This window comes from Kiritimatiellaceae bacterium (assembly GCA_013141415.1).
In the GTDB taxonomy this organism is placed as follows: domain Bacteria; phylum Verrucomicrobiota; class Kiritimatiellia; order Kiritimatiellales; family Tichowtungiaceae; genus Tichowtungia.
Genome location: JABFQY010000007.1, coordinates 1 through 57671, shown reverse-complemented (window position 1 = coordinate 57671; position 57671 = coordinate 1). Strand labels below are relative to the sequence as shown.

Genomic DNA, 57671 nt, shown 5'->3' with positions numbered 1-57671 from the left:
GCTTTGCCCTCTACGTGGATTTTCTTGCCCTGCACCAGCACTTCAGCGGTATGCACGAGCTTCTGCAATTCCAGAATAATGCGCACGTCCTCGACGCGCGGAAAATCGATCAGAGTCCGCTCGACCTTGCCGTAGATATGCTCCCGGATTCCGTCCGATATCTCTACGTGTCTTCCTGTGATATGTACCTGCATGAGCTTCTCCTTTCGTTACATACTGAACCGCGGGCCCAGATAGAGTTCGCGGCTCATCTCATCGTTAACCAAAAATGAGCTGGCCCCTTCGCGGAGCACTTTGCCTTCGCACATCAGATAGGCGCGATCCACCACCGCCAGCGTTTCGCGCACGTTGTGGTCGGTGATCAGCACGCCGAGTCCTTTTGAGCGCAGGTCTTTGATAATTTCCTGCACTTCATAAACCGCGAGCGGATCGACGCCGCTGAACGGTTCGTCGAGCAGAATCAGCGACGGATTGGTCACCAGCGCGCGGGTGATTTCCAGACGACGACGCTCGCCGCCGGAAAGCGTATAGGCGCGCTGCTTGGACAGATGAGCAATCTTGAGTTCATTCAGCAGAAACTCCAGCCGCTCGCGACGTTCGCGACCCGAAATCGGCAGAGTTTCCAGAATCGCCATGACGTTTTCCTGCACTGTGAGTTTACGGAAAATCGACGGCTCCTGCGAAAGATAGCCAAGACCCATGCGGGCCCGTTTGTACATGGGAACATGCGAAACGTTGCGGTCTTTGAACCAGACTTCGCCTGCTGTCGGCTGAATCAGGCCGGTCACCATGTAGAACGTTGTCGTCTTACCCGCGCCGTTCGGGCCGAGCAGTCCGACGATTTCGCCGGGACGGACATTGACATCCACGCCGTTCACTACGGTACGGCCGCGATAGCTCTTAACCAGTTTTTCGGTCCGGACTAAATAGGTTTCTTCCATTTTACTTCCCAAAAAAATCGGTTTTCATACCCTTGTCGGAATAGACGACCAGCCGGGCTGATGGAGAGCACACCATACGCTTGTTCGTCCGCCAAAAGCGAATCTGCTCACCCATGAGCATATTCCGTCCGTCCACCAGTCTCGGATTATCTTCCAGCAAAAATTCGTCGGTTTTCGCGTCATAGGTTGCTTTCCCTGCGAGAGCTTCCCGTCCTTCGTTCAAGATTCTAACGCCGGTGGATGCGCCGATCCAGTCAATTTGATTGTCCGATCCGGTCTGAATTTCCAGCTTATCGCAAAACATCTCCATCTTCACGTCCTTGACGTGCACATTTTTCTCAAACCGGGCCTTACGGGCTTTATAGTCGAGGAACAGCTCCTTCGAGGTAATCACGGTTTCTGTATTACTGGCGACATTTGCCGCCGCATCCGCCACCACCTGTTTCATCGCGTCTTTAATCGTCACGCGGCTGTCGTCGAACACCCGGACGGTACTATTGCTGGCCTGCAACAGAAATCCGCGACCGGTCATCTTCAGCCGTTCCATATCGGCGGCCACCGGCGCGTCGGAATGGGCTTCGCGGGTTTTCTGATTATAAAAACAGTACGGCGAAGTCACCGTCACCACCGTCTTGCCCGCTTTGTAGAACTCCACGCGCAGACCGGTAATCTTCACTTCACCGCCGCCTTCCACCTCGGCGCGATCGCCAAACAGTTGCGAGGTCATCACGCCCTGAGAGTCATATTCCGGCACACGGAAACCGGAAATTTCCATATTCAAATCCTGCTGGGCCAGCACCGGGAGCGCCAGCGCACAAGCCGCAGTTAAAATTCCCCATGGTCTGGATAATTTCATTACTTCACCTCATTGATTGCGTTCAGTTTTTTCCACAAAGCGGCCAGTTCGCCCGTCGGGATCATATTCGGACCGTCCGACAGCGCCTTCGACGGATCGGGATGCGTCTCAATAAACATACCGTCCACGCCGACCGCCGCCGCAGCCTTGGCCAGATACGGGGCAAACCGTCCGTCGCCGCCGGACGAATCGCCCTTCCCGCCGGGAGACTGCACGGAGTGCGTCGCGTCGAAAATCACTGGATAGCCCATCTCGCGCATAATTACCAGACTGCGCATATCGGCCACCAGCGTGTTGTAGCCGAACGACGCGCCGCGCTCGGTCAGCATAATCTTCGTATTGCCGGTCGACTCAAGTTTCTTCACCACATTCTTCATATCCCACGGAGCGGCGAACTGTGCTTTCTTAACATTCACCACCGCGCCGCTTTCGCCGGCCGCCACCACGATATCGGTCTGGCGGATCAAAAACGCAGGAAGCTGAATAATATCCACCACCTTAGAGGCGATATGGATTTCCTCAATGCTGTGAACATCCGTCAGAACCGGCACGTTGTACTTGGCTTTAATCTCCGCCAGAATTTCGAGCCCTTTGGCGATGCCCGGCCCGCGGTAAGCGTTAATCGACGTGCGGTTCGCCTTGTCGTAGGACGCCTTAAACACCAGCGGGATATTCAGGCGCTTCGCCATCTTCACCAGCTTATCGGCAATCTCCATGCACCCTTCGCGACTCTCAATTACGCACGGCCCCGCAATCAGTGCCAGCGGATTATTCCCGCCGAACTTCACCCCGTTCACATTCACCACTTTAGTCATTTTTTCTCCCGTAAATTTCTGGCTCTTCCGCCGCAATCATAATCTGTTCCGCCGGACGGCTCTTCTCATAAAGCACTTCCGGACACAAATCCGCGCCGTTTTCCCACTCAACTGCGTCGAAGCTCACATGAACCGTTTCAAAAAGTTTCCGGTCTCTCAGTTCAGCAAAAACCCCGCAGTCCAAATAAGGCGTCATATCAAACAGCCTCTTCTCGCCGTTATCAAACAAAAGCTCAACCTGATAATCAGGTCGCGCTATCGCATTCTGTACAGTCGGTGTCATCTAAAACGGCCTCTATATCCGACGTCTTCTGATATTTGATTCCGGATAATGAATTCCCCGATCATTCCGCCCGATTATTGAATTAGTATTTATCACAAATGTCTTCGCAACCTTGTCGTGCCATCCTTGTTTTTGTTTTGTGAATGCGATCCATAGGAATCCGGCGCCAAGCACAACGTACGAAATAACTTTCATGAGAGTCCTAACCAAAGCCTTTGTAAAAGATAACGTTTCACCCTTGGAATCGACGACTCTCATGCCAAGAAAATACTTACCCAGCGTACCTTGAAGTGGACTTGATTCCATGAAAAGACAGTACCCGAGCCAACAAAAAAACGACATGTCGCGAACAAGTCCTTTGAATCTATAAAAGCGGAGTTTTGCATCTAAATCATCTTTGTTGGCGAAATACGCACGAATTGCATCATCAAAGCCAAAATAAAAGTAAAAGATACCGATCACCAGCAACGTAATTGGAATAATGTCAATTAGGTAAGCAACCACACGTTTCCAAAATCCGGAATGTTCCATTTCGCTCCTTTCAGTGTTGGTAAACAACAGCTAGTTTCATGAATTAATTTTCCCCGACGCAAGGATAGATTCGACTTTCAAAATATCTTCCGGCGTGTCGACTCCGATACCGACATCCTCGACCTGCAAAACGTTCATCCGGCAGCCGATGTAGAGCGCGCGGAGCTGTTCCAGTTTCTCCAGATTTTCCAGCCGGCACGGCGGCTCCGCCACCAGTTTTAAAAGATAGTCGCGGCGGTAGGCGTAAATGCCGATGTGCCGCCAGTGCGCGCCGGTCGCATCGGTTCCGGCGTCGCGGACGTGCGGAATGACGGAGCGGGAAAAATAGAGTGCTTGCCCATCGCGGGCGAAAACGGCTTTCACCACGGCCGGATTTTTCAAGTCGGCTTCGGTTTTAATCGGCGCGGCGGCGGTGGCCATATCCCAGTCGCCGGAAAGCATCACTTCGGCCAGCCGGTCAATCAGTTCTGGCTCCATCAGCGGCTCGTCGCCCTGAATATTGATCAGCACGTCGCACTTTTCGTTCGCGACGGCTTCGGCAATCCGGTCGGTGCCCGACGGATGATCGGCGCGGGTCATAACGGCTTTCACGCCGGGAATTTTAAAGGAAGCCACAGCATCCATAATGCGCTGATCGTCGGTAGCGACCAGAACCGCCGACAGCGATTTGGCCTTTACCACTTGTTCCGCCACGCGCTGAATCATCGGCTTGCCCGCGATCATCGCCAGCGGTTTACCCGGAAGCCGCGTGGAGGCCCAGCGCGCCGGTATCACTCCGATCACGCGGCTAGTTTTCGTTTTTGACATCATTTTCTTTCTTCGTAATCCAAAAATCGTTTCCGTCACCGGAGACGTCGTTCAGTCTTACTGTGACGCGTCCGAACGGAACCCAGGCTTTCATACAGGTCAAAAGCCTCCTCGGATCCCGTGACACCCAAAGCGTAGCTTTTCCGCAGCGGACAAACAACCCGTTAAATGCGGCCTCCGGATCAAGTTGCAGGCTCGGCACGTCCGGATAATTCGACAGCCCGATCTTTTCGATTTCCCCCGCATGAACCAGCACCTCGTAAACCTTGTCGTCGGCCAGCACATGGTGCGTCGTGGTTTTGCCGGGCGTCAGCTCCTGACCGCGCATGAAATACATGAAGCTGAGATAGTCGCGGGTGTCCGCGCTGATCGGCACATTGGTTACGGTACCGGCACCCACATTTTCGAACCGGGCGACGCCGTTGGCATAATCAAAGGTGGTCACGTCGTGGTATCGCGAGCGCCCTTCCCGCATATTTTTTTCAAAGCGGACCGGCAGAAGCGTTTCCGGATCGAGCAGACATTCGTGCAGGTCATTCACCCGATAAAAAACATCAAAAATAGGATAGGTCTGGGTTTCCACCCGCACGAAAACGTAGTTCGTTCCGTTCGTTTCAATCATGCCGGTCGTTGAGGTCGACCACGCCACCAGAATGCCGTTCCACGAAATACGGTAATCCAGCCGCTCGTTCAGAGGAAACGGCAGCCCGCCGGCAGCGGCGCTGCCAGCGAACAGAAGAACCGCAGAACACCGAATAATGAATCGAGAACTCCGGCTATGTATAAATTTCAGCATTGCCACTTCACTTCGCTCCGTTGCTGTCGTTCCTCCAGCCTCTGCCTTCGGCGGTCGACATTCCTTGTTCAATATTCGTTATTCGACATTCAACCTGACTTCTCCCGCACAAACTGGCGGCAGGTCACACCGGCTTCTTTGAACAGCGCTTTGGCCTGATCGTTGAAGTGGTACTCATGTTCATAGACCACTTCCGCCAGCCCGGCGTTGATCATCATCTTTGTGCACATCAGACACGGACTGATCGTGCAATAGAGAATTCCGTCCTTCACCGAAATACCGTGATAGGCCGCCTGCACAATCGCGTTCTCTTCGGCGTGACAGCAGACGCAGTCGCCCAACGAGCTTCCCGATGGCGCTTCGGAGTTACAGCGTGTACATCCGCCTTCGTCGCAATTGGCGATTCCGCGCGGCGTGCCGTTATAACCGGTCGAAATAATCCGCCGGTCGCGCACAATCACCGCCGCCACCTGACGGCGGCAGCAGTTACCCCGCCGCGCCACCACATGGGCGATGTCCATAAAATACTCATCCCAGCCGGGACGTTTGTGTTTAGTCATGCGGCGCATCCTATTTCATAACCCCGCAAGATTCAACAGTTTCGGGGTTAACTCGGCGATGTTTTCTAATCTCACTATACGCTCAGATTCTTTTGATTGCTTGGCTTGCCTGACCGCCTACTGTAAAAATACAGCGTCGAAAGGAACCTATGAAATTCATCGAATTGGCAAAAAAGCGCGTCAGTGTCCGCTCGTATAAACCGGAACCGGTTTCCGATGAACTGCTCAACGAAGTGCTGGAGGCGGGCCGCCTTGCGCCGACCGCCTGCAATCTTCAGCCGTTCCAGTTCATTGTGGTGCGCGAAAAAGAAAATCTTGCCGCGCTGGCCGCCGGTTATCCGGGCGACTGGTTTAAAGAAGCGCCGGTGGTGATCGCTATTTGCACGCAGGCTTCCAAAGCCTGGAAGCGGTCGCGCCACGACGAGCGCTGTCTTATTGATGTGGACGGTGCAATCGCCGCCGACCACATGACGCTGGCCGCCGCCGATATCGGCCTCGGCACCTGCTGGATCGGCGCGTTCGATCCAAAAATTGTCCGCAAGGTGCTTGGTGTTCCGCGCACCGTTGAACCGCTGGTTTTGCTGACGCTCGGCCATCCAAATGAAAAAGGCCGCCCGAAAACCCGCCAGCCGATTGAAAAACTGGTGCGCTACGAGAAGTGGAAAAATTAGGCACTATTTTGGACGCCGCACCAGCGCGACAACCATTCCTATAAGAATGAATGCGCCGCCGATAAGCAGCGGCACAGTCAGCGTTTCACCAAGCACGATCATGGCGAAAAGCGCGGCCAGAAACGGCTTCAGGAAAAAGGCCATCGAGCCAATACCGGCTTCGACGTGGCCGATGCCATAGATAAACAAAAAATAGCCGAGCGCTGTTCCGACCAGCGCCAGATACGCAATGCCAAGCCAGTCGGCCTGCCCGTATGTCGCCAGCGGAAATCCTTCAAATCCAAACGCCAGCGGCAGAATGCAAAGTCCACCGATCAGTCCGGCAAACGCGGTGATCGGCAATGCGCCATACCGCGGCGTCATTTTTTTAAACAGCACGGTATAGAGCGCAAAGATGATGATGGCAACCAGCATCAGTAAAAGGCCGAGAGCCGAAACCCCGTCAGCGCGTTCATAGGCCAGTACGGCAATTCCGATCAGGCAGAGCGCAACCGCCCCCAGTTTGCGCGCCGTAATTTTTTCCGGCAGGACCAGCGGGGCAAAGAGAACGACAAAAACCGGATTGCAGCTGAAGACCAGCGCCGCGACGTTGGCTGGTAGAAAAGTGATGGAAAGGTGGTAGAGACTCGACATCAGCGTTACGCCGAGCAGTCCAAGTCCTGCCAGCGCGGCGGCATCGCGGCGATCAAATGCTTTTCCGCGCAAAGCGTGCGCGGCAGGAATACACAAAACCAGACCGGTAATGATGAAACGGAGCGCCGCGAGCCAGAACGGATAGTGACCGGCAACCGCGCCTTCGGCCTGCATCAGCTTGGAAGCTACCTCAATCGTGCTGAACAGTACGATCCCGGCCAGCAGTGCCAGAAGTCCGCGCATGGTTAATATCCTCTGCTCTTATACCATTTTTTGATGCCGCGCAGTCGCAAGGCGTGTTTGAGCTTCATGGTCGGCGACATATGATCAACCAGCAAAATTCCGTTGAGGTGATCCAGTTCGTGCTGAATGGCGCGGGCCAGCAAGCACTTGGCATTGATCACCTGAGTTTGCCCGTCGCGGTCGAGATAGCGCAAAACCACTTCGGCGGGGCGCTCGACCGGAATATACAGTTTCGGAAAACTCAGACAGCCTTCTTCGGCGATCGCGGTTTCCTCGGACTCGCCGATAATTTCCGGATTAATGAACGCCTGCGGCATTTTAACGCCGGGATTATTCGGCAGACCCTGTTCGTCTTTGTCGGCGGCAGCCGGAACGTCGAGTACGAAAATGGCTTCAGTGTGTCCAATCTGTTCGGCGGCCAGACCGATACCATCCTGGGCGTACATGACGCCAAGCATACGATCAGCCAGCGCACGGATTTCCGTCGTGACCTCTTTGACAGGTTCTGACTTTTTACGCAGAACCGGATTTCCATAGACACAAATGGGACTCGCCATTTTTCTCTCCTCAACCTTGGATAAAGCGCGTATTTGTAGCTCATGGACATTGTTTTCTCAACGTTTAATGCCCGCTATTCCCACACCGCGCTCGCCCTGCGCTGTTTGCGGGCCAATCTCGGCGACCTGCACGACCGCTCAATCATCGTTGAGTTCGACAACAGCCTCTCTCCGCAGGCTGCTGCCGAAAAACTGCTGGCGCACAATCCGCAAATCGTCCTTTTCAGCGTGTATATCTGGAACCTGACCGTCACCGCCGAAACCGCCGCCATCCTGCGTACCGTCCGCCCGGATCTGAAAATCGTCATCGGCGGGCCGGAAGTCAGCTACGAATACACAAACCTGACTCTCTTCCACATCGCCGACCACCTGATCTGCGGCGAAGGCGAAGCAGTAATCGAAGAGATATGCCAAACGCTCCTAGGCAAGCGGGACGCTTGCGATACATCCGCCGTATCGCAAGCGTCCCGCTTGCCCTGTTTCAATCCGGTTCAAGAAGTCCGCCAATCCCGCCGCAAAAACCTTCCGCACTGGGCTCAGACCGACTGCACCTACTTTGTCACCTTCCGTCTCGCCGATTCCATTGCCCAATCGCACATCAGCGAATACAAAGAACTGCGCGAAAAATGGAAGGAACATCATCTCCCTCCCTATACCGAAAGCGAGCAGACGCAATTTGACGAGCTCTTTTCGGAGAAAGTGAACGGATGGCTGGATGAAGGTGCCGGAGCGTGCATTCTCGGCAAACCGGACATCTCTAAAATCGTCGCTGACACGCTGGCTCACTTTGATGGCGAACGCTACGAGCTCGACGAGTGGGTCATCATGCCAAATCATGTTCACGCACTGGCAACGCCGCTTCCTGGTTTTGAGCTCAAAGACATCCTGCACTCTTGGAAATCGTACTCAGCCCATGCGATCAACAAAGTCACCGGACAAAAAGGTGACGTCTGGAAGCATGAAAGTTATGACCATATTGTCCGGGACATGGAAGAGCTGCTTCGCATCCGCAACTACATCAGGAACAACCCGGCCAAAGCCGGATACGGCGAAGAGGTGAGACAAGGCAAGCGGGACGCTTGCGATACATCTGCCGTACCGCAAGCGTCCCGCTTGCCTTGTCTTGAGTCTCGGCTGCCGAAAGTGATCGAAGCGCCGCCCGCCGATTTGAAAACCGTCGCCCTGCCCTACGACGAATACACCGCCGACGACATCGCCCACCGCCGTATCTACGTCGAATCGTCGCGCGGCTGTCCGTTCCATTGCGAATATTGTCTTTCCGCGCTCGACGAAACCGTCCGCTTCTTTCCGCCGGAACGGATTTTCCCGGAGTTTGAAAAACTGATTGAACGCGGCGTGCGGATTTTTAAATTTCTCGACCGCAGTTTCAATATCAACGCCGCGCACGCCGCCGCCGTCCTGCGCTTCTTTCTAGAAAACCGGCGTGACGGCATGATGCTCCACCTCGAATGGGAACCGGAACATCTGCCGCCGACACTCGAAAAGCTGATCGCGGAAGCGCCGCCGGGATTTCTCCAGCTTGAAGTCGGCGTACAGACGTTCAACCCCGAAGTTTCCAAACGGATTAACCGCCCGCTCGACGCGGAAAAAGTTGAAGCACATATCCGCACCCTCGCCGCCATGCCGTCGGTTCATTTGCACGCCGACCTGATCGCCGGATTGCCCGGCGAAACACTGGCAAGCATCGCGGCAGGTTTTGATCGGCTGCACGCCTGCGGGCCGGACGAGATCCAGCTTGGCATTCTGAAAAAACTACGCGGCGCGCCGATCGCCAAACACGATGTCGCATGGCAGATGGTTTATAATACGTCGCCGCCGTACGACGTACTGCAAACCGCCGCGCTGAGTTTTATCGAACTGCAACAGCTCCGCCGCTTTGCCCGCTTCTGGGACATCATCGTCAATAACGGACGGTTCCCGGAAACCTCCAAACTGATCTGGCAGAACCAGCCATCCGTTTTCGCTGCCTTCATGGAATGGAGCAACTGGATTTACGAACAGACGCACACCACCTTCGGATTCACACCAACGCGCCTCGCGCAACTGTTGGAAGAATTTCTAATCGGAACACGCGGACTCGGCGCAAAAACCATCCGCCACGCAATTGATAACGACCTCGCCGCCCGTTCCGCCGGAGCCAAAGGCATGGAACGGCAAACCAGAAAAAAGAATTAGCCACGAAAAACACAAAACTCGATACCCAATATTTCCGTGTTTTCTGTGTATTCTATGGTAAAAATCCGGCTTATGAAACCACCACGCATCATCGGAATAGTCGGCGCATCGGGATCGGGGAAGACCTCGATTGCGCGAGAACTGGCGGAGCTGGCCGGAAACGCCAGTCTGATGTCGCAGGATAACTATTACATCAGTCTGCCCGATGACGTGGATGCCAAGAACTGGAACTTTGATGACCCCGCCGTGGTTGATCTGGAGCACCTTGCCCGCGATCTGGAGGCTTTAAAGCGCGGCGAAACGGTCGAAGGCCCGCATTACATTCACGCCACACACAAGCGCACAAAAGAACCGATCATCCTGAACCCGGCTCCGCTGATCATCGTTGAGGGTTTGTTTCTGTTCACCAACCGGCATCTGCGCGACGTGTTCGATCAAAAAATATTCGTCGATCTGCCGTTGGCAACCTGCCTGGAGCGGCGTATTGCGCGCGACATCGTCGAACGAAGCCGTACCGAACAGGAAATCCGTCAGCGCTGGGCCGAACAAGTCGAGCCGATGTACCGGAAATATGTCGAACCGACCCGCGCCTTCGCCGACATCCTGCTCGTTCCCGCCGAGCGCGGCACACCGGAACGCAAGGAACAGATTGCAGACATTCTGGAGTGCGGACGCAAGCCGCAGGCGCGAGGCCGCTCAGCGTACTGAAAGCGGTGTCGCGTTTCACTTGCCGCCGCACTCCAAATCTCTTAATTTCTTTCCATGAAAGAAATCTCTTCGTACTGGCCACATGCGCCAATGCACCGATTGCTGGAGCGGGGAACGTACATGGTGACCGGCGGGATATATCTTAAACAACCGATTTTGAATGCTCCGGAAAAGCGGTCGCTTGTGCGCGATATGCTTTTCGAGCTGGCAAAGAAATATAACTGGCAACTCCAAGCGTGGGCGGTAATGAACAATCACTACCACGTCATTTCCAGCTCGCCGGACACTCCAGAGTCGTTAACAACACTCATCGCCCAGCTTCATGAATACAGCGCCAAAAAGCTGAACCGGATGGACGGCGCAACCGGACGCAAAGTCTGGCACAATTACTGGGATTCGCACATTACCCACCAAACGTCTTTCTTTAGCCGCCTGCGGTACATTCATCAGAATCCGGTTCATCATGGTGTCACGGAAGATGCGTCTTCCTATGAATGGTGTTCCCAGCGCTGGCTGGAACAAAACGCGCCACGATCATTTGTAAACACGCTCGCCCGCTTCAAGACCGACTCGATCAATGTGCAAGATGCATTCTGAAAAGCGGCCTCGCGCCTGCGGCTTGCGTCCGCACTCCAAAATTGCACAACGGAACGCTATCCTTCTGGAGTGCGGCGGCAAACAACGTGCGACGCCGCTTTGATTCAGAGCGGCCTCGCGCCTGCGGCTTGCGTCCGCACTCCAGAAGAGGCACAATTCCTTCATGAACACGTTCTGGCTTTGTTTTGTTCCGCTGTTTGTCGCGGTGGATGCTGTCGGTGTCCTGCCGATGTTTCTGTCGCTGACGGACGGCCTTGATTCCAAACGGCTGCGCACAGTGATCATTCAATCCGTTCTGACAGCCGCCACGGTCGCGGTTGTTTTCGTTCTCGCCGGGCCGATGCTGCTGCGTTTTATGGGAATCACGGTTCCGGATTTCATGCTGGCGGGCGGACTGCTCCTGCTGGCGATTTCACTGAGCACATTGCTTGGCGAAAAAAAAGTTCAAGAAGTCGATGTAGCCAGTCTTGGCGCTGTGCCGATCGGCATTCCGCTGATTACCGGCCCGGCGGTGCTAACCACCTGTATTCTGCTGGCGAACACACACGGGAAAACCATCACGTCGGTGGCGGTCATTCTGAACATCGTGATTGCCGGGCTGGTATTCGGATTTGCCGGGCCGATCACGAATCGTCTGGGTCGTACCGGTTCAAAGGCCGTTTCGAAGGTAGCCAGCATGCTGCTGGCGGCTATCGCGGTAATGCTGATGCGTAAAGGTATTTTTGCAATGATCGCCGCCGCGCACTAAACCGTCAGCGGCGTTTACGGTGCGACGGAACGGAAAGAGTTCCGTTGAAGAATTCGATGATGTGCCCTTTTTCAATCAGCCAGCGAAGCGGATTAAGAATTTCTTTGACCGCATCGGAATTCTTTTCAACACCGGGCCGCAGGCCTTCCACAAGTTGATCGCGGGTCGAACCGGGATGCTCCGCCAGATATTCAAGAACGACGCGGATATGCGCCGCCGTTTTTTCGGGCTGAACCGGATCGGGTTTCACGGATGTGATGAAGTTGATATTTTTGCCGGCCTTGAACGTCTCTAAGTGCAGATGGCGGAAGGCTGCGCGCAGAGCAAACGAAACGGACAGCGGGAAGCGGCTTTCGCGTTCCCACGCCTCGCGTACCATGCGGATCAGGTTGTAGTCTTTGATTTTGCGGGCCAGAGAGGAAGGAAGCACGGCGCGGCTCACTTCTTCAACCTCGGCTTCAGCGATCTGTGTACGGACATATTCTTCGGCCTGCACCAGCATAAAATCTTTCACTTCGTCTTCAGGAGCATCCTTGAGCCGGTAAACGGTTTTTTTGGAGGATTCCAGTTTCCACTTGGCGATCAGCTCTTCGTCGCGGACGGTTTGGACTTTTTCCTTAAAGCGGTCAAACGGCATGCCGGAAAAGCGGGCGTTATAAACTTCCTGAAGACGTGCGGCATAGCTGTGGTGATTGGGCGGGCCGATCAGCACGTCGCCGATTTTCCCAATCATCGGAAACACGCCGGTCGGCGGTTCAACTTCAATATCCTCTTTGGTAAAGAAATCTTCCAGATGGTCGTCGAGAAGCTGGTGAACCAGTGCGTCGCGGCTGGTGGCAACCATCTTGGAGCGCTTGCCCTGGTAGAGCTTAAACTCCTTCGCGCCGGGCTGAATTTCGATTTTGACCAAATGGCCTTTCGGGTCGGCCAGAAACAGATTGGCCAGATCCATCAGCGGATAAGCGCGCTTGCTATGATGAATCTGACGCACCATCGAAGCCAGCCATTGCTGTTCAGGCAGAAACTTGATTTCGACCGGCAGTTCAATCCGTTCCGGACGCGGCGTAAATTCACGGCGCGGCTCTTGCGCAACACGCTCTCCTTGCGGAGCACGCGGCGGCGGACGACCTGCACCGCCGAACGCATTCGGACGGTCGCCGGAAGAACGTTCGCGCGGCGGACGCGCTGGCCGGGCCGGGCCGTCCCGACGGTCACTGCGTTCGCGGCGCGGGCCGTCGTGGCGGTCGCGCGACGACGGACGTCGCTCGGGGCGGTCGTCGGATGCGTAGTGATTAGCGGCGGGCGCTTTCTTGGCCCACTGCGGGACAAAATTAAGATCGAGGAGAATGTCCTCATCGGGCCGGGACACATTCTGCGGGATATCTGTTTCTTCGGACATGGGGTAAAACCTTTTGATTTGAGCGGGCATTAGTATACGCTTTCCGATGTTTGGAAAAGGAAAAACAGGGGTTAACCACGGATGAACACAGATCGACACGGATTGTTTTCAGAGAAAGAAACTCAGGAAATCATCGGTTGTGCCATGGAAGTCCTTAATGAATTAGGCCATGGATTCATTGAAAAACCCTATGAAAACGCCTTAGTGGTTGAGTTTGTGCGTCGCCGGATTCCATGTCGTCAGCAAAGCCGCTATGATATTCTCTACAAAGGTGTCAATGTCGGAACATATGTCCCGGATCTGATCGCCTTTGAAACGGTCGTCATCGATGCAAAAGTGATCGACCGAATCACCGACAATGAAATCGGCCAAATGCTGAATTACCTGAAACTAACCGGCTTGAGAGTCGGACTGATCATTAATTTCAAAAGAGCTAAACTGGAATGGAAGCGAGTCGTTCTCTAACTTTGTATATCTGTGTGAATCCGCGTCCATCCGTGGTTACTATTGATTATGAAAAACACCGCCGTACCGCATAAGGAACTCGAAAAGTACTCCTCCGCCGTCACCCTGTCGGATATGGAGATTTTTGTTTTCCCTGAACTGCTCTACGCCCTGCTGCTCGCCAATATCATGAGTCCGCGCATCTGGAAATGGCGCGACGATCCGTGGTTCGCCAAAATCGACCAGATGAATCCGCGCAAAAAAATCGACCGGCTCAAGCAGTACATCATTGATCATTACGAGTTCAACCTCGACCTCGACACATGGGGACTGACCGACCAGCAGACCGAGATGAACCGCTTCGCTCCGTTCATGGACACCAAAACCATCAGTGCCAGCAATGCGCTTTTTGGCTACGAAGGCGACAAACACTATTTCGACCTCGATATCCGCCGCCACTTTGGCCTCGAAAAATACACCTCCGAGGTTATTCCGTACTGGAAAACGGAAACGGTCGAGGCGATGGATGCGTTCCGCCGCCGCGAAGGTTACCGCACCGGCGCGGGCGAATGCGTCTCGCTTTCCACGCTTTACGCCGCCGCGCTGTTCATCGTCTGCGGCATTCCGCTCGAAGATATTTTTCTGATGGCGACGCCGCTCCACTCGCAGAACTTTGTGGCGGTCGGCGACGGAGTCCTCACCAACAACCGACGCATCGTCACCAAAAATATGTGGTTCAACGGTACCGAGCTGACCGATAAGGCGCAACGCGCCCTGCGCCACGAACAGATCACCATGGTATTCAACAATACCGGCTACGTGCACTGCGTCTATCCGGAAGCCACCATGGAACCCGCGCACTACGAACGGTTCAAAAAGCAGATCGGCGAATACCTTTCCACCGAAATCACCTTTGAAATCCTCGCCAACTTTCTGCGGCAGAATTCAAAGTTCCAGAAATGTTTCCAGATCTGTCACGAGTTTCACGGAAAGAAGCGGTGGATATCCGCCGAACGCGCCTATGCCTACGAACACAGCGCGCCGTTTAAAGTCGGCGATAAAACCCGTGCCCAGCTGCTCGAAGAAATCGACAGCGATGAATTCTACTGCGAGCCGATTCCCGGACGCATCTGCCTGCCGAAGCTGGAAGAATTTTTCAAAAACAATCCGATCCAGCACTACGATGCCGACAGCATGGCGGAACTCGGCAAGAAACTCGAATGCAGCAGTTCCGGTAAAAACGAGATGCTGGCCGAGCTGGCCAAGTTCGTCCACCTCGAACCGGAATTCCCGGCCATTGAAAGCAAAGTGTCCAATCCTTGGAGTAAATTAGAGATCGTTCCCGGCATGGCGCGCGAAGAAATCATCGCCTATGTCGAATCCATGCGGACGGAAAACCGCTCCGCCGATCTCGCCTTCTACGCCCTGCGCGATCTCAGCCGTACCGACTGGACGCCATTTCTCAAAGCCGCGCTGGAACGCAATCCGGTCTGTATCGAAGCGACAAAATCACTGAGTGATGAAGACCTTATTCGAACACTGGAAGCCATGAGTTCAGAATCGATTTACGACGGCGCGCGCCTCGCCCAGCCGGACGAAATCTGGAATTACAAAACCGGCGACGGCGTTGAAAAAGCCATTCTGCTCGCCACTATTTTTAAACGACGGTATCCGGCGGAAGAAATCGATCTGGCTGTTTTCCCGGACCGGGCTGAAATACGGGTTAACCGCCAAACAATCGCTTTCGAGTCATCGAAGGGACTGACATTTAAAACTGCGGCAGGAAAATAATGGAACTGAAAACCAATAAACCGCACTGGCAGCCGCTCGAAGTAATCACACTCGCCGGAGTTTCCGGCGGCGGAACTCTTTCCATACTGGACGGTGCCGGTGTTGAATACGTCCGGATCCCGGCGATGCCGGAAGTCCGGTTCACCGTCGGCGGTGCGCTGGGAACACATACGGTTCTTCATCTCGATAACGACAACCGCTTTCTGGAAAGTCTGTCTTTCCGCGTCGATACCGCCACACGGATTGCGGATGGCTCCGGAAAATATGCCAGGTTGCTACAACTCCTCTATCTCACCATGGTCAACAGCCTAGCCGAACGTCGTCTGGTGGACGGCAAGGTGTATCACTATTTTGTCTGCTGGCTGCGGGACCACACTCACACGATGAAGGGCATGAAGTATTTCGACGGCGATCTGAAAACCGGACTTGAGTTGTACGCCGACACACAACGCGCCGACGGAATGGTGTACGACCGGATTGCCAGCAAGCCCGACGTACAAGGCTGGCGGGATCACTCGTTTAAACCCGGCGACTTCGTCCGGACGGTTAACCCCGGTACAAGTCAGTCGGCGACACTTCAGCGGATTCCGGTTGAGAACGACGTTGAGTATCTGTTTATCGAATGTCTCTACTTCACATGGAAAGCCACCGGTGACACTGGCTGGATGGCGCGCTATTTGGACAACGCGATTCGAGCCGTGAAATACGCAACGACCGATCCCTACCGCTGGAGCAAACGATTTCAGCTCCTGAAGCGCGGCTACACGATCGATACTTGGGATTTCATGCACGATGACGATGTGAGTCTCACGACAGGCGATAACGTCGTCGATATCGACAAAACAACTTTCGGCGTTATGCACGGTGACAATACCGGTATGGCAGCGTCCTGCCGCTATCTGGCTGAAATGCTGGAGTCCGCCGGACGAAGCGGTGAAGCGCCCGCTTACCGGAAATTGTCTGACGAGTTAACGGCGCGCCTGAACGATCTGGCGTGGAGCGGAACCCATTACCGCCACCACGTCAGCGAAGACCCTTCGTTTGCACGCGACTTGGGCGGCACGGATGAAGCGGCGCAGGTTTCGCTCTCTAACGCTTATGCGCTGAACCGTGGAATCGGCACCGATAAATGTCAGACCCTTCTTCAGACCTATCAGCGCATCCGGGAAGAAATGCCAGCGAACAGCCCCGGCGAGTTCTATTTGATCTATCCGCCGTTCGAGCATGGATTCGATAAACAGGATGTAAAATGGCAGTACATGAACGGCGGCGTTTCGACCATCGTGGCCGGAGAACTGGCGCGCGGCGCTTTTGAAAACGGGCAGGAAAAATACGGTACGGATATTCTGGATCGTCTGCTCGGACTGGCCGAACGTCACGGCGGACACCTGCATGTCTGTTTCAATGGAAACCCGCAAACCGAACCGCCCTGCCCGCGTACATTTTCTCCGGCAGATTTGAGTTCCGCGAGTCAGGTCACGGCGGCGTGGCGTCCGGAAGGCGGTTGGGGAGACTCCGGCAACGATCTGTCACGGATGCCGATCGGAAAGCAGGAATTCTGCGGAGTTCCATTCACACTCGACGCCAGCAAACAAGGTCTGGGTCTCGCGGCGAAGAAGCCGGGTTTTTCAAAAGAGGTGCGTCTGCCGGTCGGCAAACGTCACGCTTCGCTCTACCTTCTTCACACGATCGATTCAAAGGGTTCATTTACCGGAGAAATGGTCGTCCGCTATGCCGACGGAGAAACGGTCTGCAAAGTCATTCAGGCGGGCGAACAGCTGGAAGATTGGTTCATGCCGGGTTCCAAAGAAATCCGCGGACGGGAAGTTCATGAAAAGAAACTGCCGAAAGGCTGGCCGCCCTATCAGCTCGCATGGCGCGGCGCGAACGATTCGTTTGAAAACGTAGGCCTTTTCGTCTGGGGCTGGGATAACCCGCGACCGGAAACTGAAATCAGCGAAATTGTTTTTCGCACCGCCAGCACCGGCGGAGCCTGGTTTATTCCGGCCATGACCTGGTGCGATCAGCCCGTCTGGTTCCGGCAGAGTGAACTGTCTTTCGGAATCCCGGACTGCTGGGGCGCCGGTGCCGTGGTCTATGCACTGATCGAAGGATTGGCCGGTGTGGTGGATAACGGACTGGCGTTCAGCCGGACGACCGTCACGCCGCGCTGGGAAATCAGCGGCGAGACGTGCGCCGACGTCACCGTTCACTATCCGGCCTCCGGCGGCTACGCGGCCTATCGGTGGAAAAAAACAGATTCAGGACAGCGGATAACACTGACAAGTTGCGCCGACGAAATAATGCTCCGCCTGCTTCTTCTGGATAATCAAACCGTGAAGGAAATAACCGTAAACGGCACACCGGTGAAAGCAACTATCGAAACCGTCGGCGAAAGACGCTACGCCGTGGTTCCCTGCCTCGGCCACGGCGTGTTTGATGTGATATTGGCCTGTCTGTAGGCCGGGTGCCCCACCCGGCGCAAACGCCCGCTGAGGGCAGCGGGCCTACAGTTCAAATGAAGGCCGCCCGCAAAACTTCGGGGCGGCGGGATTCATTCGGTCTATATTTTCAAAGCCGCCTTGAGCCGCTGGCGCAGCTCGTTCTGAACCGGCTGAGTCTGATGAAATATCTGGTCGGCTTTATGGAATTCAAGCAGGCCAACATTGCGGATGTCCGGCCTGAGATAAATGTCCGGCGGATTAGACTTCAGCCGGTCGCGGATCATGGAAGCTTCCATGATTTCGAATCCGCCGATGACGGTATCGAAAAAAGACGGACGGTGTGTTTCATCCGCGTGGCGGACTCCGCCGACATCCACCGCAATCACCAGATCACACTCATCCTGAAGCAGATCGTACGGCAAAGGATTCACGACGCCGCCATCGAGCAGCAGGTTTCCGTCGCGCTCGACCGGCGTGAAAACTCCCGGAATGGCGATGCTGGCGCGCACGGCGGAAAGCAGGTCGCCGGATTTAAAAACAACTTCCGATGCGTCGCCGTAGTCCGCCGCCGTGACATAAAGCGGAATTTTCAATTCTTCAAATGTCGTGCATTTCACATAGTCGGAAAGGAACTTGATGATTTTTTCGCCTTTAAAAAGTCCGCTTCGGTCGAATGAAGGATCGAGCATAGAGGCCCAGCGGCGCAGGTCGCGGCGATCAAGAATGCCGTGCCGTTTTTCCGGTCGCGGCGTCTGCCAATGATAAACCAGATCGCGCATTTCTCTTCCGGCAAGTCCGGAGGCGTAGAGCGCGCCCATCACCGCGCCGATGCTGGTTCCGGCAATCCGGTATGGACGGATGCCGAGTTCGTCGAGCGTTTCAAGCACCTGAATATGCGCCAGACCGCGCGCGCCGCCGCCGCCCAGTGCCAGTCCGATCTTCTGAATCTTCGGCGTTCTGCGCAGCCATTTCATAATTTATTTCCGTTTCTATACGATGTACGTCGAAGCGGCGGTGTCGCCGCCGCGTCCGGTCCAGTTGGTGTGGAAAAACTTTCCGCGCGGCTGGTCGAGACGTTCATAGGTGTGTGCGCCGAAATAGTCGCGCTGGGCCTGAAGCAGATTGGCCGGAAGGCGCGCGGCGCGGTAACCATCATAATACGCCAGCGCAGCGCCAATCGCCGGCATCGGAATGCCGAGTTCGACCGATTTACAAACCGCCCGGCGCCAGCCCGCCTGCGCTTTTTCAACTGCGTCCTTAAAGAACGGATCGAGCAACAGGTTGACCAGTTCGGGATTGGTGTCGAACGCCTCTTTGATTTTTCCGAGAAACACCGAGCGGATGATACAGCCGCCGCGCCACATCAGCGCGATGCCGCCGTTGTTGAGTTTCCAACCGTATTCCGCCGCAGCGGCACGCATCAGCTGATAGCCCTGAGCGTAGGAAACAATTTTGGCGGCATAGAGCGCCTGCCGGAGGTCTTCGATCAACATCGATCGGTCGCCGGTAAATTTTGCGGACGGACCTTTCAAAACGTTGGCGGCGGCCACGCGTTCGTCTTTGATCGCGGAAAGACAGCGGGCGAAGACCGCTTCGCCGATCAGCGTCAGCGGCTGACCGAGGTCGAGCGCGGAAACCGCCGTCCATTTGCCGGTACCCTTCTGTCCGGCGGCGTCTAGAATCTGATCAATCACCGCTTCGCCGGATTCAGTTCTGTAGCCGAAAATGTCGCGGGTAATTTCGATCAGATAGGAATCGAGTTCGCCCTTATTCCATTCACTGAACACCGCGCACAATTCTTCGTTCGAAAGCCCGAGACCTTCCTTCATCAGCTGGTAGGTTTCGCAAATCATCTGCATATCGCCGTACTCAATGCCGTTATGAACCATCTTCACAAAATGGCCCGCGCCGTTTTCGCCGACCCATTCGCAACAGGGTTCGCCGGTTTCCGTCTGTGCGCAGATTTTCTGAAAGATCGGTTTGATCGCTGGCCACGCGGCGGGCGAGCCGCCGGGCATAATCGACGGGCCGAGCAATGCGCCCTCTTCGCCGCCGGAAACACCGGCACCGACATAAAGCAGACCTTTGCCTTCAACATATTTTGTGCGACGAATGGTGTCGGGAAAGTGCGAGTTGCCGCCGTCAATGATGATGTCGCCCGGCTCAAGATGCGGAATCACCTGCTCAATCAACTCATCCACTGCTTTACCGGCCTTCACCAGCATCATCACCTTGCGCGGCCGCTCAAGGCTGGCGCAAAATTCTTTGACGCTGTGACAGCCGACAAACCTTTTGCCCGCGCCGCGCCCGGCAATGAAAGCATCCACTTTATCCACTGTCCGGTTAAACACCGCGACCTTAAATCCTTTGCTCTCCATATTGAGCACCAGATTTTCGCCCATCACCGCCAGACCGATTAATCCAATATCTGCTTTCACCGTTTTCTCCTCTATCTACGTTTTCGGATCGGGATAACGATATTCTTTGCCTTGGTAGTTTGTAAGGACAATCTCGTTTCCTTCGCGGCGGAACTGCGAATTGGGCAGGAGCGAAATTTTTCCGCCGCCGCCGGGCGCGTCGATGGCAAAGGTCGGCATCGCCAATCCGGAGATGCGGCCTTGGAGTTCGCGGATGATTTGCAACCCCTGCTCGACCGGTGTGCGGAAGCTGGACGAGCCGAGCACCGGATCGCATTGGAAAAGGTAATACGGCTTCACGCGCCGTTCGAGCAGTCCGTAGAAAAGTTCCGCCAGCGTGTCAGTGTCGTCGTTGATTCCTTTGAGCAAAACGGTCTGGCTGACCATCGGCACGCCCGCTTTGGCCAGCGTGTCGCAGGCGCGGGTCATTTCGGCTGTCAGTTCCGCCGGATGAATAAAGTGAAGCTGAAGCCAGACGCGATGTTTGGCGAGGATGGCGGCCAGTTCCGGTGTGATGCGCGACGGCAGTACGGCGGGAACTTTGGAGCCGATCCGGATGGTGCGGATGTGTTTAATTTTCCGAACCTTGGAAAGCAGGTCGTCGAGATCGGCGTCGGAAAGCATCAGCGGGTCGCCGCCGGAAACGAGAACATCGCGGATTTCTGTATGTTGTTCCAGATATTGGAAGCAGGCTAGGCTTGCAACCTGATTTTTTTTCAACCCTCTGCCCTCTGCCCCATGCTCCTTGCTCTTCCCTACGAGACGGCTGCGGGTGCAGTAGCGGCAGTAAACGGCGCAATCGAGCGTGGCGAACAGCAGAACTTTGTCGGGATAGGTGTGAACGAGTCCGGGCACCGGACTGTGCGACTCTTCGCCGAGAGGGTCGGCCAGCTCGCCGGGCATTGGCGTACAGTCGTCCCGCCTTTCGACGGTGCGACGGAGCGGATGATCCAGCCCGAGCGAATCGAGCAGGTTCCGGTAATACGGCGTGATCTTACAGTTTTGGAGGCAGTCCGACATATTGGGCACGATAATTCATTTGCAGGTCTGCTTCTATTCAAATTATGCTTTGCATGATTTCTTACTGAATGGAGACCGTCAATGAAGTGCCCGCGTAAAACCAAAGTAACCGCCGATATGATCGAAGAGCGCACCCTGTTCCATCTGCGCTACAGCCGCGGCAAAGACATGCGTAGCGCGACGGACTTCGACAAGTTCTGGAGCTTCGCCCATGTGGTACGCGACCTGGCGGTCGACGGCTTTACCACGACCCAGCGCGCTTATCTCGATAAGGACGTGAAGCGACTCTATTACCTTTCGATGGAATTTCTGATCGGCAAGTTGCTGGAACAAAATGTTCTGGCGTTCGGAATGATGGACGCCGCCCGTGATGCGCTGAAGCGGCTGGATATTGATTTGCAGAAAGTGATCGATCTGGACGTGGAAGCCGGACTCGGCAACGGCGGCCTCGGACGGCTGGCCGCCTGCTTCCTCGATTCGATGGCGTCGCTGGAACTGCCCGCCTACGGCTACGGCCTGCGCTACGAGCACGGAATTTTCCGGCAGGAGTTCGAGGACGGCTGGCAGAAGGAACGTCCGGACAACTGGCTGGAACTCGGTTATCCATGGGAAATGATCCGCCCGGAATATACCGTGCCGATCTTCGTCTATGGCCGCATCGAAAATATTTCCAGCACGCACCGCGGACGTCATCCGGTCTGGACCGACTGGCAGATGTTCAAGGCGGTGCCGTACGACATTCCGGTGATCGGCTACGACAACAACACGGTGAATATGTTCCGCCTCTGGAGCGCGCGCGCCGACGAAGGGTTCCGACTCGATGTCTTCAATCAGGGCGACTACATCCGCGCTGTCGAAGAAAAAAACTGGGCCGAGAACGTCACGAAGGTGCTCTATCCGTCCGACAGCACCCATGCCGGAAAGGAACTGCGGCTGATTCAGGAATATTTCCTTTGCAGCTGCTCGATCCGCGACATCATCCGCCGCTACCAGAAAAACCACAACAACTTCAACTCGTTCGCGCAGAAAACCGCGATTCAGATGAACGATACTCATCCGGCGCTGGCCGTCGTTGAACTGATGCGCATCCTTTGCGACGAAAACCACCTGCCGTGGGAAAAGGCGTGGGAAATCACCGTCAAAACCTGCGCCTACACCAATCACACACTTTTGCCGGAAGCACTGGAAAAATGGCCGGTTGAATTACTGGAGCGCGTCCTGCCGCGCCATCTGCAAATCATTTACGAAATCAACCACCGCTTCCTCCAGCGTGTCGAAATGGATCATCCCGGCGAAACCGAAATAATCCAGAACGTCTCGCTGATCGAAGAAAACGGCACGCGGCAGGTTCGTATGGCCAATCTGGCTGTTGTCGGCAGTCATAAAGTCAACGGCGTTGCCGGACTGCATTCGTTGTTGTTGCGCGAACGAGTCATGCCGGAATTCAACGCAATCTATCCAAATAAATTCATCAACATCACCAACGGCATCACCCACCGCCGCTGGCTGCTGAAGTGTAATCCGGAACTTTCAGCACTCATCACCGAAAAAATCGGCGACAGCTGGATAAAAAATCTGGAAGACCTCAAGAAGCTTGAGCCGTTTGCGACGGATAAGGTTTTCCAGAAGGAATTCATGGCGATCAAACGGCGCAACAAGGTGGCGCTGGCCCAGCACATCGAGGAAACGCTGCATGTGCCGATTCATCCGGAATCGCTTTTCGACGTACAGGTCAAACGTCTGCACATGTACAAACGGCAAATGCTCAGTGCCATGCACCTGATCGCGCTTTACCAGCGCATCAAGGCCAATCCGAAGATCGACATGGCCCCGCGCACGTTCATCTTCGCCGCCAAAGCCGCGCCCGCCTACCACATGGCCAAGCGCGTCATCAAACTCATCAACTCCATCGGTGCCGTCGTCAACCACGACTCGGTCGTCGCGGGCCGATTGAAATGCGTGTTCCTGCCCGACTACAACGTCTCGCTGGCCGAAAAGATCATTCCGGCCGCTGACCTGTCCGAGCAGATTTCGACAGCCGGTAAAGAAGCCTCCGGCACCGGCAATATGAAACTGGCACTCAACGGCGCGCTCACCGTCGGCACCTGGGACGGCGCCAATATCGAGATTGCCCAGCACGTCGGCGAAGAAAATATCTTCATCTTCGGCCACCGCGAAGAGGAACTCGAAAAGCTTTCCCGCGAAGGATACAACCCGTGGAATTTCTACGACAGCGACCCGGAACTCCAGAAAGTCCTCGAAGCCATCCGCGTCAATGCCTTTGACCCGACCCAGCCGGATCTCTACATGGACATCTTCAACGAGTTCACCCGCCACGGCGACCCCTTCTTCTATATGGCTGATTTCCGGCCTTATATCGAAGTTCAGCAGAAGATTGATGCCCTGTTCCGCCAGCCCGCCGCGTGGGCCGAAAAAGCCATTCTCAACGTCGCCCGCATGGGCTGGTTCTCCAGCGACCGGACGATTCGTGAGTACGCCGAGAAAATCTGGAATATCGAACCGGTCTGTATTCCGCGGGCGGGAACGATCGAAGACTAAATACCGACTTCAAACCGGCATTTAGTCCGCTTGAACAGCCTTCGCCAAGGGCGGTTTTTGCTTCCCGTCAGACAAATATCCGGTTTCGTTCAAGGTCATTTCCGGCCCTTCCTGCATCCGTTTCACCCTTTGAACACAGGGCCGCACCGGAATCCAGCCTCCGGAACCGGATTCCCTGATCCGGAAAAAGCGGTTTTTTGCCCTTTACAGCTTTTTCGGCCTGCGTAGAGTCCGCCGCTCTTTTTCAAACGTGCCGTCTCGGGGGAGATTTAAAGCACAGGGGGAGAAAGCATGAAACGGAAGATTTTACTTTTTGCCGTTCTGTTCAGCGTCGCCGCAGGGCGTGCGCAGGCCGACGGCTTCTTAAACAGCTACGATCGCCAGATTGTCGCTGCCTGCATGGTATTGGAGGCTGGCGGCGAGGGACAGGACGGCATGCAGGCTGTTTTGAACGTCATGCTGAACCGCGCTAAAGGCGATTTCAGCCGACTGGTGCCGATCACCGTCAAGCACGGCGCCTTTTCCTGTATGGCCAGCGTCTGGAAAACCAATACACCTGACTACAGCCCGCTTCTCAGCCGCGCCCAGAGCCAGCCCGGACCTTTCATTGATGCCATGAACCTGATTGCCCTCATGGAACAAGGACAGCTCAGGGACAACACCTATGGCGCCACGCATTATCACGCCGACTACGTCAGTCCGTACTGGGCTGGCGATATGCAATACCTCACCACGATCGGCCATCACTGCTTCTACGTCGAACGCGGACGTCAGGTTGCTTCGATCTGATAAAAATCTGTTTCCGAATAAACGGCAAACGGTGATTGATTAAGCGCGGGCCATTCCGTAAATTTTCCCGTCTTTTTTGTCTATTTGAAAGGGCCGGTTTATGGCAAATGGCGTTCTCGCGATCACGGTTGGTGCAATTCTGGTTAATAACTTCGTTCTCTCCAAAATTCTCGGGATCTGTCCGTTCCTCGGAGTTTCCAAAAAGCTCGAAACGGCCCTCGGCATGTCCGGCGCGGTAATCTTCGTTATGGCGCTGGCCTCCATGGTTACTTCCGCCATTTATAAATACATCCTTTCACAGACCTTCATGATCGCCGGAAAAGCCATCAACCTGACGTTCCTGAAAATTCTGGTCTTCATCGTCGTGATTGCCGCGCTGGTTCAGCTGGTGGAAATCATCCTTCAGAAGTTCAGCCCGCCGCTCTATCAGGCGCTCGGCATTTTCCTGCCGCTGATCACCACCAACTGCGCGGTACTCGGCGCGGCCGAACTGAATGTAAAAGCCGGGCGCGGCGTCATTGAATCCACCATCTTCGGCACCTGCTCAGCCATCGGCTTTGCGCTAGCGCTGGTTCTTTTCTCCAGCCTGCGCGAACGGCTCGACCTGGCCAAAGTGCCGGCCCCGTTTCAGGGAACAGCTATCGCGCTGGTCACCGCCGGCATTCTGGCGATGGTCTTCATGGGATTTTCCGGACTTGTCTAACCAACGATTGATAACGCTATGACAATGATTATCACCGCTGTACTTTTTGCCACCGGCCTCGGCGCACTCCTCGCGCTGGTCATCGGCGCGACCGCCAAAGCGTTTGCCGTTGAAACGGATTCGCGCATTGAAACCGTCACCGAAATGCTGCCCGGCGTCAACTGCGGCGGCTGCGGCTATGCCGGTTGCGCCGACTTCGCCAAAGCCATCGTCGAAGGCCGCACGATTCCTTCGCAGTGTCCTGTCAGTAACGCTGAAAATATTCAACGAATCGCCGATTATCTCGGCATCACCGCCGGAGAAAAAGAAAAGGTCTTCGCGGTTGTCCGTTGCGGCGGAAGTTGTGCCGTCACCGTCCGCTCGCCATACAACGGCATCGGCGACTGCCGCTCCGCCGCACTCGTCGCAGGCGGCGCCAAAGGCTGCGACTTCGGCTGTATCGGCTTTGCCAGTTGTGCCCGCGCCTGTCCGTTCGATGCCATCGAAATGCGCGACGGTCTCGCCGTGGTTCATCCCGAACTGTGCGTCGGCTGCGGAAAATGTGTCGATACCTGCCCGAAGAATCTAATCGTCCTCGCGCCCGCCGCCGTCGATGTGCACGTCTATTGCAGTTCGCCGGAAAAAGGTCCGATCAAACTGAAAGTCTGCAAAGCCGCCTGCATCGCCTGCCGCAAGTGCGTTAAAGCCGCCGACAGTGAAAACCAGATGACCGTCAACGGATTTTTGGTCGCCACCAATTACGGAAATCCGCCCCTGCCCGATTTGGTTGAAAAAGCCAAATGCCCGACCACGGCACTGCGTCTGGCCACGAAACACGCCGCTGGTGCGTATGAAGGAGTTTTGAAATGAGCGACAACCCGCGTAAATTCAAAGGCGGTGTCCACCCGGAAGACAGCAAAGCGCTCTCGGCTTCCAAGCCGGTGCAGACCGCGCCACTGCTCGGAAAATACACCGTCATCGTCCACCAGAACATCGGCGCGCCGCCGGAAATTGTCGTTAAGAAAGGCGACCTCGTAAAAAAAGGCCAGCTGCTCGCCAAAGCCTCCGGCTTTGTTTCTGTACCGCTTCACGCGCCGACCAGCGGAACCGTTACCGCGATTGAAAAGAGCCCCGGCCCGGCCTGCGTCAGCGTTCCATCCATCGAAATCACCGCCGACGGCAAGGACGAATGGGGTTCACCCTTCGAACCGATTGCCGACTGGCGGAACACCGATCCGGCGGTTTTGAAACAGCGCGTGGTTGACGCCGGTATCGTCGGCATGGGCGGCGCGGGGTTCCCGTCGCACGTCAAACTTTCGCCGACTAAACCGGTCGATACACTGATTCTCAACGGCGCGGAATGTGAACCTTACCTCACGGCCGACCACCGCCTGATGCTCGAACAAACCGAAGACGTTCTGCTCGGCGCGGCGATTCTCGCCCGTATCCTCGGCCTCAAAACCGCCGTCATCGGCGTGGAGGCGAACAAGCCCGACGCGATTTCGAAGCTCAACGCGTTTGCCAGTAAATACAGCGTCACCGTGCAGAAACTGCGCGTCAACTATCCGCAAGGCGCTGAAAAACAACTCATTTATGCACTCACCGGCCGCGAGGTTCCAATCGGCGGACTGCCGATGGATGTCGGTTGCGTCGTGCAAAACGTCGCCTCCGCCGTCGCCGTGGTTGAAGCGGTTGTCAAAGGCATTCCTTCAATCGAACGGATCACCACCGTCACCGGCGAACCGCTCGTCAATCCCGGTAACTGGCGCTTCCGCATCGGCACGCCGATTTCGAAAGCGCTTGAACTGGCGGGCGGCGTAAAATACCAGCCAGCCAAACTGCTGCTCGGCGGACCGATGATGGGCTTCGCACAGAATTCGCTCGATGTCACCGTCATGAAAAATACGTCGGGCATTCTGCTCATTCCGGTCGAGCAGGTTTCGCAGTACACCTCCGAGCCGTGCATCCGCTGCGGACGCTGCGTCGAAGCCTGCCCGATGGATATTCTGCCCGCCACCATCAGCCAGGCGGTTGAAAACGAACGCTTTGACTGGGCGGAACAGCTCAACGTCGCGGCCTGCATCGAATGCGGTTCATGCAGCTATGTCTGCCCGTCGCACCGTCCGCTCAACCAGCACTTCAAACGGGCGAAGGCCGAAATTCTGGCAGCCCGCCGTAAACAACAGAAAAAATAGAGCCACCTTATGTCAGAAACAGAAACCACCGTTGTTCAAATGCCTGATGCCACAAAACTGGTGATCAGCAATTCGCCGCACATTCGCGGCGGCGAAACAATTTCTAAAATCATGGTGCAGGTATTCATCGCCCTGATGCCTGCCGCCCTCGCCGCCGTCTGGTTTTTCGGACTGGCCGCTCTGGAAGTCATGGTACTCTGCACCGTCGGCTGCATGGCCGTTGAAGTGCTGTGGAACAAAGCGGCTGGACGTTCTTCCGATAGCTGGAAAGACGGCAGCGCGGCCCTCACCGGTCTGCTGCTGGCGATGAATCTTTCGGCAGGCGCGCCGTGGTGGATTTGCATTCTCGGCTCGCTACTGGCCATCGGCCTCGGCAAACAACTTTTCGGCGGACTCGGTTACAACCCCTTCAATCCGGCGCTCGTCGCCCGCGTCGCTCTGCTCATCGGCTTCCCGCAACTGATGACTACATGGGTCAAACCGGCACCCGGCCAATGGCTGGCCTACGACGCACTGACCGGCGCAACGCCATTGGCGGCGACCGGCAAAGAGCTGGCCTCCATTCAGGATCTGTTCATCGGCAACGTCGGCGGATGTCTCGGCGAAACCTCGGCGCTCGCTCTGCTCATCGGCGGCGCGTTCCTGCTGGTTCGCCGGCTGATCAAATGGCATGTGCCCGCTTCGTTCATCGGAACCGTCGCTCTGATCACCGGTCTCGCCCATCACTTTAATCCCGAACTGACTCCGCCTGCGCTCTATCACGTTCTTGCAGGCGGACTGATGATCGGCGCGTTTTTCATGGCGACCGACATGGTCACCTCACCGATGACGGCCAACGGCGCGCTGATCTTCGGCTGCGGCTGCGGCATCATCACCAGCGTCATCCGCATCTGGGGCGGCTATCCGGAAGGCGTCAGCTTCTCCATCCTCTTTATGAACGCACTCACTCCGCTCATCGACCGCTACACCATCGGCAAACCGTTCGGCTACATCCGCATCAAAAAGGAGGCCGCGCAATGAGCAGCGAGAACGTCAAACTTACTCCGCTCGTGCTGAGCACCGGACTGATTTCCTGCGTCGCCACGGCGCTGATGGCGTGGGTCTTTGTCGTCACCGAAGCGCCGATTGCCGCCGCCCAGCAGAAGAAAAGTACCGCCGCGCTGAGTCAGGTTCTTCCTGCTTTTAACAACCAGCCGACTCAGGAAGCCGTCACGCTCGGCGGCGTCACCTTCTACGCCGCCCGCAAAGACGGACAGATCACCGGCTTTGCCGGTGAAACCGTCTCGACCAAGGGGTATGCCGGTGAAGTCTGCGTACTGGCTGGACTCAAACCGGACGGGACGATCACCACCGTGCTCGTCACCCGACAGTCGGAAACTCCGGGACTCGGCACCGTCGTCGCAGAACGGGTGCGTGAAAAAACTATTTCCGGAATCATCGCCGGCAAAAAAGAAACCGGCCTGCCGCCGAATAAAATTCTCGACCAGTTCAACGGTATGAAAGCCGAAGCCGGTCAGACGCCGTGGGCCGTCAAAAAAGACGGCGGAGAACTTGATGCCATCACCGGGGCCACGATCACCAGCCGGGCCGTCGGCGGCGCTGTCTTCACCATTGCCGAAACATTCGCGCAGAACAAAGCACAGCTCCTGAAGGAGACAAAGTAATGTCCTTATTCAAAGAACTCACCAAAGGTATTTTTAAGGAAAACCCGACATTTGTACTGTTGCTTGGCATGTGCCCGACACTGGCCGTCACCAATAACGCCGTCAACGGATTCAGCATGGGACTGGCGACGCTGTTCGTGCTGGCAGGCAGCAATATGGTGATTTCACTCATCCGCAACGTCGTGCCGAAAAAAGTACGCATCCCCTGCTACGTCGTCGTCATCGCCGCTTTCGTTACGGTAGTCGATCTGCTCATGCAGGCCTACGCACCGGAAGCCATTTATCAGGCACTCGGAATTTTCATTCCGCTGATCGTCGTGAACTGCATCGTCCTCGGACGCGCCGAAGCGTTCGCCTGTAAGAACGGCATACTTGCCTCTATCGCCGACGGCATCGGCATGGGCCTCGGATTCACGCTGTCGCTCACCGTCATCGGCGGCATCCGGGAATTTTTATCCACCGGCTCGCTCTTTCAGATCAAACTGATCGAAGGCTGGGCGCACCCGTTCATGCTCATGGGCCAGGCCCCCGGTGCATTCATCCTGCTCGGCATTCTGCTGGCGGCCATCAACTGGAACAACCTGCGCAAAGCCAAAAAAGCCGGTCGCCCGTGGAACCCGCCCGGCATCGACTGCCACCAGTGCAACCTCTGCGACTTCGGGAAAAAGAAATAGCTTCACCACGAAGTGTGCTGAGCGCCCGCACCGCTTTCAATGATTGGAAGAACAGCCTTGCGGCTTGTCATTGCGCAAGCTGGACGGCATATTGCTCCGCATTAACCGTTGCGCTGGAAACTCTATGAAAGAAGCCGCCGCCCGCATCAAAATCAACAAACTGCTCGAAGAGGCCGGCTGGCGTTTCTTCGCGGACGCCGGCAGTCCCGCAAACATTCAGCTCGAACCCAGCGTCACACTCACCAAACAGGCGCTCGACGGACTCGGCGAAAACTTTGAGAAAGCGGGCAAAGGATTCATCGACTTCCTGCTGCTGGACAGCAAAGGCTTTCCGCTGATCATCCTTGAGGCCAAAGCGGAGGACAAAAACCCGCTCGTCGGCAAAGAACAGGCCCGCAAATATGCCAAGTCCCAGAACTGCCGGTTCGTCATTCTCTCCAACGGCAACCTGCACTACTTCTGGGATCTGGAGCGCGGCAATCCATACCACATCACATCCTTTCCTTCGCCGGAGTCCGTGACGGGTTACAAACAGACCGCACCGGATCCGCAACGCCTCGTCAAAGATCAGGTCGGCGCCGACTACATCGTGCTGACCCAGCGTCCGAACTATCAGTCCGAAGCGGCGTGGCGCAACGCGGCCGAACGTCCCGGCTACATCCAGACCAACAAGCTGCGTTTCCTGCGGCCCTATCAGTTGAAAGCCATGCATTCTCTGCAACAGGCGGTCAAAGATGGCGCAGACCGCTTTCTGTTTGAGATGGCGACCGGCACCGGCAAAACGCTCACCGCCGCCGCCGTCATCAAACTTTTTCTCCGCTCCGGCAATGCCCGGCGCGTGCTGTTTCTGGTGGATCGCCTCGAACTGGAGGATCAGGCCAAAAAAGCGTTCACGGCCCTGCTGTCCTCCGATTTCAAAACCGTCATCTACAAAGAAAACCGCGACGACTGGCGGCACGCCGAAATCGTCGTTACCACCGTGCAATCACTGCTCTTCAACAACAAATACCAGCGGCTCTTTTCGCCGACCGACTTTGATCTGGTCATTTCCGACGAAGCGCACCGCTCCATCGGCGGCAATGCCCGCGCCGTCTTCGACTACTTCATCGGCTATAAACTCGGCCTCACCGCCACGCCGCGCGACTATCTCAAACGGTTCAGCAAATCCTCGCCGACCACCCGCGACCCGCGTGAAACCGAACGCCGCCTGCTGCTTGACACCTACCGAACCTTCGGCTGCGAAAACAGCCAGCCGACGTTCCGCTACACCCTGCTCGACGGCGTAAAGGATGGGTTTCTGATCAATCCGACGGTTGTGGACGCCCGCACGGAAATCACCACCGAACTGCTTTCCGAAAAAGGATTCATCGTCTCGTTCACCGATGATGCCGGTGAAGATCAGCAGGAAGCCTTCAAACAGCGCGAGTTTGAGAAGCGTTTCTTCGCCGATGCCACCAACCGGCTTTTCTGCAAAACCTTTCTGGAGCACGCCCTGCGCGATCCGGTCAGCGGCGAAATCGGCAAGTCGATTGTCTTCGCCGTCAGCCAGAACCACGCCGCCAAGCTGGCTCAGATTCTCAATCAGATGGCTGACCGCATGTTCCCCGGAAAATACCAGTCGGACTTCGCCGTGCAGGTCACCTCGCAGATTCCCGACGCCCAGCAGATGACGATCAACTTCGCCAATAACAAGCTGCTGGGCGAATCGAATGTCATCCCCGCCTATAAAACCAGCAAGGCCCGTGTTTGCGTCACCGTCGGCATGATGACCACCGGCTACGACTGCCCCGACATTCTCAATCTCGGCCTCTTCCGCCCGGTCTTTTCTCCGACGGACTTCATTCAGATCAAAGGGCGCGGCACCCGCAAGCACGACTTCCGCGAAGAGCTCTTCGACGAAACGATCAAAGAGCATGTCGAAAAGCCGCTGAAATCCGCCTTCAAGCTCTTCGACTTTTTTGCCAACTGCGAATACTTCGAGAAGGAATTTAACTACGACGAAGTGCTGAAGCTTCCGCGCCCGAAAGGCAAAGGCGGCGAAGGCCCGAATCCGCCGCCACCGTCCGGCGGCCTCTACGACCACACCGGCGAAGACCTGCTCGAAACGATCAAAGAAGAAACCATCGGCTACGGCGGCATGAAGATCGACCGGATGTTCTTCCAGCAATTTGAGGACACCCTGCGCGAAAACGCGACCGTCGCCGACGCGGTTGAAGCGGGACAGTGGGAGCGCGTCATTGATTACGTCAACCGCGAGGTTTTCGACAAGCCGGAGCAGTTTTACACCCTCGACAAACTGCGCAAAGCCGCCTCCGTGGATCGGCTGCTGACGCTGCGCGAAATTCTGGAGAAAGCCTTCGGGCTCATTCCGCGCTTCAAATCCAAGGACGAACTGCTCGAAGAGGAATTCGCCAAATTTGTCGCCGACGCCAAGCCCGACGAAGCCGAAGCCATTCCGGCGATTAAGACCTACTTCAAGGCCTACGTTACCGACGGGCTCGTCCGCCACATCATCGACGAAAAGGAATTCGCCGACCTCGCCACCAATCCGGTCTTTTCCGTCCGCGACTTCAAAGCCGTGCCGAAGAAATACCGCGACCTGATTCCTGCATACGTCAAAGACTACGTTCCGCTCAACCAGTTTGCGGCTTAGAGGAATAACGACTATGGCGAAAATACGACCCAGCGGCGGCTACCGGGAGACATGCAGTTTTCAAACCTCTACCGTGATCTATGATGCCACCGTCTGGTTCTGCGAAAAGTTTCTCGACCCGCGCTCCCGCACGGTGGATCAGATGGTGCAGGCCGCCCGCTCCGGACGGCAGAACATCGCCGAAGGCAGCCGCGCCGCCGCAACCTCTTCGCAAACCGAACTCCGGCTGGTGAACGTCGCCCGCGCCAGCCTCGAAGAACTCCTGCTCGACTACGAAGACTTCCTGCGCCATCGCCGTCTCACGAAGTGGAACCCCGACAGCCCCGAAGCGCTGGCCGTGCGCAATGTCCCCCGCAATTTCAAACAGGATTCGCCCGATCAGTCCAATCTGACTGATCTGTCAGATCAGGCAAGGTGGGCGCTTTACGCGCCCTGGCTGGAGCACGCCGACTCCGCCGTGCGGGCCAATGCCTTGATTTGCCTGATTAACCAGGCCAATTACCTGCTCGACCAGCAGATTGCCGCGCTCGAAGCGCAGTTTATCGAAGGCGGCGGCTACAGCGAACAGCTCGCCACCGCCCGGCTGGCCAAACGCGCCGCGAAACCGTCTGATAAAATCCCGGCCTGTCCGCAGTGCGGGAAACCAACGGTATTGCGAACCGCCAAATCCGGCAAAAACGCCGGCCAGCAGTTCTGGGGCTGCACCGGCTATCCCGACTGCAAAGGCGTTGCCAAAGTTTAAACCCGCAAAGGAAACCATGCTCGACTCAGAAACCAAACGCCGCATCGACACCGCCCGCGATATTCTCGTCGGCAAGGTGCCCGACCCCAAATCGCAGGTGGAGCAGATTACCATCGCCCTGATCTACAAGTTCATGGACGACATGGATGCCGAGGCCGAGGAGCTGGGCGGCAAGCGCAAGTTCTTCACCAAGGAGTTCGCCCGCTACGGCTGGGCCAAGCTGATGAGCCCGTCGCTCGGCGGACACGAAATGCGCGACCTCTACAAAGAAGGGCTGGCGAAAATGCCGGAGAATCCCGGCATCCCGCCGCTCTTCCGCGACATTCTCAAAGATGCCGACCTGCCGTACCGCGACCCCGAAACGCTCAAGAGTTTCCTCAAGATCATCAACGGGTTCACCTATGACCACAGCGAAAAGCTCGGCGACGCTTTTGAATATCTGCTCTCCGTCCTCGGCTCGCAGGGCGACGCCGGACAGTTCCGCACGCCGCGCCACATCATCGACTTCATGGTCGAGGTCATCGCGCCGAAAAAAGGTGAAGTGATTCTCGATCCCGCCTGCGGCACCGCCGGTTTTCTCATCTCCGCTTACAAACACATCCTGAAAGCTCACGATCCGTCCAATCGGGCAAATCCGTCCGCCAAACCGCTGACCCCCGACGAGCGCGGCAAAATGGCCAAAAACTTCCGTGGCTATGACATTTCGCCCGACATGGTGCGCCTTTCGCTGGTCAACCTTTACCTCCACGGCTTCGCCGACCCGCATATTGTCGAGTACGACACCCTCACCTCCGAAGAACGCTGGAATGAATACGCCGACGTCATCCTCGCCAACCCGCCCTTCATGTCGCCGAAAGGCGGCATCAAGCCGCACAAGCGTTTCTCCATTCAGGCCAAGCGCAGCGAAGTGCTCTTCGTGGACTACATGGCCGAACACCTCACGCCCACCGGACGCGCCGCCATCATTGTCCCCGAAGGGATCATCTTCCAGAGCCAGACCGCCTACAAACAGCTGCGCAAGATGCTGGTCGAAAATTCGCTCGTCGCCGTCGTCTCGCTCCCGGCGGGCTGCTTCAATCCCTATTCCGGCGTCAAGACCAGCATCCTGATTCTCGACAAAGCGCTGGCGAAAAAATCCGACACCATCGCCTTCGTCAAAATCGAAAACGACGGCTACGGCCTCGGCGCCCAGCGCCGCGCCGTTGCTGGCAGCGACCTGCCGGATGCCGCCACGTTTCTCAAAGGATATTTCAATGTAGGCCGCGTGCCCCCACGCGGCGTTGCCGAGTCAAGGGATCCTGTCGACAATCAGGCGGGGGTTGCGGATGTAGGCCGCGTGCCCCCACGCGGCGTTCCCTTGTCAGACGCCGGGTCAGGGGACCCGGCCTACAGCAACACCCAAATCGTCCCCAAATCCAAAATCGCCGCCAACGGCGACTACAACCTCTCCGGCGAGCGCTACCGCGAGGGCGTCACGCAGCACTCCATCTACCCACGGGTCTTGCTGGAGGAAATTGCGGAAGTCCGAATGGGCGAAACTCTGATCAAGGGCGACCTGACCGGCAAAGGGAAAGCCATCTTCAGTGCCGATTCGTCAGATGAGCCGTGGGCTTTCAGTGAGCCAACCCGGTTGTCATTTGGAAAAAACACTCTCGTAATTGGTGCGCGTGGCACAATCGGCTCGGTGAAGTTTCCCAATCGCGATTGCTTCACATGCACTCAAACGACCATCGCAATCACGGCAGCCGTGGAGCGAATTTTGCCTGAGTTCCTATATCACTGGCTGAAGGCGTTTGACTTCAAGACAATTACCGAGGGCGTCGGGATTCCCATGATCACCGTCGCCAATGTGAACAAGTTTGAAATCCCCCTGCCGCCGCTGGAAATACAGAAAGAGATCGTGGCGGAGATCGAGGGCTACCAGAAAGTCATCAACGGTGCCCGCGCCGTCCTCGACCACTACCGCCCCCACATCCCCATCCACCCCGACTGGCCGATGGTGGAATTGGGGAACGTCGTTAGCTACAGCAGCGGTGGAACGCCATCAAAGGCCAATGAATCCTATTGGATTGGCGACATCCCGTGGGTCTCGGCCAAGGATATGAAATCCGATGTGTTGTCGGATGCTTCAACCCACGTTTCGAAAGCCGCTGTCAAAGAAAGCGCCACGCAAATCGCGCCCGTTGGTTCGCTTTTGATTCTTGTTCGGGGTATGGGTCTCGCCAACGGAGTGCCAATCTGTGAACTCGCGAAACCATGCGCCTTCAACCAAGACGTAAAGGCGATGAAGCCGCACGCGTCGGTCAATTCAACGTTTCTCAGGGTGATGCTGAAACAAGAAGAGCCGCAGTTCCGGAAGATTTTAGAAACCGCCGCGCACGGCACTCTGAAGATCAACACCGACGACCTGAGTGCAATTAAATTCCCTCTGCCGCCGCTGGCGGAGCAGCAGGCGATAGTCGCGGAGATCGAAGCCGAGCAAAAACTGGTGTCCGCCAACCGCGAACTGATTACCCGCTTCGAGCAGAAAATCCAAGCCACCCTCGCCCGCATCTGGGGCTGTCCAACGTAGACGCGACGCCCTCGTCGCGTTTTCCCATTCATTCGAACGCGACGAGGGCGTCGCGTCTACATTCTAAAGGCGGAGCAGCAGGCGATCGTAGCGGAGATTGAAGCCGAGCAAAAGCTGGTGGCCGCCAACCGCGAACTGATCACCCGCTTCGAGCAGAAAATCAAAACCACCCTCGCCCGCATCTGGGGCTGTCCAACGTAGACGCGACGCCCTCGTCGCGTTTTCCCATTCATTCGAACGCGACGAGGGCGTCGCATCTACATTCTAAAGGCGGAACAGCAAGCCATCGTCGCCGAGATTGAAGCCGAGCAGAAACTGGTGGAGGTCCTTGACCTCGGTTCCGCGATCATGGATCGCGGCTACAATACTTCGACTCATCGTGCCGACTCCGTGACCCCAGCGACAGGACGCTTTTAGCGGTAGAGCAGAATTTCCAGCCACTGCTCGCCGTTGCGGCCCAGAATCCACTGGCCGTCTTTTTCGACGATGAGACGGGCACCGTTGCGTCCGAGGACTTCGGAGAAAGCGTTCAGCACGCGCGGCTTGTTTTTCCGGAGCGATGCGGCTTCTTCTTCGGTCGCCGCTCTGGCCTGCAACGGAACTTTGCCTTCGGAAACGTCCACGACTATCGCGCAGGGAAAGTTTTCTCCGGCGTTCCACAGCGCCGGGTAACGGCAATAATAGTCTGGCTTTCCGGCGACCGGAACAATCAGCCGGAAAGCGACGGGGCAGTTGGTGATGTATTGCTGAAAAACAAAGTGCTGTCCGTTGGTCATGTACGGGAACAGTTCCTTCGGATTGAGTCCGGCGAGGTTGTAGCCGTGCATGTTGCCGTGAAAGGGTTTGAGTTTTTCTTTCCGGAACCAGCCGCTGAACCGGTCGTTGAGCATGGTGCCGAATTCAAAATGCAAATGGCTGCGCTGAACCGGAATTTTCAGCGTGGAGGTGTTGCCTATCCGTCCGATTTCGGTGCCGCGTGTCACGGCATCGCCTTCTTTCAGCCCGGCGGCGGAAGCAAGGTGGGCATAGAGTGTGAAGTATTCGCCGAGGGTGTCTTTATGGAGCAGCACGACGTAAATTCCGTACGAGGAGTTGCCGCCGACCCGGCTGATGTAGCCGACGTATCCGTCGGCGGCGGCGAACACCGGATCCAGTGCGCGGCCCTTTGAGTCGCGCGCCGTCGGCGCAATGTCCACGCCTTCGTGAAACGCCGGAAGAAAATATTTACCGAACTTCCGCGTCCGGGTTGAGCCGTACCAGGCCGATTCGACTTTGCCGGATTCCGTCGGCATGAACACCGCCGGATTATTCGTGTCGTCCAGCCGGGTTTGCGGCGTAGGAAATCCGAACAACAAGCCCGGCAACGGAGCCGGTTCGTCCGCGTGCTCCGGCCCGGCGGCTGTTTTCGGCGCGCCGCTGCGGAACTTCCAGCATCCGGCGGCAACCAGACTGATTGCGATCAGAATGAACAGATGACGAATAATTTTTGAGTGCTGCTGTGCCATAAATTAAGCGGCGCATGGTGCCAGACTCATTTACAAAAACAACCGCAAACCTTTCCGTCCGGCGGAAATTCTGAAATAGTCGGCATTCGTTACGCACCTTCCCCACCACCAGCCGCCGGAGAACAAATAGATGAGATTTGCGTCAGTCCAACACCGGTCTTTGCGCTACATTGCGGCTGTGGCGACCTTCCTGACCATCCAAACGGCCCGCGCAACGGAGACTACGGCTACGTCGTCGCTGCCCGGAAGCAACCCTATGGCTGCTTTAGACAGCGACAGCCTGACATCCTGGAGTTCAGAACAGACCGGCAAACAGGAAATCACGGTTGACCTTAGTCACCCGTGGCCGATCCGGTCGGTCGAAATTGAATGGGGAACCAACCATCCTTCCGACTATACGGTTCAACTGACCGCTGACGGAAAAACATGGAACCCCGTTGCCCATCCGGTGGACTTTAAACCACCTGAATCCGAAGGCTGGTTTGGATTCAAATTCACCGTTCATAAAGTGGATCCGGTTGTTACCGCTATCGGACTTCGTATCCAGTGCTTAGAGTCCACCAATGGGTTCGAGCTGATCAATCTGCGGATCAACGGACAGCATCCTTTTTGTTATGAGCCGGTTCCGTCCGATGCGGTCTGCCGGAACAAAACCGCCGCGCCGGAAGCGCGGGTGCAGGATTTACTTAAGCGCATGACGATCCGTGAAAAGATCGGCATGACGGGCGGATTCAATTATTTCTTTTTTTCCGGTCTGGAACGGTTCGGGTTCGCGCCGGTTCTGCTGAACGATGCAACATCCGGACTAAACCTGCGCCCGGATATCGAACGGGAATATTCTTCGATTACTAAGTCCACTTCTTTTCCGCTGGCCTCTGCGCTGGCCGCCACCTGGCAGCCGGAACTGGCGTTCGAGATGGGCAAGGCGATCGGCGAAGAATGCCGCGCCGCCGGAACCGGCGTTCTGCTGGGGCCGGGAATCAATATTTACCGGACTTCAACCTGCGGACGGAATTTTGAGTACATGGGCGAAGATCCGTATCTGACCAGTCGCATGGCGGTAGAGCACATTAAAGGCGTTCAGAGCCAAAGAGTCATCGCCACGGTTAAGCATTTCGTCGCGAACAATAACGAGTTTGTCCGCACTCGCGCCAATTCCCTCATTGACGAGCGAACGCTTCACGAAATTTATCTACCGGCCTTCGCCGCCGCCGTGCAGGAAGGAAATGTCCGCGCTGTTATGTCTTCCTACAACTGGCTGAACGGAGAAAAGTGCGGCGAAAGCAAAGCTCTACTGACCGGTATTCTGCGCGGCGAACTGGGTTACACCGGAATGGTCATGAGCGACTGGGGCGACGGAACGGACGACATGACCAAAATTCTGGGTTCCGGACAGAACAGTATCATGCCCGGAATAAAAGGCTTCGGTCAGCATGTCCGCGCTCTGCTGGCGCAAGACCCGTCCGGCACAGAAAAACAGCTCGACGCGATGATTGCGCCGACCCTGCGGGTTCTGTTTGAAATGGGAACATGGGATCGTCCCGCCGCAGACCCGGCATTCATGAGCACATTTGCCGGACACAAAACGACGGCCCGCACAATCGCCGAGTCGGCGATCACGCTGCTGAAAAACGATCAGGTTCTGCCGCTCGTCCAGGGTCAGAAAATTCTGATCACCGGCAATTTGTCCGCTATAACAAACGCCAGCAGCGGCGGCGGCTCCGGCTATGTCAAAGGCTACGATCACATCAATTTTTATGACGGTTTGCGGGCTGTATTCGGCAACGACGTTACGATGGAAGAGAATCCTTCCGGCGAAACCGTCAAGAAGGCCGACCGGATTCTCTATTTCCTGACGATGGGCGACCGGGAAGGTGCCGACCGATCCTTCGATCTGCCGGAACAGATCAATCAGCGGATTCAGGCGCTGGCCGCACAGAACTCCAGCGTGATCGTGGTTGCGTCAACCGGTACCGGCTTCGGAATGCCGTGGCTTGATTCGGTGAAAGGCTTGGTTCACGGCTATTATCTCGGACAGGAATACGGCGCAGCAATGGCGAACGTGCTTTCCGCCAAAGTGACTCCGTCGGGCAAGCTTCCCTTCACCATCGAGAAGTTCTTCGCGGACTCGCCGGCATACAACTACAATCTGCTCGACGGAACTCCATGGTGGTTCACAAAATTCCCGACCAACATTGCCGCCAGAACGGTTGACGTCCCGTATTCCGAAGGCGTTTTTGTCGGCTACCGCTGGTATGAAGCGAAGCAGAGGCCGGTGAACTTTCCGTTCGGCTTCGGCCTTTCCTATACGACATTCACGATCAGCAACCTTCAGGTTTCATCGGAAAACATTACCCGGAAGAAGCCGGTAACCGTCAGCGTTACTGTCCAAAACACAGGAAAGATTCCCGGAGCCGAAGTGGTTCAGCTTTACGTCCATGATGAACAGTCCAGCGTCGAACGTCCGTACCGGGAACTGAAAGGTTTCAAAAAAGTTTTCCTCCAGCCCGGCGAACGTAAGACGGTTACGATGACGTTGGACTGGAAAGCGCTGGCGTTCTGGGATATCACCACGCACGACTGGCTGGTTGAACCGGGAACCTTTACTCTGCTGGCCGGAAATTCCAGCCGGAATGTGCAGTGCCAGACCCGCATAAACTGCAAGTGACCTTATTTTGCGTGATGAAAGTTCCCAACAGCCAAAAAACCATATACTGTCTTTCACGAGTGAACTCGGAGATTTAGTATGAAAAATTTACAGGACAAAAAGGCCTTCATTTGTGATATGGACGGCGTCATTTACCACGGAAGCAAACTGCTGCCGGGGGTGCTCGAATTTGTGGCATGGCTGCGGAAGGAGAATAAGAAGTTTCTCTTCCTGACGAACAGCAGCGCGCGAACCTTGCGTGAGCTGAGCGAAAAGCTGGCGCGCATGGGGCTGAAGGTGGGCGAAAGTCACTTCTATACCAGTGCCCGCGCCACGGCGACGTTTCTGGCCAACCAGAAGCCGGGCGGCAGTGCGTATGTGATCGGCGATGCCGGCATTATCAACGCACTCTATGACGAAGGGTATTCGATCAACGACACGAACCCGGACTACGTCGTGGTGAGCGAAAGCGCGAACTATGACTACGCCCGGCTCTGCCATGCGGTGAAGCTGGTGATGAACGGCGCCAAACTGATCGGCACCAATCCCGACCTGACCGGCCCGATTGAAGGCGGGCAGATTGTTCCGGCAACCGGCGCTCTGCTGGCACCGATCGAACTGGCAACCGGCGCTAAGGCGTATTACGTCGGCAAACCGAATCCGCTGATGATGCGTAACGCTCTAAAGCAGCTTGGGTGTAAGCGCGAAGAAACCGCAATTGTCGGCGACCGGATGGACACCGATATCATCGCGGGCGTTGAGGCGGAAATCACAACGGTGCTGGTACTGAGCGGCGTAACCAAACCGGAAGACCTGAAGCGCTTCGCGTACGGCCCGGATTATGTGCTGAACGGAGTCGGAGACATTATCCCGAACGCATAACGGCCAAACCGCGAATCCTTAAAATACTTATTTGATTACGGAAATATAAACGAGTACGTTTAGCCGCACTATGAGTAAAAGCAAGTTCCTCCGTAAAACCCAGCTTCTTAAAATGATCGGCCGAATGCCGGGAACGATCTACCAATACCGCCAGTGGAAAAACGGACGGTGCTGTTTCCCCTATTCAACTGAAGCCATTGAAGAAATATTTTTCGCCACACCCATCGAGTTGGCAAAGGACGGCTGGATCGCCTGGAGCCGGGTCTGTCCGGAATCCGTCGGATCCGTGCAGGAAGCATTCAAGAAGTCGGCTGAAGATCTCGCCAGTTTTGAAATAACATTCTGCGTCCGTTCGCCACAGAACCGTGTTCACTGGATACGAACCCATGCGATGCCGGAGCGGCTGCGCGACGGCGGTACGCTGTGGAACGGTTACATGGAAGATGTCACCAAGCAATATAAGGCCGAAGAAGAAGCCAGGCAGAAGGCTGCGCTGCTGAATGTTATTTTTGAAACCATGCCCGATCAGATTTATTACATGAACAGCGAAGCCCGCCTGCTGGGCGTCAATCCGGCCTGCTGTCACCATCATCACGACCGGACTGCCGAGGAGATGATTGGTAAAAACGCCATTGATCTTTATGGCATTGAGGTCGGCCAGAAACTGCGCGACGAGGAGTTACGGCTGATGGTTGACGGAAAGGTCATCAGAGAACATGAACAGCATGTCCAAAGTGATGGGCGTATTCGACATCTGGAATCCGTAAAGAGTCCATTGCGCAGTCCATCAGGACAATTGATCGGTCTGGCCGGTATTTCGAGAGACATTACACAACAGGTAGAACGCGAAGAGGCATTAATTCAGGCCAAAAAGGATGCGGAGCAAAGCGCCTCGGTTATTCAAGCGATCTTCGAGAACCTCGAGGATCAGTTCTACTACAAAGACCGTAATTCAAAAATTCTTGGAGGCAACCGGGCTTTGCTTAAATCCAGAGATGTTGAATCGATTAACGAGTTGATCGGAAAAACTGATATCGATATTCATCCCGCGCCGCTGGGACAGCAACTGTACGACAATGAACAGCGTCAAATGGCCGAAGGTGAAGTTACGCGCATCAGAGAACGTCACGTCCGGAAAGACGGAACGATTGAATACATTGAATCGGTCAAATGTCCGATGCGAAATGAAAAAGGCGAAGTAATCGGTCTGGCCGGCATTTCCCGCGATGTCACCAAACAGGTCGAAAACGAAAAAATCCTGATCGAAGCGCAGCAGGAAGCCGAATCGGCCAATAAAGCCAAGAGTGCTTTTCTGGCCATGATGAGTCACGAAATCCGCACCCCGATGAACGGCGTGATCGGTTCGGCCAGTCTGCTGCTCGGAACAGAACTCTCGCCGCAGCAGCAGGAGTTTGTTCATACGATCGAAGTCAGCGGTGAAAACCTCCTGACCATCATTAATGACATTCTTGATTATTCAAAGATTGAAGCCGGTAAGATCGAGTTGGAAAAAATTCCTTTTAATCTGCGTGAATGTATTGAAGATGCCTTTGATCTGTTCGTACAGCCCGCCGCAAAGAAAAACGTGGAACTGCTCTACTACGTTGGCCCGGATGTTCCCAAGATGCTGGTCGGCGATACAACCCGCCTGCGACAGATTCTGGTCAACCTCATGGGCAATGCGATCAAGTTCACGGAAAACGGAGAAGTCCATCTCAAGATCCATAACCTGACAGACGACGGGACGCGGCAGCACTGCCAGCTCCAGTTTGCCGTGCGCGACACCGGAGTCGGTATCGCCGAGGAACATAAAGACAAGCTGTTTCAGGCCTTCGAACAGGCTGACTCTTCCAGCACCCGTAAATACGGCGGAACCGGACTGGGCCTGACCATCAGCCGGAGACTGACAGAACTGATGGGCGGTAAAATCTGGTTCGAAAGTGAAGCCGGGAAAGGGTCAACGTTTTTCTTCACTGTCACACTGCCGGTTGCCTCTCACGAAAGCCACAAGGTAGAACATCTGCCGATTGAAACGCTGAGGGGAAAACGCTCACTCATCGTGGACGACAACGAAACCAACCGCTGGCTTCTCAGCGACCAGCTGGCCCAGTGGGGCATGCTCTCAGAGGCCTTCGAACACCCTGAAAAGGCGCTACAGCATCTGGCAGACGGTCACGGCTATGACGTCGCTTTGGTCGACTTTCAAATGCCCGGCATGGACGGCAGTGATCTGGCAAAGAGAATCTACCAGCTCCATCTCAAGCCGGCCCTTCCGGTAATTATTCTCAGCAGCTCCTGTGAGCATATTCCCGCCGACCCTTCAATCAGCGCACGGCTTTCCAAGCCGGTCAAGATTGGTAAACTGTGCGACCAGATATTAAAATCTCTCGCGGAGCAAAAGGCGGAATCCAGACCGAAAGTAGTCGTTGGAACACAAATTCAGCCGAAGAAAAAACGGTCTATGCGCATTCTGGTCGCGGAAGACAACCCGATCAACCAGCGGATTGCTCAACTGATGCTCCAGCAGCTCGGCTGTGAATCGGTGGTTATCGTTTCGGACGGCGAAGCGGCTCTGGCCGCCGTGATGGATGCAACGTTTGATGTGATCCTCATGGATGTGCAGATGCCGAATATGAACGGGCTGGAGGCCACCCGCCGAATTCGTGAACACACGGGTCAGTCCGACAAACCGTGGATCATCGCGCTGACGGCGGGCGTCATGCAGGAAGAACAGAAAGCTGCGGAAAGCGCCGGCATGAACCAGTTTCTGGCGAAGCCGTTGAATACGGAACAACTCGGTGCAACGCTGGACGGAATTCACTTGTCCTAACGCCAGACTTTTACCGAAACACGCCGTCGCCCCCATTCAAGAGCCTGCCGGTGTGAGTCGTAAAAAAGATCAATTCGCGTCGGGCCCTGAATAGCACTGCCGGTATCCTCTACCCGTCCGTAGCCGTAACCGGGAATATACATGACAGTGCCGAACGGATAATAGCGCCGGTCGGCGGCAATGGTTCCCTTATGCGCTTTTGTTCCCGATGCCGTGATGCCGACTTTTTTCGGTTTACCTTCACTTGGGCCGGAAGAATAAACCGTCCGCCACGGCGCCCACCAAACCCGCTCCCAGCCGCAGCACTCACCGCAGTCGCAATAGCTGGTGGTCTCAATCAACACCGTCCGCGACGGAACGCCGCGCGGCGGACGGACAGTTGCGCAACCTGTTCCAAGCAGGAGCAACGCGGCAAGAAGCAGTAATGATTGTCTATGCTTTTTCAATGGCGATGGTGCAGGCGTGCCCGTTGAGTTCAACGGGTTCACCTTCCGTTTCGACGGTTTGAACCGAAAGCGCAAGAACCTCGGACTGAATATACTCAGTGAAAGCGGCAACCGCTTCATGAACGGCGACATCGGAAAAAATCTTCAAATGGATCCGGTCCGTCACTTCAAATCCGTGCGCTTTGCGCATCTGCTGAACATTATTGACCAGCTCACGGGCCAGTCCTTCGCGAATAAGATCCTCATTCAGTTCAAGGTCAAGAGCCACAACCAGTGCGCCCTGCGCCTGCACGGCCAGACCGGCCTTCGGAGTACGTTCAACCACGATGTCTTCACCGGAAAGCTCAAACGCTTCGCCGTTAATCTGGAGTGTAATCCCCTTGCCTGCCGCAGCAATTTTAAGGTCTTCACCGGAAAGTTTCTGCACCGCCTGATTAATCTGCTGAACCTGTTTGCCGAATTTTTTACCCAGCGTCTTAAAGTTGGCCTTGGCACTGAGCGTCGCAAGACTGGTTTCGTCATCGTCAAAAAACACTTCGCGGACATTCAGTTCTTCCGCGATAATTTCCTTAAGCTCGCCGACCTGATTGAGCAGTCCGCTGTCGCGGCTGACGACGTCGAGGCGACGCAACGGCTGGCGGACTTTGGCGTCGTGATCTTTGCGGAGCTGGCGGCCCATGCTGACAACATCCATGACGATGCGCATCTGAGTTTCCAGCGCGATATCGCGCTTGGCACCGGCGGCGGTCGGAAAGTCGCAAAGGTGCACCGATTCCGGCATGTCGTCGGTGCGCAGGTTGCGGTAAATTTCTTCCGCGATGAACGGCGTGAACGGCGCGGCGATTTTACACAGTTCGATCAGTACATGATAGAGCGTGGCGTAAGCCTGCTGTTTATCGCCGTCGTCTTCACTCTTCCAGAAGCGGCGGCGCGAACGGCGAATGTACCAGTTGGTCAAATCTTCGATGAAAGCAACGAACGGACGCACCGCGCGTTGCAGGTCATAGTTGTCCATCGCCGCCGTCACTTCCTGACAGAGATTGGCCAGCGAACTTTCAATCCAGCGGTCGAGCAGGTTGACGCTCTGCCCCGGCTTGGATTTCCCGGGTTCCCATTTATCAATATTGGCGTAGGTGACGAAAAAGCTGTACGAGTTCCACAGCGGAATGAGCAGATGACGCAGCGCGTGTTTGACGCCCTCTTCGGAGAAGCGCAGTGACTCGGCTTTGACGACCGGCGAATTGATCATGTAAAGGCGAAGCGCGTCGGCGCCGTATTCATGAACAACGTGCAACGGATCGGGATAATTCTTGAGCCGCTTACTCATTTTCAGTCCGTCTTCCGCCAGCACAAGACCATTGACGACGACATTCTTAAACGCCGGTTTTTTGAAGAGCGCGGTGGAAAGCACCATTAGCGTGTAAAACCAGCCGCGGGTCTGATCGAGTCCTTCGGCGATGAAATGCGCCGGGAAGTTGGCTTCAAAATGGGCTTTGTTCTCAAATGGATAATGCTGCTGGGCATACGGCATGGCGCCGGACTCGAACCAGCAGTCGAGCACTTCTGGCGTGCGCTTGTAGGTCTGGCCGTCTTTTTTGATCAGAATGTCATCGACGAAATGTTTGTGCAGATCGGTGACTTTCTGCCCGGAAAGTTCTTCGAGTTCGGCCACCGACGAAATGCAAATCGTGTCAGACGAATCATCGACATTCACCCAGACCGGAATACAGGAACCCCAAAACCGGTTGCGGCTGATGTTCCAGTCCTTGGCATCGGCCAGCCAGTTGGCGAAGCGTTTTTCGCCGACGTATTCCGGCATCCAGTGAACCTGCGCGTTGTTCGCCAGCATTTCGTCACGCAGGTCTTCGACACGGACGTACCACGCATCAATGGCGCGGTAGATCAACGGTGTGTCGGTGCGCTCGCAGAACGGATAACTGTGCTGAATCGTGGACTGGTGAACCAGTTTCCCCTCATCCTTAAGCCGTTTGATGATGGCTTTGTCGGCGTCTTTACAGAAAACGCCTTTATAGTCCGGCACCTGCGCGGTGAATTTACAATCTTCGTCAAGCGGCTCAACCAGCGGAATTCCGGCTGCGCGGCAGATGCGGTAGTCGTCTTCGCCATAGGCCGGAGCCATGTGAACAATTCCGGTTCCGTCTTCTGTGCTGACGAATCCGTCGAGCAGAACGCGGAATGAGAGCGGGTTGTCTTTGAAATAGTTAAAGAGCGGTTCGTAGGTCAGGCCTTCCAGATCGCGGCCCTTGCACCGTTTCAGAATTTCGTACTCGGCTTCTTTTTTGTAGTAGGCACCAAGGCGCGCCTCAGCCAGCACATACACTTCGCCGCTTTCGGCATCGCGCACGGCAACGTAATCAATGTCGGCTCCGGCGCAGATCGCCAGATTGGAAGGCAACGTCCACGGCGTCGTCGTCCAGACCAGCGCGAAAGCGTTTTCGATTTCAAAGCCGTTCAGTTTGACGCGCACAGTAATGGCCGGATCCTGCACATCCTGATAGTTGCGGCCCGCCTCAAAGTTGGAGAGCGGCGTGTTGAGTTTCCAGCTGTACGGCATGATGCGGTGAGCGCGGTAAATGCGGCCCTGCTTCCAAAGCTCGGAAAACACCCACCAGATGGTTTCCATGAAATCCTTATCCATGGTCTTGTAGTCGTTTTTGAAATCGACCCAGCGGCCCATGCGGGTGACGGTCTTTTCCCACTCTTCGACATATTGGGTCACCATCGAGCGGCACTGCTCGTTAAAAACTCCAACACCCGCCTCGACGATGGCGGGCGCTCCGGCCAGGCCGAGCGCTTCCTGCGCCAGTGCTTCGATCGGCAGACCGTGACAGTCCCAGCCGAAGCGGCGTTCGACGCGATGGCCGCGCATCGTCTGGTAGCGCGGAACAATGTCCTTAATGGTTCCGGCGAGCAAGTGGCCGTAGTGCGGAAGACCGGTGGCGAACGGCGGACCGTCGTAAAAAACAAACTCGGAATTTTTCGAACGGTTTTCAACCGACTTCTTAAACGTGCCGTGCTCCTGCCAGAAGGCCAGTACGTCCTCTTCCATCTTCGCGAAATCTGTTTTGCTCGAAACCGGTTTAAACATGAATAAAACCCCTCTGAAAATTGAGGGTGCAATTTAACGGCAGGAACCGGCAAAGACAAGCCGTGCTTGCGAAAAGCCTCGTTTTTGCAGATCAGAGTCGTTTGCTTACAAAAGACCGTCCGGAATGTGTCTTTAGGTAAACCTCAAAATCGACAGCCCTCTGCTTATCGGTAAAAGCTATCGCGGTCTTAATTCGCCAAGGGCGATGTTTGGCTGTATGGGGAACCGATCCTGAGTTGTGCTTTTTGAGCCTGTTTTCCAAATCCGTGGTATAGCCGGTATAAAATGTTTCGGCTTCAGAAAGACTCTGAAGAATGTAGACATAGTAAAAAGTCGGCATGTCGTCATTATGCTCATTCGGCAACCGCAGGCAAGACTGGCGTGCCGAGGCGTAGTTTGAAGCAACTTGAAGAAAGAAGAATAGAGCCCGGCTTCGCGTACCGCTTCGCCGCGGCAGCCTTCGTTTTTTTGCGATGCTTCAAACGAAGACTGGTAGGCGCTGAGGGACTCGAACCCCCGACCCTCTCGGTGTAAACGAGATGCTCTAACCAACTGAGCTAAGCGCCCGAAATCCGCCTTCGTTCGTTCGAAAATAAAACGACGGCGTGACAAGGAAGACGCAGAGAATAATGAGATTTCCCAGCGAGTCAAACTCTCAGAACGTTTTTTCCAATGGTTGGAACGTTTTGAGGTGTTCGTAGGAAGTCAGGTCGAGGTGAATCGGGGTGATGGAGACGTAACCGTCGCTCACGGCGTGGATATCGATGTTGTCGCCTTCGTCGTGGACTTCGAGTTCGCCGTCGAGCCAGTAGTAGGTGCGTCCGCGAGGATCGAGCCGTTTATGAAATTTTTCAATAAACCGCGAACGGCCCATACGGGTGACTTTGATCCCTTTAAGCTGATCGTACGGCAGGTTGGGAATATTGACGTTGAGCAGAACATTGGGCGGCATCGGATTCGCGATGATCTTCTGTGTCAGTTCTTTGGCGACCCGTCCGGCCATTTCCCATTCCGGATCGGTATAGGTGCAGAGCGAAAAAGCGATGCCGGGAATTCCGAGAACAACCCCTTCGGTCGCCGCCGAAACCGTTCCGGAGTAAATAACGCTGATGCCGGTATTGGAACCGAGGTTGATGCCGCTCAGAATCAAGTCGGGCGGCGTATCTTTCATCACGGCGCAAACGGCCAGTTTGATGCAGTCGGCGGGAGTTCCGCCGATTCCGTAGCCGAAAAACTCGCCGTTTTTATCGACCGGCGTGCTTTTAATCGGGTCAGCCAGTGTAATGGCGTGCCCCGCCGCGCTTCGTTCGGCATCGGGCGCAATGACATGGAGTTCGCCGAATTCCTTCACCGCGCTATGCAGGGCGGCAATTCCCGGCGCGTGGATGCCGTCGTCGTTACAAATTAAAATTCTCATTAAATCAGACCTTAGACTTTAGGCGTTAGGAAACAGCAGGTTTTATTCTCACTCTGAATCCTGACTCCTGTTCCCTGACACCTTCTTTTTCTGCCAGACGAAGGCAGGATCCATGATCGGGCCGTAGGAATCGTTGACCGGTACGATGAATGTCGCGGTTTCAAATACACCGGTTGCCGTGCGGACGACGGTCATGATCGCACCGGCAGGAATACCGACCGGCAGAATAGCCCACCAGCCTTTGTCACAGCCGGAAACGATCATCTGGCGCGGAATTTCGCCCCAGCCGGTCAGAATATTGAATACTCCGCGATTCAGTTTGGAAGACATGTCCTGAACGAGCCCTTCGGCGTCAGATAGCTCGTGTCCGGCAACCACTTCGGCGCGCAAAGCGCCCGCCGCACAGAAAACAACCAGCAGTATAAATAAGAAACGCATAGTCCGCCCTCCTGATGAATGGGCTGAGGCTAGTTGAACCTCCGTACGCCGACAAGATTTTTATCAAACCCGACCATCGCAACTTGCCATTCTCAATACGGGGCGGTACTTTTTACGGCCTATGGGTTACGAAGTGTTAGCACGGAAATGGCGGCCGCAGGTTTTTGCGGATGTGGTCGGTCAAAACCACGTCACGCAAACGCTCCACAACGCCATTCAAAGCAGCCGGCTGGCGCACGCCTACCTGTTCGTCGGCCCGCGCGGAACCGGTAAGACCACCACCGCCCGCATTCTGGCCAAGGCGCTCAACTGTCAGAACCGGCAGGGCTCTGAACCGTGCAACTCCTGCGACTCCTGCAAGGAAATCATGAAAGGCAGTAGCCTCGACGTGATCGAAATCGACGGCGCGTCCAACCGCGGTATCGGCGACGTGCAGGAACTGCGCGACAATGTCCGCTACGCTCCGGTGCGCGGCCCGTTCAAAATCTACATCATCGACGAAGTGCACATGCTCACCCGCGAGGCCTTCAACGCCATTCTTAAAACACTGGAAGAGCCGCCGCCGCACGTTAAGTTTTTCTTCGCTACCACCGAGCCGCAAAAGGTGCTCACCACGATTCTGTCGCGCTGTCAGCGCTTCGACCTGCGCCGCATTTCCGTGGCCGACATTACCGCGCAACTGCAAAAAATCGGCAAAGCCGAAGGCATCAAAATCAGCGCCGACGCCCTGCTCGCCATCGCCCGCGGTGCCGAAGGCGGACTGCGCGATGCCGAAAGCGCGCTTGATCAACTGATTTCTTTCCGTGGAAAAACGATTGAAGAAGCCGACGTCCTTTCCGTTTTCGGGCTGATCAGCCGCGCTCAGCTGGAAGGGCTGGCCGACGCCATTCTGGATGGCAATATTCCCGCCATCATCGAAGCGGTCGCCGCAATTGACCAGAGCGGCAAGGATATGCAGCGCGTCGTACTCGAACTGCTCGACCAGTTCCGTAATCTGCTGATCGTGATGCACACCGGGAAAAACCCCGCCGCGTTTGACCTGCCGGAAACTCAAATTGACACACTCAAAAAACAGGCGGCGAAAAGTTCCGACGGTCGCCTGCTGCGTATTGTTGACCTGCTGATCGATGCCGACAGCCGGATGCGCTATGCCCTTTCCAAACGAACTATGCTGGAAACCGCACTCATCCGCGCCTCGCGTGCCGCGACCGTCGCCACGATTGACGAGCTGATGAAACAAGTCGCCGCACTGAAAACCATGCCGGCAACGGCCCATGCCGTTCAGGAAACTCCGGCAGACTACGACGTAAAAAAAAAGCCCACGGATGATTTAGAGCGGCTCAAAACCGCATGGATCAGTCTGATTGATCACATTTCCAAAGGCGCGCCGCAGGCCAAACACTACCTGACCGATACCGTTCCGCTGGGCGTTTCCGAAACGCACGTCACCATCGGCATTGATCCTGAATTCGCGGGCGAACGCGCCAATCTGGAAAATCCGCGCACCCTTTTGTTGATCCAGAAAACCCTGAGCTCATTTCTGAAGCGGACGGTTTCGGCTGACTTCAGCGTACTGGCCGGCAAGCCCAAACCGCTGCCGACCGATGCGCCGGCTCAAGGTTCGCCGGATAAACAGAAATATTACAGCAACCCGTCCGTACGAAGTGTGCTCGAAACCTTCAGCGGCGAGATAATTGATATTCGAGAATAATATAATATGGAGTGCGCAGGCTTGCCTGCGCTTTGTTTACCGAAGCAAGCTTCGGTTTTAAAGCGGCGGCAAGCCGCCGCAGTCCAAAAACTTAAAGGAGCCCATTATGGACATGATGAAAATGATGAAGCAGGTCGCTGAAATGAAAAAAATTCAGAAGCAGCTGGCCGGAAAAAAAGTCGAGTTTTCCAGCGCGGGCGGACAGGTGACTGTCAAGATGAGCTGTGACATGAAACCGCAGAGCGTCACCATTTCGCCGGAACTGATTCAGTCGGGCAACGTGAAGAAAATCGAAAGCGCGCTTCTGGACGCATTCCAAGGCGTGCTCAACGTCGCGCAGGCCGAAGCGGCCAAAGATATGAAGGCCCTGACAGCCGGACTGGGATTGCCGTTCTGACAATGAAACATTTCCTTCCATTGGACAATCTGATCGCGGCGCTGGAAAAACTTCCAGGTATCGGGAAACGCTCCGCAGAGCGGATGGCGTTTGCGCTGGTGCAAAACCGCGACGGATTGGCCCGGAGACTGGCCGACGCCCTGCTGGCCGCCGACGAACAGGTTGATACCTGCTCGCGGTGCGGAAGTATTACCGTTACCAAAGAAGACCCCTGCGCGCTCTGCACCGACGGCAAACGCGACAATGGTCTGCTCTGCGTGGTGGAGAGTCCCGGCGATATTATGAAGATTGAAAGCTGCAACGGCTTCACCGGACGCTACCATGTGCTGGGCGGACACCTTTCGCCCGCGCTCGGCAAAGGCGTAGGCAATCTGCGTGTGAGCGAACTGCTGACACGGCTCCAACCCGAAAATATCCAGGAAGTGCTTGTGGCTCTCGGCACCGATGTCGAAAGCGAGGCAACCGCCAGCTATCTGGCTGAACTCATCGCCAGCCGCGGCGTAAAAGTTTCACGCTTGGCGTTTGGTCTGCCGTCGGGCAGCGCCATCGAGTACACCGATTCCACCACTCTTGTTCGCGCCATTCAGGGCCGCCAGCTGCTTGGTTAGGCTCCCGAATGTTGAAAACCGGTGATTTTGCGTTTCCGTGTCTTGACTTAGCAGACGATTTCTATACTTTTGTCGCCTCTTAATTCCGGTGTGGCGCAGTGGTAGCGCAGGTGACTGTTAATCACTTGGTCGTAGGTTCGAATCCTACCACCGGAGCCACTCAAATCCTCCCTTCTTGCAATAAACTCAGGCTTCCGGCGTTCTCCGTTCAAAGGAGTTCCCTATGAAGTTCCGCCGGCTCATTCTTTTCGCGCTGTTTCTCGCCGCGCTCAACACTGAGGCGCAAAAAAATATCACCTATGCGGAAACGGCGGACGGCCCGCAGCAACTCGATCTCTATCTTCCGGCAAACGCCCAAGGTACCGTTCCTCTGATTATCTGGATTCACGGCGGAGGCTGGAAAAACGGTTCAAAAGAAAACTGCCTGCCGGTGCGGCTTGGAGTCACTGAACGCGGATACGCCGTGGCCAGCATCAACTATCGCCTGACCGGAACAGTCCCCTTCCCCGCACAGATTGAAGATTGCAAGGCGGCGGTGCGCTGGCTGCGCGTCCACGCCGGTCGGTACGGGTTAAATCCTGATCGGTTCGGCGTCTGGGGTTCATCGGCTGGCGGCCATCTGGTTGCACTGCTCGGAACCAGCGGCGATGTATCCGCTTTTGATGTCGGAAAAAATCTGGATGTTTCCAGCCGAGTACAAGCCGTCTGCGATTTTTATGGTCCTTCCGACTTTACGACCATGGGCACCGTCTCCGGATTCGAGCGGCACGCCCGTGCCGACTCACCAGAATCTGCTCTACTTGGCGGAACCGCTCAGGAAAAACCTGAGACAGCTAAGGCGGCCAGTCCGGTCACGTACGCCACACCGGATGACCCGCCCTTTCTGATCATGCATGGCGACCGCGACGGAACGGTTCCGCTGGATCAAAGCCGCCGGATGGATGCCGCATTGCGCACGGCAGGCGTGGAAAGCGAACTGATTATTCTGCCGGGCGCCGGACACGGCGGCCCGGCGTTCTCAACGCCGGAAACGACCGGAAGAGTCGCTTCATTTTTTGACCGGCATCTTAAGTAGTGCCGATCCTGCTTAGAATCCAGTGTCCATCGGCGACTGCGGGAAGGCCAGCAACCAGAACTGCACCCAGAACTGCGTTTCGTCGTATTCGTTGATCTTCAAACCAACGCCCATTCCAACACAGTCGAATTTGTGAGTGACGAGAATCTTCCGTTCGTACCATTCGTCATAGGTACGGTCATAGCTGGCGGAAAGTTCATAGGACCACTTTTCGTTCGGGAAAAGTTTGGCGCGCGGCGTAAAGAGTTCGCGGGTTCCATCCAGAAAGCGATACTCGAAGCTGTATTCGCTCTGATCATCGGTAATGTATTTCACGCGCGCATTGGCCGGGGACAGTTTGTGCGTGTACCAGTCGTATGCGAGATCGGACTGAATGAAGAAATTGTCAGTCAGGCTCAGCTCGGCATCGGCCACCAGATTACTGAAGCTCCGTTCGCCGGTCGCAGAGTCGAAGCGATATGTTGTGTACACATCGCTATCGAGGAAGTTCGCAATCCGCTTGGCTCCGCGTTTGGTTTGCAGATAGTCACGGATACCGAAACGAACCTCATTCTGCTTATCGAGCGTATCAATGGAATCAAACTGGTAGAAGTTTGTTGGATTCATTCCTGAACGGGTGCGCCAGCTGTAATCGGCATACGGTTCCGCGATATGACGCAGGCCATCGCCATAGAATCCGCTCTTTGTCGTGAGCGTCTTGTAGGTCTTGAAAGAAGTCAGCGTGCCGAGTTCGAAAAGATTGCGATAATCGGCGTTTGAGTTGCCGGTCGCATTTTCGTTGTACCAGGTTCCGCGATAACCGGCCCGCGGAATGACGTTGAAGAACTCGTCATACTGCAGCGGCAGAAAGATCTGATTATGCGTATCAAACCGGGCGCTCTGATAGTCGGCTGGCATCGGAAGGTTGGTGATCGAGTACTGCTTACCTAGATACGCGCCATTGTTTTCGCTCTGGAAAAAGAACGGCGAGTCACCGACCCGTGAACGGTACCAGTCGTAGGTCGCTTCCGGCATACGGTTAACCGTGGTGTAGAAGTCGTTCATGCGATGATCAACGCGCAGACTGGCGGCATATTTTTCGGAGGAACGCTGCAAAACCGAATAATTTTCCGGGTTGGCTTCAGTTCTATATTCCGTGTTGAAGAAATCTCTGACAATCAACGGATCGCTCAGCCAGTTTAGCTTGGTCGTCAGATAGGTTTCGTCGTCGAGCTGTTCGCGGTCGGTCAGTTTCACCCGATACCGCTGCGAATCAATCAGGCTTTGGTAGGATGACAAATCATGGCTGTTCTTCGGATCTTTATCATCAATGTAATACGTTTCGACCTGTCCGCCGCCGAGCGGTGTTTTCCACGCAAAGTCCTGCCCTAAACCCAGGCCACGTTTGGAATAAACATCGAAGTGCGTTTTTGCTGTGAGCCAATCAGTCGGGTGAACCGTGGCACGAACCTTGATGAAGGCTCCGAAGTTTCCACCGTAACCGACAACTGTATTGATCACACCGGAAGCAAGATCCCGCTCAAAGTACGGAGTGTAGAAGACCGGAACCGGTCCGATGTAGAACGTTACATGCTTGGCTTTAATAAATGCGCTCTTGGTCTTCTCGTTGGTGATAACCCGCACCTGCTTCGCCTTGATGTAAACCGACGGATCGTCGCCGGAACAGGTGGTGATCATGGCATTGACCAGAAGGAATTCGTTACTGGAAATCCGCTGGGTTTTTTCGGCGGTAATATAGGCCGGTTCAAAATACATCGAAGATTTACCGAAGGTTCCTTCGCGGGTCTTGTAGTTATAGACCAGCTCCTGACCTTCCCAGCGGTTTCCATCGCGAATCATCAGAATGTTGCCGCTGGCCTTAATCTCGCCGGTTTTTGAATTCACCGTCACATGATCAGCCTGCAGACTGGCTCCGGTCTGCTGAACCGCCACATTGCCGTCACCAATCAGCAGGTCGCCGGAATACTCCATCCGGTCTGCTGTAACCTCGATCGCGTTTTCATCCGTTACGGTACGCTCTGGAAGCGGCTTACGTTCGGTATGTGCGACACTTCCGGAAGAAACACTGCCCGCAACGCCCGCAACGGCAGCGGTTCCGCCGCCACCGGATTCGCCTGCCGTGTCGGCCACCGGAAGAATCGGCGCCTTCGAGCCGTCGGCCAGCATGACGTCGCCGCTTGGAAAAAGAACGCGCAGACGCGCCGCTGATTTTGCGGCGTACTGAGTTTCGCCGAACTGCGCAACCACTTTTCGATAGTAGATGGCGGCAGACTCATTCTGCGGCGGACGCGGCACGCGTTCGTAGAAGCGGCCGACCTCGTAATTATATTCTGCGGACAAATCACGCAACTCAGCGGTAAAATCTTTCGCTTCGGCGATGTGCTGCGAGTTGGTGTAAAGCTCAGGAAACAGTCCGGCTGAAAGTTGCGCCTGCTCACGGATATCCACGCTGTACGGCTTGGACTCGACCAGTTCCTTAAAACTTCCGATCTTTGCAACAGCGGCCTTTTCGGCGAACGGGCTGTCTGGATAGCGGTACTCGACGGTTGAATAAGCGACGACAGCCAGTTCCTGATCGTTGTTCTTCTGATAGGCCTGACCGATCATGTATTGCATCTCAGGCGCACGTTCCCATTGCGGCGCGTTCTGGATGATGGACTCGAAAAGCGGAACGGCCCGCTCCGGTGCGCGGTAGCCGCCGAAGAGCCAGCGCATCCGCTTGCGTTCCATCTCATTGGTCGCCAGTTTGTACTGACGATCAAGAATGTCGTCATAATCTTTGATGCTGGTGTAGTACTGCTGAATCAGTTCTTCGTAGGCCGTGAACGCTTTTTTGTTTTTGCCCTGTTCAAAATAGACTTCCGCCGCCGACTGCTTGGCGATCGCCGCTTCCGCGCTGTCCGGCCAGCGCTTCACGAGAATTTCAAACTGCTTCCTCGCACTGCGGAGATGCCCCTTTTCTTTCAGCGACTGAGCATAGCTCAAGTGCTCCTGCACCGTTGCCGGTTTATAGGCGAACGGATTGAGGTAAAAATAATTTCCTGTGCGGGTTTCCTTATACGGCATAGCGGTCGAACAGCCGGTTGCGGAAAGCAGCACAAAGACGGCCAGAAAGCCCGCGATAGAAGCGCAGTTCTGTTTTAAATTCATATGCGCCAGAGAGTACGGAAGCCCTACCGCCTTGGCAAGAGCGAAGCCGCGGTTTCCAAAGTCCGGAAAACCGCGGCTGGCCGGGGCCTTAAAATTCAACGCGCGGCACAACGGCGGATTCCGGCGCGGATTCAAACGGTGTACGCCGGGCAAATCCGAACATCCCGGCCCAGACCGAGCCGGGGAACCGGCGGATCGACGTATTGTACGTCTGCACGGTTTCGTTGTAGCGGCGACGTTCCACCGAAATCCGGTTTTCCGTGCCAGCCAGTTCGTCCTGCAACGCCAAAAAGTTCTGATTGGCTTTAAGCTGAGGATACTGTTCCGCCACCACCAGCAGACGGCTGAGCGCGCTCTGCATTTCACCGGCGGTTTTCATCTTTTCGTCCGGTGTGGAAGCCATGCCCCACTGACTGCGTAGACGAGTGACTTCGGTCAGAAGTCCTTTTTCGTGGGCAGCGTAGCCTTTCACCGTATTGATCAGATTCGGAATCAGATCAAAGCGGCGCTGCAGAACCGTTTCGACATTCGCCCACTGCGCCGTCACGGCTTCATCCTGCGAAACAAAACGGTTTTTCGATCCGATGGCTGATCCGCCGATCATCACAACCACCAGCAAAATAATTCCGAGTGCAATCCATACCTTCTTCATCGTCATCCTCCGTTGTTAAATCTGATCCACCGCATCAACGACCGCTTCAATTGATTTCAGATACTCTTCGAAGAGCCGTCCGGCGTCTACTTTTTTTATTTTCAGCGCGCCGGTTTTTAGACCGTGAATCTGCCGGAACGTTTCGAGTTCAACCGGAACATGGCAGTTCAGTTTTTCCAGTGCCTGAAATTTTTCCGCCGGAACACCATTTTCATAAAGCCGCAGGGCGGCACGGAAAAGCGTTAGCACACCGGACAGCGAACCGGTCAGCAGTACCGCCAAACGGCGCGGACTTCCGCTGACGGAAAGGTAGCTGCGGCTGAGTTGAATCAGCGCGGAGCGCAGTTCGTGTTCAACCTGCAACCGCAAATTCGCCGTGCCGGGATGAATTCCGGCGATCACATCGTCACCGAAAAGAACTTTGCGGGAATCGCGCATATCGAGCAGTTCAATCGGAAATACATCGGCGGCTTCCGTCAGCCGTTTGCGTGTAAACAAAAGCGGCGTCGGATTACCGGCCCGCTCCCAGATGGCAACCGGTTTGGACAGCTGGCGAAGAACCGCCGGAGAAAGATCGTTCAGCGCAACCAGCAGATTATAATCCGAGCCTTTCGCCGCATAATCGCCCGCCGCGGCGGAACCGTAAAGCACCACGGCTTGCAGATTGTCGCCGCAAACGGTTTTTAATTTTTCAGTGAACTGTTCCGGACTCATCTTTTTCATAAACAAATCTCCTCCTACCAGCCGCGCGACGCGCCGCCGCCGCCAGACATTCCGCCACCGAAGCCGCCAAATCCGCCGCCGCCGCCACCAAACC

51 protein-coding genes and 2 tRNA genes (1 of these 53 running past the window's edge) are annotated in these 57671 nt (G+C 55.6%); 27 read left to right on the top strand and 26 right to left on the bottom strand.

What is annotated here, in order from left to right; genetic code table 11:
- The 9 genes from raiA to HOO88_09755 all read right to left on the bottom strand — a co-directional run.
- Window positions 1–194: the 5' portion of a ribosome-associated translation inhibitor RaiA gene (gene raiA, locus HOO88_09795; protein ID NOU37046.1), read on the bottom strand. The gene continues 112 nt to the left of window position 1, outside the view; 194 of the gene's 306 nt are visible here — the first part of the coding sequence; its start codon is at window positions 192–194; its stop codon lies beyond the left edge, outside the window.
- Between the two features lie 15 nt (window positions 195–209).
- A complete protein-coding gene (lptB, locus tag HOO88_09790; GenBank protein ID NOU37045.1) occupies window positions 210–941 on the bottom strand; it encodes an LPS export ABC transporter ATP-binding protein in 732 nt (243 codons plus the stop codon).
- Between the two features lies 1 nt (window position 942).
- Window positions 943–1797 carry a hypothetical protein gene (locus HOO88_09785; GenBank protein NOU37044.1) on the bottom strand — a complete coding sequence of 285 codons (855 nt, stop codon included), beginning with the start codon at window positions 1795–1797 and terminating at the stop codon, window positions 943–945.
- Window positions 1797–2612 carry a 3-deoxy-8-phosphooctulonate synthase gene (gene kdsA / locus HOO88_09780; protein NOU37043.1) on the bottom strand — a complete coding sequence of 272 codons (816 nt, stop codon included), beginning with the start codon at window positions 2610–2612 and terminating at the stop codon, window positions 1797–1799. The genes HOO88_09785 and kdsA overlap by 1 nt, the downstream gene beginning before the upstream one ends.
- A complete protein-coding gene (locus HOO88_09775; protein NOU37042.1) occupies window positions 2605–2895 on the bottom strand; it encodes a DUF2442 domain-containing protein in 291 nt (96 codons plus the stop codon). The genes kdsA and HOO88_09775 overlap by 8 nt, the downstream gene beginning before the upstream one ends.
- A 12-nt stretch (window positions 2896–2907) precedes the next feature.
- Window positions 2908–3426, bottom strand: a complete 519-nt coding sequence (locus tag HOO88_09770) for an RDD family protein (protein NOU37041.1) — start codon at window positions 3424–3426, stop codon at window positions 2908–2910.
- A gap of 36 nt (window positions 3427–3462) precedes the next feature.
- Window positions 3463–4233 (bottom strand): 3-deoxy-manno-octulosonate cytidylyltransferase, encoded by a 771-nt coding sequence (gene kdsB, locus HOO88_09765; GenBank protein ID NOU37040.1) that lies wholly within the window; start codon window positions 4231–4233, stop codon window positions 3463–3465.
- Entirely contained in the window at window positions 4214–5029 is an 816-nt protein-coding gene (locus HOO88_09760; protein NOU37039.1) for a DUF3108 domain-containing protein, read from the bottom strand. Before HOO88_09760 ends, kdsB begins: the two co-directional genes overlap by 20 nt.
- Before the next feature lie 89 nt (window positions 5030–5118).
- Window positions 5119–5589 carry a cytidine deaminase gene (locus tag HOO88_09755; protein NOU37038.1) on the bottom strand — a complete coding sequence of 157 codons (471 nt, stop codon included), beginning with the start codon at window positions 5587–5589 and terminating at the stop codon, window positions 5119–5121.
- A 149-nt stretch (window positions 5590–5738) separates the two neighbouring features.
- Between HOO88_09755 and HOO88_09750 the strand changes: the two genes are divergently transcribed.
- Window positions 5739–6260, top strand: a complete 522-nt coding sequence (locus tag HOO88_09750) for a nitroreductase (protein NOU37037.1) — start codon at window positions 5739–5741, stop codon at window positions 6258–6260.
- A gap of 3 nt (window positions 6261–6263) precedes the next feature.
- Here the strand turns inward: HOO88_09750 and HOO88_09745 are convergent, their stop codons facing one another.
- Complete coding sequence (locus tag HOO88_09745; protein NOU37036.1) at window positions 6264–7136, bottom strand: EamA family transporter; 873 nt, start codon at window positions 7134–7136, stop codon at window positions 6264–6266.
- 2 nt (window positions 7137–7138) lie between these two features.
- Window positions 7139–7693, bottom strand: a complete 555-nt coding sequence (def, locus tag HOO88_09740) for a peptide deformylase (protein ID NOU37035.1) — start codon at window positions 7691–7693, stop codon at window positions 7139–7141.
- Between the two features lie 42 nt (window positions 7694–7735).
- Here def and HOO88_09735 point away from each other — a divergent pair, with 42 nt between their 5' ends.
- The 4 genes from HOO88_09735 (at window position 7736) to HOO88_09720 (ending at window position 11942) form a co-directional block, all read left to right on the top strand.
- Window positions 7736–9889 (top strand): DUF4080 domain-containing protein, encoded by a 2154-nt coding sequence (locus tag HOO88_09735; GenBank protein NOU37034.1) that lies wholly within the window; start codon window positions 7736–7738, stop codon window positions 9887–9889.
- Between the two features lie 72 nt (window positions 9890–9961).
- Complete coding sequence (locus HOO88_09730; GenBank protein ID NOU37033.1) at window positions 9962–10597, top strand: AAA family ATPase; 636 nt, start codon at window positions 9962–9964, stop codon at window positions 10595–10597.
- Between the two features lie 90 nt (window positions 10598–10687).
- Window positions 10688–11194: a hypothetical protein gene (locus HOO88_09725; protein ID NOU37032.1), complete on the top strand. Its 507-nt coding sequence runs from the start codon at window positions 10688–10690 to the stop codon at window positions 11192–11194.
- Window positions 11195–11357: 163 nt separating this feature from the next.
- On the top strand, window positions 11358–11942 hold the full coding sequence (locus tag HOO88_09720) for a MarC family protein (GenBank protein NOU37031.1): 585 nt from the start codon (window positions 11358–11360) through the stop codon (window positions 11940–11942).
- Window positions 11943–11946: 4 nt separating this feature from the next.
- Here HOO88_09720 and HOO88_09715 read toward each other — a convergent pair whose 3' ends face one another.
- Entirely contained in the window at window positions 11947–13341 is a 1395-nt protein-coding gene (locus tag HOO88_09715) for a hypothetical protein (protein ID NOU37030.1), read from the bottom strand.
- Window positions 13342–13422: 81 nt separating this feature from the next.
- Between HOO88_09715 and HOO88_09710 the strand changes: the two genes are divergently transcribed.
- From HOO88_09710 to HOO88_09700, 3 genes are read left to right on the top strand one after another with little or no spacing between them, the layout of a single operon-like run.
- A complete protein-coding gene (locus HOO88_09710) occupies window positions 13423–13806 on the top strand; it encodes a GxxExxY protein (protein NOU37029.1) in 384 nt (127 codons plus the stop codon).
- Window positions 13807–13854: 48 nt separating this feature from the next.
- On the top strand, window positions 13855–15576 hold the full coding sequence (locus HOO88_09705) for a hypothetical protein (GenBank protein NOU37028.1): 1722 nt from the start codon (window positions 13855–13857) through the stop codon (window positions 15574–15576).
- Window positions 15576–18038, top strand: a complete 2463-nt coding sequence (locus HOO88_09700) for a hypothetical protein (protein ID NOU37027.1) — start codon at window positions 15576–15578, stop codon at window positions 18036–18038. Before HOO88_09705 ends, HOO88_09700 begins: the two co-directional genes overlap by 1 nt.
- A 101-nt stretch (window positions 18039–18139) precedes the next feature.
- On the opposite strand, the gene HOO88_09695 is transcribed toward HOO88_09700, so the two are convergent.
- The 3 genes from HOO88_09695 to HOO88_09685 are packed head-to-tail and all read right to left on the bottom strand — an operon-like array spanning window position 18140 to window position 21457.
- Window positions 18140–18994, bottom strand: a complete 855-nt coding sequence (locus HOO88_09695) for a patatin-like phospholipase family protein (protein ID NOU37026.1) — start codon at window positions 18992–18994, stop codon at window positions 18140–18142.
- Window positions 18995–19009: 15 nt separating this feature from the next.
- Window positions 19010–20422 carry a decarboxylating NADP(+)-dependent phosphogluconate dehydrogenase gene (gene gnd, locus HOO88_09690; protein NOU37025.1) on the bottom strand — a complete coding sequence of 471 codons (1413 nt, stop codon included), beginning with the start codon at window positions 20420–20422 and terminating at the stop codon, window positions 19010–19012.
- A 51-nt stretch (window positions 20423–20473) separates the two neighbouring features.
- Window positions 20474–21457: a KamA family radical SAM protein gene (locus HOO88_09685; protein NOU37024.1), complete on the bottom strand. Its 984-nt coding sequence runs from the start codon at window positions 21455–21457 to the stop codon at window positions 20474–20476.
- Window positions 21458–21538: 81 nt separating this feature from the next.
- On the opposite strand from HOO88_09685, the gene HOO88_09680 reads away from it, so the two are divergent.
- The 11 genes from HOO88_09680 to HOO88_09630 all read left to right on the top strand — a co-directional run bounded on the left by HOO88_09680 (window position 21539) and on the right by HOO88_09630 (window position 35987).
- Window positions 21539–24016, top strand: coding sequence for a glycogen/starch/alpha-glucan phosphorylase (locus tag HOO88_09680; protein NOU37023.1), 2478 nt, complete (start codon window positions 21539–21541; stop codon window positions 24014–24016).
- Between the two features lie 291 nt (window positions 24017–24307).
- Window positions 24308–24805: a cell wall hydrolase gene (locus tag HOO88_09675; GenBank protein NOU37022.1), complete on the top strand. Its 498-nt coding sequence runs from the start codon at window positions 24308–24310 to the stop codon at window positions 24803–24805.
- Window positions 24806–24905: 100 nt separating this feature from the next.
- Window positions 24906–25508, top strand: a complete 603-nt coding sequence (locus HOO88_09670) for an RnfABCDGE type electron transport complex subunit A (protein ID NOU37021.1) — start codon at window positions 24906–24908, stop codon at window positions 25506–25508.
- Between the two features lie 18 nt (window positions 25509–25526).
- A complete protein-coding gene (locus HOO88_09665) occupies window positions 25527–26357 on the top strand; it encodes an RnfABCDGE type electron transport complex subunit B (GenBank protein ID NOU37020.1) in 831 nt (276 codons plus the stop codon).
- Window positions 26354–27682, top strand: coding sequence for an electron transport complex subunit RsxC (gene rsxC / locus HOO88_09660; GenBank protein NOU37019.1), 1329 nt, complete (start codon window positions 26354–26356; stop codon window positions 27680–27682). The genes HOO88_09665 and rsxC overlap by 4 nt, the downstream gene beginning before the upstream one ends.
- 39 nt (window positions 27683–27721) lie before the next feature.
- Complete coding sequence (locus HOO88_09655) at window positions 27722–28702, top strand: RnfABCDGE type electron transport complex subunit D (protein NOU37018.1); 981 nt, start codon at window positions 27722–27724, stop codon at window positions 28700–28702.
- On the top strand, window positions 28699–29346 hold the full coding sequence (locus tag HOO88_09650) for an RnfABCDGE type electron transport complex subunit G (protein ID NOU37017.1): 648 nt from the start codon (window positions 28699–28701) through the stop codon (window positions 29344–29346). Before HOO88_09655 ends, HOO88_09650 begins: the two co-directional genes overlap by 4 nt.
- The gene (locus HOO88_09645; protein NOU37016.1) at window positions 29346–30020 is read left to right on the top strand and encodes an electron transport complex subunit E; all 675 of its coding nucleotides are present in this window, start codon (window positions 29346–29348) and stop codon (window positions 30018–30020) included. The genes HOO88_09650 and HOO88_09645 overlap by 1 nt, the downstream gene beginning before the upstream one ends.
- Before the next feature lie 124 nt (window positions 30021–30144).
- Window positions 30145–32673 carry a DEAD/DEAH box helicase family protein gene (locus HOO88_09640; protein NOU37015.1) on the top strand — a complete coding sequence of 843 codons (2529 nt, stop codon included), beginning with the start codon at window positions 30145–30147 and terminating at the stop codon, window positions 32671–32673.
- 13 nt (window positions 32674–32686) lie between these two features.
- Window positions 32687–33415, top strand: a complete 729-nt coding sequence (locus HOO88_09635) for a four helix bundle protein (GenBank protein NOU37014.1) — start codon at window positions 32687–32689, stop codon at window positions 33413–33415.
- Between the two features lie 16 nt (window positions 33416–33431).
- Entirely contained in the window at window positions 33432–35987 is a 2556-nt protein-coding gene (locus HOO88_09630) for an N-6 DNA methylase (protein NOU37013.1), read from the top strand.
- A 413-nt stretch (window positions 35988–36400) separates the two neighbouring features.
- Here the strand turns inward: HOO88_09630 and HOO88_09625 are convergent, their stop codons facing one another.
- Window positions 36401–37492, bottom strand: coding sequence for a M23 family metallopeptidase (locus HOO88_09625; protein NOU37012.1), 1092 nt, complete (start codon window positions 37490–37492; stop codon window positions 36401–36403).
- 256 nt (window positions 37493–37748) lie between these two features.
- Here HOO88_09625 and HOO88_09620 point away from each other — a divergent pair, with 256 nt between their 5' ends.
- From HOO88_09620 to HOO88_09610, 3 genes are all read left to right on the top strand, one after another.
- Window positions 37749–40160 (top strand): glycosyl hydrolase, encoded by a 2412-nt coding sequence (locus HOO88_09620; protein NOU37011.1) that lies wholly within the window; start codon window positions 37749–37751, stop codon window positions 40158–40160.
- Window positions 40161–40238: 78 nt separating this feature from the next.
- Window positions 40239–41021: an HAD family hydrolase gene (locus HOO88_09615; GenBank protein NOU37010.1), complete on the top strand. Its 783-nt coding sequence runs from the start codon at window positions 40239–40241 to the stop codon at window positions 41019–41021.
- A 70-nt stretch (window positions 41022–41091) separates the two neighbouring features.
- Window positions 41092–43851, top strand: a complete 2760-nt coding sequence (locus HOO88_09610; protein NOU37009.1) for a response regulator — start codon at window positions 41092–41094, stop codon at window positions 43849–43851.
- Here HOO88_09610 and HOO88_09605 read toward each other — a convergent pair.
- The 6 genes from HOO88_09605 to HOO88_09580 all read right to left on the bottom strand — a co-directional run bounded on the left by HOO88_09605 (window position 43848) and on the right by HOO88_09580 (window position 49261).
- On the bottom strand, window positions 43848–44258 hold the full coding sequence (locus tag HOO88_09605; protein ID NOU37008.1) for a 3D domain-containing protein: 411 nt from the start codon (window positions 44256–44258) through the stop codon (window positions 43848–43850). The two genes, HOO88_09610 and HOO88_09605, sit on opposite strands and share 4 nt — an antisense overlap.
- Window positions 44259–44283: 25 nt before the next feature.
- Window positions 44284–47406 carry an isoleucine--tRNA ligase gene (locus HOO88_09600; GenBank protein NOU37007.1) on the bottom strand — a complete coding sequence of 1041 codons (3123 nt, stop codon included), beginning with the start codon at window positions 47404–47406 and terminating at the stop codon, window positions 44284–44286.
- 91 nt (window positions 47407–47497) lie between these two features.
- A complete protein-coding gene (locus tag HOO88_09595; GenBank protein NOU37006.1) occupies window positions 47498–47746 on the bottom strand; it encodes a GIY-YIG nuclease family protein in 249 nt (82 codons plus the stop codon).
- Window positions 47747–47896: 150 nt separating this feature from the next.
- Window positions 47897–47973, bottom strand: a tRNA-Val gene (locus tag HOO88_09590).
- Window positions 47974–48061: 88 nt separating this feature from the next.
- Window positions 48062–48823, bottom strand: coding sequence for a 5'/3'-nucleotidase SurE (gene surE, locus HOO88_09585; protein ID NOU37005.1), 762 nt, complete (start codon window positions 48821–48823; stop codon window positions 48062–48064).
- A gap of 48 nt (window positions 48824–48871) precedes the next feature.
- A complete protein-coding gene (locus HOO88_09580; protein NOU37004.1) occupies window positions 48872–49261 on the bottom strand; it encodes an exosortase system-associated protein, TIGR04073 family in 390 nt (129 codons plus the stop codon).
- 121 nt (window positions 49262–49382) lie between these two features.
- Here HOO88_09580 and dnaX point away from each other — a divergent pair, with 121 nt between their 5' ends.
- The 5 genes from dnaX (at window position 49383) to HOO88_09555 (ending at window position 53052) form a co-directional block, all read left to right on the top strand.
- Window positions 49383–50972 carry a DNA polymerase III subunit gamma/tau gene (dnaX, locus tag HOO88_09575; protein ID NOU37003.1) on the top strand — a complete coding sequence of 530 codons (1590 nt, stop codon included), beginning with the start codon at window positions 49383–49385 and terminating at the stop codon, window positions 50970–50972.
- A gap of 106 nt (window positions 50973–51078) precedes the next feature.
- Complete coding sequence (locus HOO88_09570; GenBank protein ID NOU37002.1) at window positions 51079–51369, top strand: YbaB/EbfC family nucleoid-associated protein; 291 nt, start codon at window positions 51079–51081, stop codon at window positions 51367–51369.
- Window positions 51370–51371: 2 nt separating this feature from the next.
- Window positions 51372–51977: a recombination protein RecR gene (recR, locus tag HOO88_09565; protein ID NOU37001.1), complete on the top strand. Its 606-nt coding sequence runs from the start codon at window positions 51372–51374 to the stop codon at window positions 51975–51977.
- Window positions 51978–52061: 84 nt separating this feature from the next.
- A tRNA-Asn gene (locus tag HOO88_09560) sits at window positions 52062–52136 on the top strand.
- 64 nt (window positions 52137–52200) lie between these two features.
- Window positions 52201–53052 carry an alpha/beta hydrolase gene (locus HOO88_09555; GenBank protein ID NOU37000.1) on the top strand — a complete coding sequence of 284 codons (852 nt, stop codon included), beginning with the start codon at window positions 52201–52203 and terminating at the stop codon, window positions 53050–53052.
- Window positions 53053–53064: 12 nt separating this feature from the next.
- Here HOO88_09555 and lptD read toward each other — a convergent pair whose 3' ends face one another.
- The 4 genes from lptD to HOO88_09535 all read right to left on the bottom strand — a co-directional run.
- The gene (lptD, locus tag HOO88_09550) at window positions 53065–56202 is read right to left on the bottom strand and encodes an LPS assembly protein LptD (protein NOU36999.1); all 3138 of its coding nucleotides are present in this window, start codon (window positions 56200–56202) and stop codon (window positions 53065–53067) included.
- 88 nt (window positions 56203–56290) lie between these two features.
- Entirely contained in the window at window positions 56291–56854 is a 564-nt protein-coding gene (locus HOO88_09545; GenBank protein NOU36998.1) for a LemA family protein, read from the bottom strand.
- Between the two features lie 15 nt (window positions 56855–56869).
- On the bottom strand, window positions 56870–57577 hold the full coding sequence (locus tag HOO88_09540; protein ID NOU36997.1) for a hypothetical protein: 708 nt from the start codon (window positions 57575–57577) through the stop codon (window positions 56870–56872).
- Between the two features lie 14 nt (window positions 57578–57591).
- A partial coding sequence (locus HOO88_09535) for a TPM domain-containing protein (GenBank protein ID NOU36996.1) occupies window positions 57592–57671 on the bottom strand: 80 nt, incomplete at its 5' end.

What these genes read in the sequence shown, in the direction of transcription:
- HOO88_09630 (NOU37013.1), top strand. Translation starts at nt 33,432, where the DNA reads ATGCTCGACTCAGAAACCAAACGCCGCATCGACACCGCCCGCGATATT.
- HOO88_09745 (NOU37036.1), bottom strand. Translation starts at nt 7,136, where the DNA reads ATGCGCGGACTTCTGGCACTGCTGGCCGGGATCGTACTGTTCAGCACG.
- HOO88_09540 (NOU36997.1), bottom strand. Translation starts at nt 57,577, where the DNA reads ATGAAAAAGATGAGTCCGGAACAGTTCACTGAAAAATTAAAAACCGTT.
- lptB (NOU37045.1), bottom strand. Translation starts at nt 941, where the DNA reads ATGGAAGAAACCTATTTAGTCCGGACCGAAAAACTGGTTAAGAGCTAT.
- HOO88_09730 (NOU37033.1), top strand. Translation starts at nt 9,962, where the DNA reads ATGAAACCACCACGCATCATCGGAATAGTCGGCGCATCGGGATCGGGG.
- HOO88_09700 (NOU37027.1), top strand. Translation starts at nt 15,576, where the DNA reads ATGGAACTGAAAACCAATAAACCGCACTGGCAGCCGCTCGAAGTAATC.
- HOO88_09555 (NOU37000.1), top strand. Translation starts at nt 52,201, where the DNA reads ATGAAGTTCCGCCGGCTCATTCTTTTCGCGCTGTTTCTCGCCGCGCTC.
- HOO88_09580 (NOU37004.1), bottom strand. Translation starts at nt 49,261, where the DNA reads ATGCGTTTCTTATTTATACTGCTGGTTGTTTTCTGTGCGGCGGGCGCT.
- HOO88_09640 (NOU37015.1), top strand. Translation starts at nt 30,145, where the DNA reads ATGAAAGAAGCCGCCGCCCGCATCAAAATCAACAAACTGCTCGAAGAG.
- HOO88_09615 (NOU37010.1), top strand. Translation starts at nt 40,239, where the DNA reads ATGAAAAATTTACAGGACAAAAAGGCCTTCATTTGTGATATGGACGGC.
- gnd (NOU37025.1), bottom strand. Translation starts at nt 20,422, where the DNA reads ATGGGCGAAAATCTGGTGCTCAATATGGAGAGCAAAGGATTTAAGGTC.
- HOO88_09595 (NOU37006.1), bottom strand. Translation starts at nt 47,746, where the DNA reads ATGCCGACTTTTTACTATGTCTACATTCTTCAGAGTCTTTCTGAAGCC.
- HOO88_09610 (NOU37009.1), top strand. Translation starts at nt 41,092, where the DNA reads ATGAGTAAAAGCAAGTTCCTCCGTAAAACCCAGCTTCTTAAAATGATC.
- HOO88_09625 (NOU37012.1), bottom strand. Translation starts at nt 37,492, where the DNA reads ATGGCACAGCAGCACTCAAAAATTATTCGTCATCTGTTCATTCTGATC.
- surE (NOU37005.1), bottom strand. Translation starts at nt 48,823, where the DNA reads ATGAGAATTTTAATTTGTAACGACGACGGCATCCACGCGCCGGGAATT.
- HOO88_09695 (NOU37026.1), bottom strand. Translation starts at nt 18,994, where the DNA reads ATGAAATGGCTGCGCAGAACGCCGAAGATTCAGAAGATCGGACTGGCA.
- HOO88_09785 (NOU37044.1), bottom strand. Translation starts at nt 1,797, where the DNA reads ATGAAATTATCCAGACCATGGGGAATTTTAACTGCGGCTTGTGCGCTG.
- HOO88_09600 (NOU37007.1), bottom strand. Translation starts at nt 47,406, where the DNA reads ATGTTTAAACCGGTTTCGAGCAAAACAGATTTCGCGAAGATGGAAGAG.
- HOO88_09665 (NOU37020.1), top strand. Translation starts at nt 25,527, where the DNA reads ATGACAATGATTATCACCGCTGTACTTTTTGCCACCGGCCTCGGCGCA.
- HOO88_09755 (NOU37038.1), bottom strand. Translation starts at nt 5,589, where the DNA reads ATGACTAAACACAAACGTCCCGGCTGGGATGAGTATTTTATGGACATC.
- kdsA (NOU37043.1), bottom strand. Translation starts at nt 2,612, where the DNA reads ATGACTAAAGTGGTGAATGTGAACGGGGTGAAGTTCGGCGGGAATAAT.
- HOO88_09675 (NOU37022.1), top strand. Translation starts at nt 24,308, where the DNA reads ATGAAACGGAAGATTTTACTTTTTGCCGTTCTGTTCAGCGTCGCCGCA.
- HOO88_09770 (NOU37041.1), bottom strand. Translation starts at nt 3,426, where the DNA reads ATGGAACATTCCGGATTTTGGAAACGTGTGGTTGCTTACCTAATTGAC.
- HOO88_09725 (NOU37032.1), top strand. Translation starts at nt 10,688, where the DNA reads ATGCACCGATTGCTGGAGCGGGGAACGTACATGGTGACCGGCGGGATA.
- HOO88_09670 (NOU37021.1), top strand. Translation starts at nt 24,906, where the DNA reads ATGGCAAATGGCGTTCTCGCGATCACGGTTGGTGCAATTCTGGTTAAT.
- HOO88_09705 (NOU37028.1), top strand. Translation starts at nt 13,855, where the DNA reads ATGAAAAACACCGCCGTACCGCATAAGGAACTCGAAAAGTACTCCTCC.
- HOO88_09720 (NOU37031.1), top strand. Translation starts at nt 11,358, where the DNA reads ATGAACACGTTCTGGCTTTGTTTTGTTCCGCTGTTTGTCGCGGTGGAT.
- HOO88_09715 (NOU37030.1), bottom strand. Translation starts at nt 13,341, where the DNA reads ATGTCCGAAGAAACAGATATCCCGCAGAATGTGTCCCGGCCCGATGAG.
- HOO88_09685 (NOU37024.1), bottom strand. Translation starts at nt 21,457, where the DNA reads ATGTCGGACTGCCTCCAAAACTGTAAGATCACGCCGTATTACCGGAAC.
- rsxC (NOU37019.1), top strand. Translation starts at nt 26,354, where the DNA reads ATGAGCGACAACCCGCGTAAATTCAAAGGCGGTGTCCACCCGGAAGAC.
- HOO88_09635 (NOU37014.1), top strand. Translation starts at nt 32,687, where the DNA reads ATGGCGAAAATACGACCCAGCGGCGGCTACCGGGAGACATGCAGTTTT.
- HOO88_09680 (NOU37023.1), top strand. Translation starts at nt 21,539, where the DNA reads ATGAAGTGCCCGCGTAAAACCAAAGTAACCGCCGATATGATCGAAGAG.
- HOO88_09760 (NOU37039.1), bottom strand. Translation starts at nt 5,029, where the DNA reads ATGCTGAAATTTATACATAGCCGGAGTTCTCGATTCATTATTCGGTGT.
- HOO88_09645 (NOU37016.1), top strand. Translation starts at nt 29,346, where the DNA reads ATGTCCTTATTCAAAGAACTCACCAAAGGTATTTTTAAGGAAAACCCG.
- HOO88_09735 (NOU37034.1), top strand. Translation starts at nt 7,736, where the DNA reads ATGGACATTGTTTTCTCAACGTTTAATGCCCGCTATTCCCACACCGCG.
- HOO88_09650 (NOU37017.1), top strand. Translation starts at nt 28,699, where the DNA reads ATGAGCAGCGAGAACGTCAAACTTACTCCGCTCGTGCTGAGCACCGGA.
- HOO88_09775 (NOU37042.1), bottom strand. Translation starts at nt 2,895, where the DNA reads ATGACACCGACTGTACAGAATGCGATAGCGCGACCTGATTATCAGGTT.
- HOO88_09545 (NOU36998.1), bottom strand. Translation starts at nt 56,854, where the DNA reads ATGAAGAAGGTATGGATTGCACTCGGAATTATTTTGCTGGTGGTTGTG.
- HOO88_09655 (NOU37018.1), top strand. Translation starts at nt 27,722, where the DNA reads ATGCCTGATGCCACAAAACTGGTGATCAGCAATTCGCCGCACATTCGC.
- recR (NOU37001.1), top strand. Translation starts at nt 51,372, where the DNA reads ATGAAACATTTCCTTCCATTGGACAATCTGATCGCGGCGCTGGAAAAA.
- HOO88_09750 (NOU37037.1), top strand. Translation starts at nt 5,739, where the DNA reads ATGAAATTCATCGAATTGGCAAAAAAGCGCGTCAGTGTCCGCTCGTAT.
- kdsB (NOU37040.1), bottom strand. Translation starts at nt 4,233, where the DNA reads ATGTCAAAAACGAAAACTAGCCGCGTGATCGGAGTGATACCGGCGCGC.
- HOO88_09620 (NOU37011.1), top strand. Translation starts at nt 37,749, where the DNA reads ATGGCTGCTTTAGACAGCGACAGCCTGACATCCTGGAGTTCAGAACAG.
- dnaX (NOU37003.1), top strand. Translation starts at nt 49,383, where the DNA reads ATGGGTTACGAAGTGTTAGCACGGAAATGGCGGCCGCAGGTTTTTGCG.
- HOO88_09710 (NOU37029.1), top strand. Translation starts at nt 13,423, where the DNA reads ATGAACACAGATCGACACGGATTGTTTTCAGAGAAAGAAACTCAGGAA.
- HOO88_09570 (NOU37002.1), top strand. Translation starts at nt 51,079, where the DNA reads ATGGACATGATGAAAATGATGAAGCAGGTCGCTGAAATGAAAAAAATT.
- lptD (NOU36999.1), bottom strand. Translation starts at nt 56,202, where the DNA reads ATGAATTTAAAACAGAACTGCGCTTCTATCGCGGGCTTTCTGGCCGTC.
- def (NOU37035.1), bottom strand. Translation starts at nt 7,693, where the DNA reads ATGGCGAGTCCCATTTGTGTCTATGGAAATCCGGTTCTGCGTAAAAAG.